This window comes from Mesorhizobium sp. B2-3-2 (genome assembly GCF_006442295.1).
Classification (GTDB): Bacteria; Pseudomonadota; Alphaproteobacteria; order Rhizobiales; family Rhizobiaceae; genus Mesorhizobium.
The window spans coordinates 513288-568400 of sequence record NZ_VFWA01000003.1 but is presented as its reverse complement, the minus strand read 5'-3'; the positions used below and the strand labels follow the sequence as shown (position 1 = coordinate 568400).

Sequence of the window (55113 nt, the reverse complement as noted above, 5' to 3'; positions counted from 1 at the left end):
TCGAGGCTGTAGAGGAAATCGGGCGCCGTGATCTCGCGGGTGAAGATGGTCATGTAGATCAGCGCCGAAATGCCCCGCCGGGTCAGCGCCTCTATGGCGCGCGGCTCCATCACGGCGTCGCCCATCGTCTGCGCCACCAGAAGCACGTTGCCGGCGTTCCACGAGGCTTGGCGCGCGCCCTCGATGGCGACGACGGCTTCCGGGCTGGTGGCGAGCTGGTCGACGGCAAAGCCGATCACCCCGTCCAGCCCGTCGAAGGCGGCAGCCGGCGTCTTCAGTGCCGAGAAGGCCGGCGCGCTGTAGCCCAATGTGCGGGCCGCCTCGATCACCCGCTCGCGGGTCTGCCGCGACAGTTTTATGCCAGGCGAATTGTTGAGCACGAAGGAAACAGTCGCCTGCGAGCAGCCTGCGGCGCGCGCAATGTCGGTCATGGTGACCCGGCCCTTGGGCTTCACCGGCGCCTTGCGGCGCCTTGCCGTCGCGATATCAGTGGTCTCGCTCATTCTGTTCGTGTTCCCCGGCCTGTCCGGCCTGCCCGGCGACCATCAAGGCCGCGTCGGTTTATAGAAATATCGCCTGACTTATATCTATTAGCGGGCGACCGGTCTACTGGCTAGGCGGCTCAGGCAGCTTAAATCATAGCATATGAGCCGATTATCCCCTTTTGCGCCAAGCCATTGCATTCTCGGCAAGCCCGGCGGCCGCACCGCCGGCGCGGTCGCCATCGCCCGCTAAACTAATACCGTTTACTAATACGAAAATGCGCTGTAACGTCGGTCCGTCGCGTTCGATTTCCCTGGGGCGCGGTGCATGCGAATGGCCCGATGGCAAGCGGATAGTACCCCGCGAAGCCTTGTCGCGGACATGTGATATGTCAGACAAATCGGACTATTTACGAACGGGGGATGAGTCTCTAAAGTCCGTCGCCGTGGCTGGAACGACGCCATCTTCAGTGCCGGGAACCCTTGAGGAGGAGGGCGTCCAAGCCGCGAACGGCAAATCAGACAAGTGCAGGATCGGCCGGTCCGACGACCGGCCAAAACGGGAGGTTGAACATGAAATCCTTGATACGCAATGCATCCGTGGCCACCGCGGCGCTGCTGCTCGGCCTGACGGCGAGCACGATCGCGCGCGCCGACGACAAGCCGACGCTGGCCTTCGTGGTCAACGGCGCTTCCGACTTCTGGAAGGCGGCCGAGGCCGGCGTCAAGAAGGCGCAGGGCGAACTGCCCGACTACAATCTCGAGCTGAAATATCCCGAGCAGTCCTCGGTCGCCATCCAGCAGCGGCTAATGGACGATCTGGTCACCGCCGGCGTCAAGGGCATCATGGTCTCGGCCGTCGATCCCAAGACCTCGACCGACGGGCTGAACAAGATCGCGTCGGAAACAGCACTGTTCACCACCGACTCCGACGCCCCGCAGACCAAGCGCGTCGCCTATATCGGCTCGTCCAATGTCGATGCCGGCAAGCAGGCGGCCGAGATCGCCAAGAAGGCGATGCCGAATGGCGGCAAATGCCTCGGCTTCGTCGGCCTGCTCGGCGCCGACAACGCCAAGGAGCGCATCCAGGGCATGAAGGATGGCCTGGCCGGCACCAAGATCGAACTCGTCGACGTGCGCGGCGACGACATCGACCAGGCCCGCGCCAAGAAGAATGTCGAGGACGCGCTGGTCGCCAGCCCCGACGTCACCTGCATGGTCGGCTTCTACTCCTACAACACGCCGCGCATCTATGAAGCCCTGCGCGACGCCGGCAAGCTCGGCTCGATCACCGTCGTCGGCTTCGACGACGATCCGATCACGCTGGGCGGCGTCAAGGAAGGCACCATTGCCGCCACCGTCGTGCAGCAACCCTTCGAGTGGGCCTATCAGGGCATGAAGCTGATGGCGTCCTACCTCAAGGGCGACAAGTCGGGCATCCCGGCCAACGGCCTCATCATCATCCCGACCAAGATCATCGGCAAGGATGACGTCGACGCCTACGCCGCCAATCTGAAGGCGATGGCTGGAAATTAAGACCGAAGGCAGTTCAGCCGGCTCAACGTCGCTTGGGCCGGCTGCTCTCGCATTGACGAAGCCTTCGAGGCCAGTCAGTCTGCCAAGAGGTCGGCCCGCCAACGCTGTCAGGCATGATGAATTATTCCGACACATCCATCGCCGCGACCACCCCGTTCCTCAGCCTCGAGAACGTGCGCAAGACCTATCCGGGCGTCGTCGCGCTCGATGGCTTCTCGATGGAGGTCAGGCCGGGCGAGGTCATCGGCCTCGTCGGCGAAAACGGCGCCGGCAAATCCACCTTGATGAAGATACTCGGCGGCGTGACGCGGCCCGACAGCGGCACCGTCACTGTCGACGGCGCCGCCCATGACGGCCTGAGCGTCGAGGGCAGCCTTGGCTCCGGCATCGCCTTCGTTCACCAGGAACTCAACCTCTTCGAGAACCTCGATGTCGCAGCCAACATCTTCTTCGGCCGCGAACCGCTGCGCGCCGGGCCGCTCAAGCTTGTCGACCGCGCAAGGCTGCGCGCCATGGTGGCGCCGCTCCTGAAACGCGTCGGCGCCAATTTCTCCGCCGACACGCCTGTCGCCGAACTGTCGCTCGCCCAGCAGCAGATGGTCGAGATCGCCAAGGCGCTGTCGATCAAGGCAAGGCTGGTCATCCTCGACGAACCGACCTCCAGCCTGCCGATCGCCGAGACCGACAAACTGCTCGACGTCATCAAGGCGCTGAAGGCCGACGGCATCAGCGTCATCTTCATTTCGCATCGCCTGCACGAGGTCGAGCGCGTCGCCGACCGCGTCATCGTGCTGCGCGACGGCATGCTGGCCGGCACCTTGCCCAAGCGCGACATCAACCACGACCAGATGGTCAAGCTGATGATCGGCCGGATGCTGAAGGAGCGCGAAAAAGCCTCCGAGGCGGCCCGCGCCCCCGGCGCCGTCGCCCTGTCGGCCAAGGCCATCCGCACCCCGACCTATCCCGGCCGGCCGGTCGATCTCGACGTCAGGCGCGGTGAAATCCTCGGCCTTGCCGGCCTCGTCGGTTCCGGCCGCACCGAGCTGGCGCGGGTGTTCTTCGGCATCGAAAGCAGCCTTGGCGGCACGCTCGAGCTCGCCGGCGAGCCGCTGGCCCTGGGTTCTGCAGCCGATGCCGTCGCGCACGGCATCTTCCTGGTGCCGGAGGACCGCAAGCTGACCGGCATCCTGCTCGACCTGTCGATCGCGCAGAATATTTCGCTGCCCAACCTGCCGGCGCATGCCAAGCGCTCTTTGGTGTCGGCCAGCGCGGAGACCGCCACTGCGGAGAAGCAGAAAAAAGATCTCGGCATCAAGGCGCCGTCGGTGCAGACGCGCACCGGCACGCTGTCGGGCGGCAACCAGCAGAAGGTCGTGCTGGCCAAATGGCTGGCGATGAACCCCAAGGTTATGATCCTCGACGAGCCGACGCGCGGCATCGACATCGGCGCCAAGGCGGAGATCTACGGGCTGATGCGCGCGCTGGCCGACGCCGGCGTCGCCGTGCTGATGATCTCCAGCGACATGGAGGAGGTGATCGGCGTGTCCGACCGCATCGCCGTCATGCATGAGGGCCAGATCTCGGGCATTCTCGACAAGGACCAGTTCAGCCAGGAAAACGTGCTGCTGCTGGCGGTGGGCAAGCAGCCGAAATAGTTTTTGCCGCCGTGGCTGGATGGCCGCGCAGGGAGGCATTGGGGAGAAGACGATGAGCAAGAAAGATCTCGGCCTGCTGATCCTGATCCTGGTGGTCGGCGCGATCGTCGCCATCATCAATCCCCGCTTCCTGCTGCCGATCAACCTCGCCAACACATCGAACCTGATCGGCCTGTTCGGCATCCTGTCGATCGGCCAGGCCTTCGTCATCATCACCGGCGGCATCGAATTGTCGGTCGGCTCGCTGGTCGCGCTCCTGGGCACGCTGTTCATCGACTTCATCGCCGTGCGCGGCATGGAATGGCCGCTGGCCTTCGTGCTCATCCTGGTGCTCGGCGCCATCATCGGCCTGGCGCATGGCTGGCTGATCACGCGGCTCAAGCTGCAGCCCTTCGTGGTGACCTTGTGCGGCCTTTTGATCTATCGCGGCGTCGCCCGCTTCTACACCGCCGACGGCACCGCCGGCTTCGCCTTCGGCCAGAATTTCCCGGAGCTCGAATTCTTGACCGCCGGCCGCTCCTGGGGCGTGCCGAACTCCTTCTTCGCGCTGATCGTCATCGCCATCGTCATGTGGGTGGTGCTGCACCGCTCGGTGTTCGGCCGCTATCTCTACGCCATCGGCAAGAACGAGGAAGCGGCGAAATATTCCGGTATCCGCACCGGGCGCGTCGTCATGGCCGCCTACGTCATCTGCGGCGTGCTGACAGCGTTGTCGGCGATCTATTTCGCCATGTACACGCGCTCCATCTCGCCGGCCAGCCACGGCCAGTTCTACGAGCTTTACGCCATTGCCGCGGCCGTGCTCGGCGGCTTCTCGCTGCGCGGCGGCGAGGGCTCGCTGATCGGCGTCATCCTCGGCACCGTGCTGTTGCAGGAGCTGCAGAACCTCGTCAATCTGCTCGGCATCCCGTCCTCGCTCAACTTCGCGGTGATGGGCGGCGTCATCCTCATCGGCGTGCTGATCGACCAGCAATGGGGCGTGTTCCGCGCGCGGCGGCGCATGGTCGACGCCGCTCGCAAGGGTGCGGTGGGCGCGGCCGCGGAATAGTCGGAGGCATAAAGCGGGCGGCTGCCGTGACCGTTGAAGGATAACGCGCTTCCATCTCGCCCGACCCGCAATTCCGCTCGATTTATCGTCGGCCGTATCTGTGCGGCCCCAAGTGACTTGCAAAGGGGGGCGGCGTCGCGAAAACGGCCTTGCGAGCTCCCATCCGGATTGGAACGAAACCCTTATCTGGGCGTTGTTCAAGGCTTTTCTATTCGGAGGCATTGTCATGGCCGCGAATCCGCTAAGCACCGCCAAGGTGGGAGGTCATCCCATCCATCCGATGCTCATTCCCTTTCCTGTCGCGTTCCTTGTCGGCGCGTTTCTCACCGATTTGAGGTTCTGGGGCACTGCCGACGTCTTTTGGGCACGCGCGTCGATGTGGCTGATTGGAGCGGCTATCGTCATGGCTCTCCTGGCGGCGATTGCCGGCTTTATCGATTTCCTGAGCGAGCCGCGCATCCGCGCCCTGACGGACGCCTGGTATCACATGGTCGGCAATTTGACCGCCGTCGTTCTGGCGCTGATCAATTTCTATCTTCGCTACAGCCAAGGCGCCGAAGCGGCAGTTCGCCCATGGGGAGTGCTGCTTTCATTGATCGTTGTCTGCATCCTGCTGTTTACCGGCTGGAAAGGCTGGGAGATGGTGTACCGCCATCACGTCGCGGTTCTGGACGCGCCGACACAACCGTCGGCAACGCCGACGGCCAGCACGCGTCGTGGCGATCACGACCGGCACGCGGCATAAAGGGAAGGTGTTTCGATGTTCAGGTCAGGCGAGCGCCACCTGAACACCAACACTTTTAGTCGATCAGCCCCGACATGTCGGAGAACGCCATCGCCTTGCGCAGCACCTCGGCAAAGCGCTCGCGTGCCGTCTCGCGCGAACCGCTGTTGTCGATCGAGGTGACGCCGGGTCCGGACAGTGTCACAGGGGCGCTGCGCGCCAGGCGTGCCAGAACCTCGCCGCGCGACTCGCGTCCACGCATCGCCAGCCGCTCGGCCAGCACATCGGGCGAAGCGGTGATCTCGACGATGGCCAGGTTGGCATAGCGTTCCCGCAAGGCAGGGATGATCGCGCGCGATACATTGGCGACAGCGACATGGCCGTTGGCCACTGCCCAATCGACCTCGGCCGGCAGGCCGTAGCGCAGGCCGTGCGCTTCCCAGGAAACGGCGAAGGCGCCGTCGGCTTCGGCCTCGATGAAGGCGGCATCGGCCAGCGTGTCGTGATCCTCGCTTGCCGTATCGCTCGGCCTCGTGATGACGCGGCGCACGAATTCCAGCCGCGTCTCGTCGGCGAAGAGCGCCTTGGCATGGCCGATGATCGTATCCTTGCCGGCGCCGCTCGGGCCCACCACGGCAACGAAGACGCCGTCGCGTATCGGAAACGCCTCGGCCGACAGTTCACGCTCGATCAACGCCGACACCATCATGCGACCCGTCGCCCTTGCCGCCAGACCGTGCGCACCACCGGAACGTCGTCGTCGAGGCGCACGCGTACCAGGTCGGCGCGGCGGCCTTCTTCGATGACGCCGCGATCGGAAAGACCGACGGCCTCGGCCGGGTTCTTCGACACCATCGCCACCGCCTGCGGCAGGGAAATGCTATCCACGACGTCGCCGAGAAAGAAGGCGGACTGGATCAGGCTGAAGGGGATGTAGTCGGACGACAATATGTCGAGCAGGCCGTCGCTGGCCAGCGTGCGCGCCGAGACGTTGCCAGAATGCGAGGCGCCGCGCATGACATTGGGCGCGCCCATCAGCACGCCGAGCCCTGCATCCTTCGAAGCTCTGGCGGCTTCCTCGGTGGTTGGGAATTCGGCAACGCGCACGCCTTGCTCGATGGCTTCGTCGACATGGCCCGTCGTCGCATCGTCATGGCTCGCAAGCACGATGCCGCGCTCGTGGCAGGCGGCGGCGATGAAGACGCGGTTCGGCCCCGAATTCCGTGCCGATTCGCCCATCCGCTTCTCGCAGAATTTCTGGAAATCGTAATCGGTCAGCTTCAGCTTGCGTTGGTAGTAGTAGGCGTAGGTTTCGAGGTTGACGAACTGGCGCTGACCCGGCGCATGGTCCATCAGCGAGGCGAGCTTCACCCGTTCGTCCGTTTCGAAATTGGCGAAGGCCCTGAGGCAATCCGGCGCCGAGACCTCGCAGCGCAGGTGGATGAAATGATCGGCCCGCAATCGATCCATCCGCACGCTGTCCTCGATCGCATCGGCGAGCTTGCGGATGTCGGCGGCGTTGAGATCGGCATCCTCGTCCATGCCGACGCGCAAGGCATCGAGCACGGTGGTGATGCCCGCGGTCGCCACTTGCGCGTCATGGGCAAGCACGGCGGCGATCGGGTTCCACCGCACCTTCGGCCGCGGCGCATAATGGCCTTCGAGGTGATCGGTGTGAAGCTCGACCAGCCCCGGGATGATGAAATCGCCAGCCATGTCCTCGCCGGCTCGGACGGCGCCGGCGGATATGTCGGCGATCAGACCGTCACGCATCGTGAGCGAACCGTCGATGACCTCGTCGGCAAGAACGATGCGGGCGTTGCTCAGAATGGTCTCGGCGGTCATTTCAGGCAGTCCTTGGTTTTTTCTGGCCTTTACGGCTTGTTGCTTCAGGCGGTTTTTCTAGCCGGACGGCGCCCGAGCGCGTGCTGGGAAAGCACCATGAACGGGGCGCCGGGTTCGGGCTCGATGAACAACGTCAACCCGTCCACAGGCACCGGCTGGCGCAGCACCTCGGCGAACAGGCCCTCGATCGCCAGGCGAAGACGAGGGCTTTCCTGTGGCCCGGCCCTGCCGGAAAGCGTCATATGAAAGCGGAAGCTCTCGAAGACATAAGGATAGCCCCACTGGCAAAGATTGCGGAATTCGCCCGGCTTCAGCGAGTTCGGGTTGCGCCGCTCGATCTCGGCCTCCGTCAACGGCGCGCGAAAGCGGTCGAAATCGCGCACCACGTCATCGGCGAAGCGATTGAGCGGAGGCAATGGCGCCTCCGGCACCAGCGCGAAGAAACCGTCGATCTGGCTGACGACGAGACGGGGGATCATCACAACCGGCGTCGCTTCGGCAAAGGCGTCGAGCGCTGTGCGCAACGAGGCTTCGGTTTCGTTGGCCGCTAACCGGAAAGGGGCTTTCAGCGTCGCATGAAAACCATAGCGCCGTGCCGATGCGGTGTGGAAGGCGACTTCCGCCGCCGACAAATCGCCCACCGCCTCCGCCGGTCGCGTTGTGGCGCCGAAGGGGTCACGGCCCAGCCAGTTGGCGGCGATCCCTGCCAATTTTTCGTCCTGCCGGGGGGTGAAGTAGATGGCGTAGCGCATCGAAAATCCTCGTCAGCCCGTTGCCATAGGTGATTTCCATGACGGATTGACGAAGCTTTGAAGGGTTTTCGAAGGCAAATCGACCCCGCCGGTCCTTAGCCGGCGATTTTTCTGATCTGGACCAACAGGTTCAGCCGCAACCGCGGGCCGGTCAGGCCTTCATCAGCCATTCGTGCTCGGGCGCATTGTGGAATTTCCACGTCCGCGTCGGGCCGGCCATGACGTTGAGGTAGTAGAGGTCGTAGCCGTGGCAAGCGGCGCAGGGGTGATAGCCCTTGGGCACCAGCACGACATCGCCGTCCTCGATCGCCATCGCCTCGTCCAGATCGCGGAAGCCGCCCTTGTCGGCGTCGGTATAGACACGCTGGAAGGCAAAGCCCTGCGGCGGGTTGAGGCGGTGGTAATAGGTCTCCTCGAGATAGGATTCATCAGGCAGATTGTCCTGGTCGTGCTTGTGCGGCGGGTAGCTCGACGTATGGCCGCCGGGCGTGATGACCTCGACCACCAGCAGCGAATCGGCCGGCTTGCCCTCGGGCAGGATATTGGTCACGTAGCGCGTATTGGTGCCCTTGCCGCGCACCTCCTGGCCGAGATCGTCGGGTCCGATCACGCGAACCGGCAGGCCGCCGCCGAGGCCGGGCGCCGAGCACACCGCGAGTTCCAGTCCGGTATCGGCTGTCACCGACCAGTCCGATCCCTGCGGCACATAGACAGACCATGGCTTGCCTTCGAAGGGCGACATGCGCTGTCCGAGCATGCCGAGATCCTTGCCGTCGGCCTTGACCGTGCCCTTGCCGGTGACGAACACCAGGCAGACTTCGCGATCGTCCGTCTTTCCCGACGCACTTTCGCCTGGCCTCAGCCGATGCAGGTCGAAACCGACATAGGTCCAGCCGGCGCTTTTTGGCGTCACATGGGCGACACGGCCATGGCCCTTGTCGGCCTTCACCAGCAGCTTCGACATCCGGTTACTCCTTCGGTTCGACTTCGGCGGGCGCCTTGTTCTCGTCGGCCGGCTTATAGAGATAAAAAAACTGCCAGACGCCATAGCCGGCGAAGCCCAGCGCGATCACGCCCCAGAACGGTGTGCCGCTCGCGAACTCGATGATCGACCAGATGACGCAGACCGCGACGACGGCGACACGCCGCCACAATGGCCGGAAGAAGGGGTGCTCGGAATCTTTCATCGCGGCAACCTACAGCAAGCCCGGCCTGGCGAGAACCCGATCAGACATCGGGAAAGCCCTGCGTCTCGACCGTGTAGCCGGCGGCCGTCATCACCCGCATCAGCTCCTTGTGGCCGACCTGCGCCATCTTGAGCGGCGGGTTCTTCTTCGGGTCCTGTTCGGCCTCGACCACGAACCAGCCTTCATAGCCATGGTCGGCGAAACGCTGCACGATGGCGCCGAAATCCAGCGAGCCGTCGCCCGGCACGGTGAAGGCTCCGAGAGCCACCGCATCGAGGAAGGACTGCTTCGTGCGGTCGAGCTTCTCGATCACGCCCATGCGCACGTCCTTCACATGCACATGGCTGATGCGCTTGTGATGATTGTCGATGGCGCGCAGCACATCGCCGCCGGCAAAGGCCAGATGGCCGGCATCGAGCAGCAGCGGAATGCCCGCTCCGGAATGGCGCATGAAGGCGTCGAGCTCCGGCTCGGTCTCAACCACCGCCGCCATGTGGTGATGATAGGAAAGCGGCATGCCTTGCTCGGCGCACCATTCGCCGAATTCGGTCAGGCGCCTGGCATAAGCCTTCATCTCGTCGCCCGAGAGTTTCGGCTTGGTGGCGAGCGGCTTCGAGCGGTCGCCCTGGATCGAGCGGCCGACCTCGCCATAGACGATGCAGGGCGCGTTCACCGCCTTGAACAGATCGATCATCGGCTGGATGCGATCCTTGTTCTTGCTCATCTCCTCATCGACCAGCGTGCCCGAGAACCAGCCACCGCACAGCGTGACGTCGGCCGCCTTCAGGATCGGCAGCATCACCTTAGGGTCGTTGGGGAAGCGCCGGCCCATCTCCATTCCGGTGAAGCCGGCCGAGCGCGACTGGCGCAGGCACTCCTCAAGCGACACGTCGTCGCTGAGTTCCGCGAGATCGTCGTTCCACCACGCGATGGGGGACATACCCAGTTTGGCTTTCAAGTCGTCACTCCGGTTTCTTGTTCACCCTCCCCCTTGTGGGGAGGGTCGCTGCGAAGCAGCGGGGCGGGGGTACGGCGCCAGCCCCCACCCGGACCTTCGGTCCGACCTCCCCACAAGGGGGAGGTAGGGAGTTGGCAGCGCCGAGGTCAATCACCAACGCTCTGCATCCGCCGCTTCTCCTCATAGGCCTTGCGCGCCGCGTTCACTTGGCTGCGCTCGGAGACTTCCGGCACCGCCACGTCCCACCAATGGCCGCCGGCATCGGTGGAAACCAGCGGATCGGTGTCGATGACCAGCACCGTGGTGCGGTCGTTGCCTTTCGCCCGAACCAGCGCCGTCTCCAGCCCTGCGATGGACGGCACCTTCTCGGCGATGGCCCCCATGCTCGCGGCGTGCGCGGCAAAATCGACGTCGGGCAGTACTTCGTGGCGCGCGTCCTTCAGGAGATTGTTGAAGTTGGCGCCGCCGGTTGCCATCTGCAGCCGGTTGATGCAGCCAAAACCCCTGTTGTCGAGCAGCACGATGGTCAGCTTCAGGCCGAGCATCACCGAGGTGGCGATCTCCGAATTGAGCATCAGGTAAGAGCCGTCGCCGATCATGACGACGACCTCTTCCCCGGGCTTGGCCATCTTGGTGCCGAGCCCGCCGGCGATCTCGTAACCCATGGTCGAGAAGCCGTATTCGGCATGATACGAGCCGGGCGCGCCGGCCTGCCAGAGCTTGTGCAATTCGCCCGGCAGCCCGCCGGCGGCATTGAGCAGCGTCACGCCGGATCCCATGGCGCGCTGCACGGCGCCGATCACCTGCGCGTCGGAAGGGTAGGCGGCATTGGTCGACGCCGTCACCTTGGCGGCTTCGGCCTGCCATTCTTTCTTGCCGGCTGCCGCATTGTCGGTCCAGGCGGATGGCGCCTTCCAGCCCTTCAGCGCGGCACCGAGTTCAGCCAAACCTTCGGCCGCGTCGGCGACCAGCGGCGATGCCCGATGCTTGCCGGCATCGAAAGGCTGCACATTCAAGCCGATGATGGTCTTGCCCGAATTCTTGAACAGCGCCCACGAGCCGGTGGTGAAATCCTGCAGGCGCGTGCCGACGGCGAGCACCACATCGGCCTCTTCCGCCAGCCGGTTGGCGGCCGATGTGCCGGTGACGCCCACCGCCGCCATGTTGAGCGGATGATCGTCCGGCAACGAGGATTTGCCGCCTTGCGTCTCGCAGACCGGAATGCCGGCGCCTTCGACGAATTTCGCCAGTTCGTCCGAGGCCTGCGAATAGAGCACGCCGCCGCCGGCGATCACCAGCGGCTTGCTGGCGCCCTTGAGCGCCGCGACTGCGGCCGCCAATTCAGCCCGATCCGGGCGCGTCCGGCGCTGGCGCCAGACCCGCTCGGCAAAGAAGCTCTCGGGATAGTCATAGGCTTCGGCCTGCACGTCCTGGCAGAGCGACAAGGTCACAGGCCCGCATTCGGCCGGGTCGGTCAGCACGGCCATTGCGCGGTTCAGCGCCGGGATGATCTGCTCCGGCCGCGTGATACGGTCGAAATAGCGCGACACAGGACGGAAGCAGTCATTGACCGTCGCCGTGCCGTCGGAAAAATCCTCGGCCTGCTGCAGCACCGGGTCGGGAATGCGGTTGGCGAAGACGTCGCCCGGCAGAAACAGGACGGGCAACCTGTTTACATGCGCGAGTGCCGCCGCCGTCACCATGTTGAGCGCGCCGGGCCCGATCGAGGAGGTGGCGGCCATGAAGCGGCGGCGGAAATTGGCCTTGCCATAGGCGATCGCCGCGTGCGCCATCGCCTGTTCATTGTGGGCGCGGAAAGTCGGCAGTTCGTCGCGCACCTGGTAGAGCGCCTCGCCGATGCCGGCGACATTGCCATGGCCGAAGATCGCCCAGACGCCGCCGAAGATCGGCACCTTTGCGCCGTCGATCTCGGTCATCTGTTTGCTCAGGAAACGGGTCAGCGCCTGCGCCATCGTCAGGCGGATTGTCTTGCTCATTGGTTTCCTCCGCAGTCCCTGTGCCCGTTCTTATGCTGCTTTACGGCCGCGCGCGGCAAGCCATGCCTCGGTCAGCTGCTCGAAGCGCGATGCCATGTCGGCAATCGCTTCGTCGTCCGACATCTTGCCGGAAAGCCATTGTTCGGCGGCGTTGATGAAGATGGTGCGGCCGACCGCAAAACCCTTGACGATAGGCGCCTTGGCCGTCGCTGCGAAGGCGGCCTCCAATTCGTCCTGCGGGGCCTCCAGGCCGAGCAGTACGACGCCGCGGCACCAGGGGTCGTTCTTCAGGATCACGGCCTCGATCTTCGTCCACGCGCCGCTAGACGCCTGCGGTTCGAGCTTCCACCAATCCGGCTTGATGCCGAGCGCATAGAGTTCTTCCAGCGCACGCGGGATGGTCGTGTCGTCGAGCTTGCCGTGCTTGCCTGCGATGATCTCGATGAGAAGCTCTCTCCCCACTTTCCGCGCGGCCTCGAACAGAGCGCGTAATTTCTGCTGCTGTTCCTCCTTCAGGTCCGGTGGATCGTCGGGGTGATAGAAGCACAGGCATTTGATGCAGTGGTCGACCGGCCATTCGATAAGCTGGGAGCCGATGTCCTGCGAGAATTCGAAACGCAGCGGCCGCGAGCCCGGCAGTTCCACCGGCCGCCCGAGCCAGGCGAAGGGATGCCGGGCGAATTCGAACATCGCCTCGCGGCCATGTCTCTCGTCGAGCAGCATGCCGTAGCCGTCGCGCCCGGCGGCGACCTTGGCCGCCGCTTTCACCGTCAGCACCTTGAAATCCTCGATGCGCGACGCGTTAGCGCTGGTCTTGGCAGCCACGTCCTCGAGCTGCACCCGGTGGTCGCAGGCGAACGCCATCAGCAAGGGAATGTCGTGCCGGCGCGTCGTTGCCCAATGGATGTGGTTGATCGCCTCGTCCTTGCGCAAGGCCAGATGCCTGCTACCGTGCTCGAGGAAGAACTGCAATTCCTCGAAGGTCGGATATTCCGGCGCGCACAACAGCCGCGACACGGCGAAGGCGCCGCAGGCATTGGCCCAGGTCGCCGCCGTGGCAAGGTTTTCGCCGCCCAGCCAGCCGCGCAGGAAGCCCGACATGAAGGCATCGCCGGCGCCGAGCACGTTGTAGATCTCGATGGGAAAACCCTTGCCGACGACGCCGTCCTCGAGATCATCGCTGATCGGCCCGTCATAGACGATGCAACCCATGGCGCCGCGCTTGAGCACGATGGTGGCCGAGGACAGCGAACGGATCGTCTGCAGCGCGCTCAGGCAGTCGTCCGCGCCCGAGGCGATCATGATCTCTTCCTCGGTACCCACGACGAGGTCGCAATCGGGCAGCACCGTCTTCAGCTGCGCCGAGACGCGGTCGGACTTGACGTAGCGCTCAAAACCCTCGGCGTGGCCGGCCAGGCCCCAGAGGTTCGGCCGGTAGTCGATGTCGAACACGACCTTGCCGCCCTTGGCCTTCATGATGCGGATCGCCTTGCGCTGGGCGGCATCGCTGTTGGGGCGGGAAAAATGCGTGCCGGTGACGACGATCGCGCGAGCCGAGGAAATAAACGCCTCGTCAATGTCCTCCTCAGCCAGCGCCATGTCGGCGCAGTCGGAGCGGTAGAAGATCATCGGCGAGACGCCTTCGCTCTCCACCGAAAGCAGCACCAATGCGGTCAACCGCTCCTTGTCGGTTTTCAGCCCGTCGGTGTTGACGCCTTCGCGCTTCAATTGTTCACGGATGAAGCGGCCCATCTGCTCGTCGCCGACGCGCGTCAGCAGCGCCGAACGCAGGCCGAGCCGCGCCGTGCCGACCGAGATATTGGCCGGGCAGCCGCCGACCGACTTGGCGAAGGAGGTGATGTCCTCCAGCCGCGAGCCGATCTGCTGGCCATAGAGGTCGACGGAAGCGCGACCGATGGTGATGACGTCGAGCGCAGCGTATTTCGCGTCCACGGCTTCGCTCATTGGAACCTCCCGTCGGGCTTGTTGTGTTGGGGTACACGCGCGAGCGGCAGCGTGGCGCCGAAAAATATGAAATAATAATTCCAATCCATAGTCAATATGGAATGAGCATTCCCCGAGCCAGAATCGCCTTTTTGCCAGCCACTCAGGCCTTACGCCCTTTGCCGGTGTTGCGCCGCTTCTCGCCGACGCCAACGGTCAGCGCCATGGCCAACGCCATCGTCGCCGATAGCGAGCGGAAGCCGGCGAAATCCGCCTCGGCAACCTCGAACCAGACGCTGGCGAACTGGGCAAGCGGTGAGAACGAGCTGTCGGTGATGGCAATGATCGGCACGCCCTGTTCCGAAATCGTGCGCGCCTCCTCGATCGTGGCCGGCGCATAGGGTGAGAACGAGATGGCGACGACGGCGTCCGCCGGCGTCGCAAAGCTGACCATCTCGGCGTTGAGGCCGGCGGCCGATTCGATCAGCTGGTTGCGGATCTTCAACTTGCCCAGCGCATAGGCGATGTAGGACGCCACCGGATAGGAGCGCCGCTTGGCCAGCACATAGATGGTCTGCGCCTTGGCCAGCAGGGAAATCGCTTCTTCCAGGTGCGCGTCGTCCAGCGTGCGCGAAATGTCGTTGAGCGAGGTACTGGCGGCGGCGACAAAACCGTCGAAGATCGCCCGGTGGCCGGCGCCGCCCTCCGCCTTGGCGCGCAGCGCCTGCAACCGTTCGTCATAGGAGGAGTTGCGCTCGCGCAGCCGCTCGCGAAACACCTGCTGGAGGCTGGTGAAGCCGTCAAAACCGAGCTGCTGGGCAAAGCGGATCAGCGTCGAGGGCTGCACGCCGGCCGAGGCCGCGATGCTGGCGGCGGTGCCGAAGGCGATATCGTCGGGATTGTCGAGCGCATAGGCGGCGATCTGGGCGATGCGCTTGGGCAGGCTTTCGCGCCGATCGAGGATCGTGGCGCGCAGCGTCTCGAAGTCGCGAGGTACCCGTTCGTCCATCGTCGGCCCGTCCAAGCTCATCGGTGAAGCGTCCTCTCTGCCCCATCATAGCGAGGCTGCGCAAGAACACCATAAAAAATGAGGCAGACATTCCATTCCGAACAAAAATGGACTAATTCATCCACGCAACGCTTCTGGCAGTGGAGGAACGGAAATGGTCGGCGTCGGTCTCATCGGCACGGGGTTCATGGGCAAGTGCCACGCCATTGCGTGGAGCGCCGTCGGCGCTGTCTTTCCCGACGTCACCAAACCACGGCTTGTCCATCTCGGCGAGGTCAATGAGGATCTCGCCAGGCGCAAGGCCGGCGAGTTCGGTTTCGCCAGGGCGTCCGGTGACTGGCGCGCCGTCGTCGAGGATCCCGAAGTGGACGTCGTCTCGCTGACCACGCCCAACCAGTTCCATCCGGAAATGGCCATCGCGGTTCTTCAGGCCGGCAAGCATTTGTGGTGCGAAAAACCGATGGCGCCGAGCTTCGCCGAAGCCGAGGCGATGGCGGAAGCGGCGAAGAAATCCGGCAAGGTCGCGGCGCTCGGCTACAATTACATCCAGAGCCCGGCCATCCGCCATATCGGCGCGCTGCTGGACGAAAAGATCATCGGCGAGGTCAACCATCTGCGCATCGAGATGGACGAGGATTTCATGGCCGATCCCGAGGCGCTGTTCTTCTGGAAGCACGAGGCATCTTCCGGCTACGGTGCGCTCGACGATTTCGCCGTGCACCCGCTGTCGCTGGTGTCAGCCCTGTTCGGCCGCGTCGCCAGCGTCATCTGCGACATGGCCAGGCCCTATGCCGACCGCAAGCTGGCCGCCGGCGGCCGCCGCGCTGTCGAAACTTACGACATCGCCAGCGTGCTGATGCATCTGGAGAACGGTGTCGCCGGCACTTTGCAGGCCAACCGCTCGGCCTGGGGCCGCAAGGGGCGCATCGCCGTCCAGATCTTCGGCTCCAAGGGCTCGATCCTGTTCGACCAGGAGCGGATGAACGAGTTCCAGCTCTACCTCACATCGGACCGCCCGACCGAACAGGGCTATCGCACCATCCTGGTAGCGCCACAGCACAAGCCTTATGATTTGTTCGTGCCGGCACCCGGGCATAGCCTCGGCTTCAACGATCTCAAGATCATCGAATGCCATGAATTGCTGACCCGGCTCGCCGGCAAACCGGCGCGGCTCATCGAATTCGCCGAAGGGCTGGAGATCGAGCGCACCGTGCATGCGATGGCGCGATCCTTCGAGGAGAAGCGCTGGGTCGATGTCAGATAGTCTCTGCCGCTATCGGGTTGGCAATGGCGGCCTCAGCCGCCGGCGGCAGGAATCTCCCATCCACTGACCCAGATCTGCCGCAACCGGTCGCCTTCGCCCTTGAAGCGCAGTCCTGTCGGCTGGCAATCCTCGATGCGGTCGCTGCGGAAATTGCGGATTGCCTGGCGCAGTTCGCACCAGGCGACAATGTTGGCGGTCTCAGCATAATAGATCAGCGCGATCGGGCGGATGAGGCGCTCGGAAGCGCGGCCAAGCTCGTCGCGATAGGAGAGGTCGAGCTTCTCCTCGTCGCGTATGGCGCGGCGCACCAGCGCCAGATCGATCGCACCTGCGGAGGGCGCGGCGAACCCCCACGCATGCAGCGCATTGGCGTCGAGCGTCTGGCGCAAAGGCGGCGGTACGGCGCTGGCGATCTTGGCGCCGACGCGCTTGGCCGCCTGCTTGAGCTCGTCGTCGCCCGTGCGCTCCAGCAGGGCAAGCGACAGCACGATCGCCTCCATCTCCTCGATCGAGAACATCAGCGGCGGCAAATCGAAGCCGGGACGCAAGACATAGCCGATGCCGCGCCCGCCCTCGATCGGCACGCGCATCGCCTGAAGCGCTGCGATGTCGCGATAGATCGAGCGGATCGTCACTTCCAAGTGCGCGGCGATCATTGCCGCGGTCACCGGCTGCCGCGCCAGCCGCAGGATCTGGATGATCTCGAACAGGCGTGACGCCTTGCGCATTTTTCTGACCCGGTACCGATCACAACTGACACACCATCGTCAGTTGAACCAGCTTATAGGACTGCCTATCGGTTTGAAAATCAACAGGTTCCGCTGCGGCTGGGCCGAGCGGGACAACAGGCAACTGACATGGGCTATGCTGAAAATCTCTGGCTGTTCTTTATCCTCCTGTTCGGCATCATCGCCGTTCCGGGCATGGACATGCTGTTCGTGCTGGCCAATGCGCTGACCGGCGGGCGCGACAGGGGTCTTGCCGCGACCGGCGGCATCATGGTCGGCGGCATGGTGCACACGCTGAACGGCGCGATCGGCGTCGGCCTGCTGATGCATTTCATGCCGATCCTGTTCAAGCCGCTGCTGATTGCCGGCGCGGCCTACATGGCCTTCATCGGCGTCACGCTGATGCGCAGCTCCATCACTGTCGGTCACGACGGGCCCGCCGGCAGCCGCTCGGCATGGAAGGCGTTTCGCCAAGGCCTTGTGACCTGCCTGATCAACCCGAAGGCCTATCTCTTCGTGCTTGCCGTCTACCCGCAGTTCCTGAAGCCGGACTACGGCCCGATCTGGATGCAGGCGACGGTGATGGGCCTGCTGACCGTGCTGACGCAGGCTGCGATCTATGGTGGGCTCGCAATATCAGCCGGCCGCAGCCGCAAGCTGCTGATCGCCAATCCGCGAGCGACCATCCTTGCCGGCCGGGCGGCCGGGCTGCTGCTCTTCGCCGTCTCCGTGTTCACAGCATGGGAGGGCGTGAGGGCGGCGTAGTCTCGGGCTGGACCGAACTGCCGCCCTTCAGGCGCCGGCCGGATCAGGCGGTGTCCTACAGCGTGGCGAGAAGCTCGTCCAGCTGCTCGAATTGCTCGGACATCGCATCCGCCGCCCCGGCGCCGGCGTCGAGGGCTTCCTTCGAGGGATAGAGCTCGCGCATGACCAGCAGCGTCCTGCCGCCTTTTTCCTCGAAGGTCACCGTGGTGGCGGGTCCACCGTCACCGCCTTCGTCATTGGTCCAGACGAGGCGCGAATGCGGTGTCACTTCGAGATACCTGCCGAAGAACTCGGCAGGCTGCGAGTCACCATGCCCGAACACCAAACGGTACCCGCCTCCCACACGAACATCCATCTCGCAGGAACGCAGGAACATGCCCATCGACTTGGGCGCCCACCAGCGCTTGAACAGATCGGGCTTTGTCCATGCCTCGAACACGATGCGCGCCGGCGCGTCGAAGCTTCGCGTAACGACCAACTCCCGGTCGGACGTCCGTTCCACCGTCGTGCGGTTCTGCATGGGGGTGGGCTCATTCGCTCTTGTTTCGTCCATCGGCTTCCTCCTTCCGTTTCATTTCCTCGACAACCTTGTCCAGCTCGTCGAAGCGTGCCGCCCAGAGCTGGCGGTATCTCTCGATCCATGCCGCCTCCTCCTCTAGGCGGCGCAGGCCGAGCTTGCAGGTCCGCACGCGCCCGACCTTCTGCGTGGTGACGAACCCCGCCTGCTCCAGGACGCCGACATGCTTCTTCATGCCCGTGAGGGTCATGTGGAATTTCTGGGCCAAGTCCGTGATCGAAGCATCCGCACGGCCGAGTTGCTCCAGAACCCCGCGTCGGGTGGCGTCCGAAAGCGCGGCAAACGAGGCGTCCAGGCGGGTCGGAGAATACTGAACCATGTGGTTCAGTATGTAACATGCGGATCGGTGGCATGCAAGGAGGTGGAGGGCTGCGGAGCTAAGGGCGGCGTGCTCCCGGGCTGAAACCGGAAACCCCGCCCTTTGCTCCTACCAGATCAGGCGGCGCCCTGCCGGCTCTCCATCGAGGCGCGGCGCGCCGATCGGCGCCATTCCACGGCGCCGGCAAGGCCGTGCAGCACCGTCTCCGTGGTCGCCCAGTCGATGCAGCCGTCGGTGATGCTCTGGCCATAGACGAGCGGCTTGCCGGGCACGACATCCTGCCGGCCGGCGACGAGATTGCTCTCGATCATGACGCCGATGATGCGCGTATCCCCCGCCGCGACCTGTCCCGCCACGTCAGCCGCGACCTTGGGCTGGTTCTCCGGCTTCTTGGCTGAGTTGGCATGGCTGACATCGATCATCAGGCGGGGCGCGATACCGATGCGGGCGAGTTCGACCGATGCGGCTTCGACGCTTGCCGCATCGTAATTGGGCTGGACGCCGCCGCGCAGGATGACATGGCAATCCTCGTTTCCGGTCGTTGCCGCGATGGCGCTGCGTCCGCCCTTGGTCACCGCCATGAAATGATGCGGCTGCGCGGCGGACTTCACCGCCTCGGCGGCAATCCTGAGATTGCCGTCGGTGCCGTTCTTGAAGCCGACCGGGCAGGACAGGCCCGATGCCAATTCCCGGTGGATCTGGCTCTCGGTGGTGCGCGCGCCGATGGCGCCCCAGGCGACGAGGTCGGCAATATATTGCGGCGTGGTCATGTCGAGGAATTCCGTTGCCGCCGGCAGGCCGAGATTGTTGACGGCGGACAGGACGTTGCGTGCCATCCGCAGCCCCTTGTCGATGTTGAAGCTGCCGTCGAGGTCGGGGTCGTTGATCAGGCCTTTCCAGCCGACCGTCGTGCGCGGCTTTTCGAAATAGACCCGCATCACGATCTCGAGCCGGTCGGACAGAGCCTCGCGCAGCGCCGCCAGACGGCTGGCATAGTCAACGGCCGCGACCGGATCGTGGATGGAACAAGGGCCGACGATGACAACAAGTCGGTCGTCAGCCCCCGTCAGGATTGAGTGGATGGTGTTGCGCGAGGCGGCAACGGTGCGCGTCGCCGTGAGTGAGCGCGGTATCTCCCGCATCACCTCTTCCGGCGTGCTCAGCAGTCTCAGTTCCTTGACCCGAAGGTCGTCTGTGGTGGTCAACACGGCTTCCTGCTCCTCTTTGATTTAGAGAAGACCTGCCGGCTGAAACAAAAAAGCCGCCAGGTCTGGCGGCTTGTCGGACTGTTTGCTGCAATCTTCAGATCGAGCGCAATCCTCCCGCCGCCAGCGAGCTGCTAAAGTACCAATAGGTGGCGGTCAGGTGGATCATGTGGCTCATATAGTCGAAGCGGCGGCCTTTGTCACGTACCCTGATGAGAGCCATTTCAGGATATGCCGAACCCCCGCGACGCGGTGGGCCTTTCGGCGATGTTATGCCGCTATTCCGGCGACGCCCCGGCGACGCTCTGGTCGTAGTCGACAAGCGAGCCAGTCATCACGCCGGATTGCGGGCTGACCATGTAGCTGATCAGCCGGGCAAGCTGGTCCGGCTTCACCAACTGCCCCATCGGCTGTGCGGCCTCGGCCTTCTCGAGCCAGTCGTCGGGCGCGTCATGCCATTTCTTCTGCACGATATCCTCGCCCTCGGTGTCCATCCAGCCGGGCAGCACGGCGTTGCAGCGGATGCGATTGAAGCGATAGGCGTTGGCGACATTCTTGGTCAACGTCATCAGCGCGCCCTTGCTGGTCGAATAGGGCGTCAGGAACGACTGACCGGTATGCGCCGACATCGACAGCACGTTGACGATCGATCCGGGGGCCTTTTTCTCAAGCAGATGCGTCACCACGCCCTGCATCAGGAAGAATGGGCCTCGCACATTGGTGTCGAAGATGGTGTCGAAGAGCTCCTCGCTGGTCTCCACCAGCGAGCCGCGCGCCGACGTGGCGGCGGCGTTGACCAGCGCATTGATGGTGCCGAAATGCGAAAGCGCGGTGGCCACGGCGCGCTTGCAATCGGCCACCTTGGAGACGTCCGCGCTGATGAAGATAGCATCGACGCCCGACTTCTTGAGCGTGGCGACAGCCTTGTCGCCCTTCTCCTGCGAGCGGCCGATCAGCGCCAGCGCCCGGCAGCCTTCTTCCGCCAATGCCTCGGCGACCGCGAAGCCTATGCCTTGTGCGCCGCCGGTGACGATGGCGCGCGTTTGTGAATTGCGACCGGCTGATGCGCTCATCGCTCTGCTCCTGTGCTTTAAGTCGTTACTTGTCGAGGCGGACGGTCTGGCCTGATGTCGCCGATTTCAGCGCCGCATCCGCCAGCCGAAGTGCGATGAGTCCGTCCGTCCCGCTCGGTGCTGCCTTCTTGCCCGAGGTCGCGGCGGCGATGAAGGACGCTATCTCGATGGCATAGGCATCGAGATAGCGGGTCATGAAGAAATCGTGCAGCGGCGGGCGCGTATAGCCCTTCTCATTGGCCAGTTCGATCGACACCGGCCGCTGGTTCTCGGCCGCCACCATGCCTTTCGAGCCATGCACCTCGATGCGCTGGTCGTAGCCATAGGTGGCGCGGCGCGAATTGGAGATGACGGCCTGCTTGCCCGACGCGGTTTCCAGGATGACGCTGACCGAGTCGAAATCGCCGGCCTCGCCGATTTGTCTGTCAACCAGCACCGAGGCATGCGCGCTTACCGCCACCGGCTCTTCGCCGAGCAGGAAGCGCGCCATGTCGAAATCATGGATGGTCATGTCGCGAAAAATGCCGCCGGAGCGCGCGATGTAGTCGATCGGCGGCGCGCCCGGATCGCGCGACGTGATGGTCACCATCTCGACCGTGCCGATGGCGCCGTCATCGATCGCCTTGCGCACCGCGGCGAAATGCGGGTCAAAGCGCCTGTTGAAGCCGACCATCAGCGTCGCCTTGGCCTTCTCGACCACGGCCAGGCACTGCTCGACGCGCTTGACGTCGAGGTCGATCGGTTTCTCGCAGAAGATCGCCTTGCCGGCCCTGGCGAAGCGCTCGATCAGGTCGGCATGGGTGTCCGTCGGCGTGCAGATGACGACCGCGTCGATGTCCCCGGATTTCTCAATGGCATCGATCGTGCGCACCTCGGCACCGTAGGCCGTGGCGAGTTCGCTCGCCGCCTTTTCGAAAGCGTCGGCAACGGCGACCAGTTTGGCCTGCGGATTGGAGCCGACGGCGCGGGCGTGGACCTTGCCGATGCGGCCGGCACCGAGGAGGGCGAAGCGGAGAGTCATGGAAATTTCCTCTGGGATGGTTCGAAGCTGGCGAGGCGCCGGTCATGCGCGCGGCTGATTTTCCGGTCAAGACGAGATCGACGGGGAAGCGATGACCGCCGCCTCCGCGCCCGGCCTAGGCCGCGAGTTCGGCCTCTCCGGTCTTGGCGCCGGTGATGTAGGAAACAATATCGTTTCCGTCGGTGTTCTCCTTGCGCAGATTGGCGACGATGCGGCCGCGCCGGAAGACGACGATGCGGTCGCAAAGGTCGAACACCTGGCGCATGTTGTGGCTGATCAGGATCAGCGGCTCGCCATTGTCCTTCAGCGTGCGGATGATGTTCTCGACCTGCGCGGTCTCCTGCACGCCGAGTGCTGCCGTCGGCTCGTCCATGATGATCAGCTTGGAGGCGAAGGTCGCGGTCCTGGCAATCGCCACGCATTGCCGCTGGCCGCCCGACATATGGCGGATGGTGTTCGACAGGTTGGGGATTTTCACCGCCGTGCGCACCAGCGCGGCTTCGGTCGCCTTGCGCATCCCCCGGCGGTCCAGGATCGAAAACGGTCCCAGATTGAACAGTACTTTTTCGCGGCCCAGGAACAGGTTTGACGGCACGTCGAGGTCGTCGGCCAGCGCCAGGTTCTGGAACACGGTCTCGATGCCGGCCTCGCGCGCCTCGATAGGGCCCGAAAAATTGACTTGCTTGCCGTCGAACCAGATCTGGCCGCTAGTCGGTTGCTCGACGGCGGTGATCTGGCGCACGAAAGTCGACTTGCCCGCACCGTTGTCGCCCATGATGGCGACGTGTTCGCCCTTGCGCAGTTCGAAATTCGCGCCTTCCAGCGCCTGCACGCCGCCATAGCGCTTGGTCAGGTTTTCGGTCTTCAGGACGATGTCTGACATGGTCAAGCCCTCAATGCCCGCAGGCGCTGGCGCCACTGGTCGAGAACGACGGCGCCGACGATGATCACGCCCTTGACCATCTCCTGGTAGTAGGCATCGAGGCGCAGGAAGGTGAAGCCGGAGATGATGACGCCGAAGATCAGAGCGCCGATCACCGTGCCGACGATCGAGCCGCGGCCGCCCGACAGCGATACGCCCCCGATGACCGCCATGGCGATGGCGTCGAGTTCGTACATCACGCCCATGCCGGCCTGGGCGGTGAGGTTCTTGGAAGAGAGCACCACCGCGGCGAGCGATGCGAGTATGCCGGCGATGACATAGACCAGGATCTTGTGGTTGGCGATCTTGATGCCGGACATACGTGCGGCGTCCTCGTTGGAGCCGATGGCGTAGCAATGCTTGCCATATCGTGTGTAGGTCATGATCAGTTGGAACAGCACGGCGAGCGACAGGAAGATGATGACGGGCATCAGGCCTTTGCCGATCGCGGCGAAACTGTCGGTGGGAAACGAGATCGGCTGGCCCTTGGACCACCATTTGGCGATGCCGCGCGCGGTCACCATCATGCCGAGCGTGGCGATGAAGGGCGGAATGCGCGTGTAGGCGATCAGGGCGCCGTTGACCAGGCCGGCAAGCAGCCCGCAGCCGATGGCGACCAGCAGCGGCACGATGACCGGCAGGTCGGTCCAGCCCTGCGCCAGGAACATCGCCTTGGGATTGGGATTGCCGTTGACGGTCGCCACCTGCGCGAAGCTCATGGCGATCATCGCGGTGGCGCCGACGATCGAACCCGAGGACAGGTCGATGCCGCCCGATATGATCACCTGCGTCACGCCGATGGCGATGATGCCGACGATCGACACTTGCAGGATGATGATCTGCAGCCGCGCCTCGTTGAAGAGGCCGCCGACATTGCTGCGGGTGTTGAACAGGAAGCTGTCGCCGAGAAAGATGCGGCCGATCAATTCGAAGATGACGACAAGAATGACGAGCGCCAGGAAGACGTTGAATTCCGCCGGCCATATGCGCTTCTTCGCATCATAGCTGACCCCGCCGACGCCATGAGATGTCTGTGCCAATCGTCTATCCTCCGTCAGCCACGGCCGCCCCTGGCGCCTGAAAGCGCTGAGAGGTGGGGCGGCGCCCGGTCTTTTGAGCGCCGCCCCGGAGTGAACCGTTCCGCCGCTCAGTTCTTCTTCAGGAACTTGTCGATGTTTGCCGGCGTCACCAGTTGGAAGGGCACGTAGACCTTGTGTTCGACCTTCTCGCCCTTGGACAGTTTCAGTGCCGCGTCGAGCGCACCGGCGCCCTGGCCGGCCGCGTCCTGGAACACGGTGACGTCGAGGTCGCCTGCCTGCATGGCCGCAAGCGCGTCCTGCGTGGCGTCGACGCCGCCAACGACAACCGTCTTCATGTCGATATTGGCGGCCTTCATAGCCTGGATGGCGCCGATGGCGCTTTCGTCATTGTTGGCGATGACGCCGTCGAACGGCTTGCCGGTCGACAGCCAGTTGGTCATCAGGTTCTGGGCCTCGTCGCGGTTCCAGTTCGACGTCTGCTTGTCGATGATCTTGATGAAGCTGCAATCCGGCGTCGCGATCACCTCTTCGATGTCCTTGGTGCGCTGCACGGCCGCCTGGTTGGAAAGCTCGCCCATGATCACATAGACATTGGCTTCCTTCTTGCCGGCTTCCTTGAACAGGCGGCAGGCTTCCTTGGTTTCAAGCGTGCCGGAATCGGCCTCGTTCGAAGCGACGAAGGCCTGGTTGTCAGGCAGCGTATCGACATTGACAGGTTCGCGGTTGACATAGACCAGCGGGATCTTGGCGGCGGCCGCGGCATCCGACATCGCCTGCGTGGCAGAGGTGTCGACCGGATTGACGATGATGGCGTCGACGCCCGATGCGGCGAAGTTCTTGATCTGGTCGAGCTGTTTGGCGACGTCGTTCTGCGCGTCCTCGACCTGCAGCTCCACGCCGCTCATGCCCTTGGCCTGCTCGATCATGCCGTTGCGCAGCACGGTCAGGAAATTGTCGTCGAACTTGGCCATCGACACGCCGATCTTGGCGGCCATGGCGGACGAACTCATCAGCGCCGCGAAGGCGACGCCCAAAATTATTTTCTTCATTGTATCTCTCCTCCACTTTGGGTGTCCGGTCGCACCGATCTATCCGGAATCCCCGGTCTCCCCGGGGAATCTCTCCCTGATATCATTTCGTCCCGGGGCGGTTCATCACCGGCTGGACCGCCGAACTGCCTGCCCCGAACCAGATGTTCTCGGAACGAAAGAACCAAAATGTACAGCCAGTGAAATATTTATTCCATTTCGGAACGAGGCGTCAAGGGAGATTCCGAATCCGGGCGTGCGATTTTCGGCCGTCTCTGATGGATTCTATCATTTCAGGCGGCCAGTTTGCGGCAGACCGGGCTGCCCGGGCATTTTATCGTTTCATGGAAACGCTCTACCTCCGTCCTGACGCGATCTGGACGGACAACCGCTGCGCGCATTCCTGAAATGGGTTCAGATGTTTTCCGGCAAATAGATGTCGAAGGGGAGGAACGTCTGGCCCGGCGCATTGGCCGCGCCGGTTTCGATGGCATGCGCCATCCGATCGACGAGCTCGCGACAGAGCGCGGCAAGGGGCGTCGAGATCACCATCGTCAGGATGTTGTCGGCAAGCGCGGCGCGCGATTCGGCTGATATCTCGTTGCAGACGACCACCGGCATGTCGGCGGGCTTCGCTGTCCGCAGCGCCGAGACGGCGCCTTCCATGCCGCCGCCGGCGACGTAGCAGCCGACAAGATCCGGATATCGCGCCAGAAGATCGATCATCGCATCATGGGTCACCTGGTTGGCCTCCAGATTGACCAGCGTCTCAAGCACGTTGAAGTCCGGCGCATGCTCGCGAAAGAAGGAGCGGAAACCGATCTCACGCAGCTCATGGCCGTGGAAGCGATGGCTGCCGACAAAAAGGGCGACCTTGCCGGGCTTCCTCGCAGCCTTCGAGATCATCCAGGCGGCGGTGCGGCCGACCTTGCGGTTGTCGAGGCCGACATAGCCCTCGCGGATGCCGGCGGCGAAGTCGGACAGCAAGGAGAAGACCGGCTGCCCCCTGGCCTTTAGCGCCTCCACGACCGCCGTCAGCGTCGGATGGTCAGGGCCGACCACGGCGATGGCCCGCGATTTCGCCGCCAGCCTGCGCATCTGGGCGGCGATCTCATCGGGGGCCAGGGAAGTGGCGAAATCGATGGTTGCGACGCCACGGAAGCGCTGCGATTGTGCCACCGCGAGTTCGAGTTCCCGCGCGAAATCGCCATAGAAAACGTCATTGCCCCGAAGCAGCAGAAAGCCCAGTCGATACTCGGGCAATTCCTGACGCATGCGCTGTTTGATCAGCCCCGCCGCGTGATAGCCGATCTCGGTCGCGGCATCATAGACGCGGCGCGCCGTTTCCTCGCGCACCGGCAGGCGGCTGTTGAGCACGCGGTCCACCGTGGCGACGCTGACGCCGGAGATGCGCGCCAGATCGGTGATCGTCGGCCGTTTCGCCATGTCTGTCCTCATTTGACTGCGCGTCTTTCCTACATCTTGATGATAGGAAATGATAGAAACTATCTTTCTGACGTTGAGTCTATCATGAGCTAGCGTTATTTTCAGCCTCGAAGTCAGGAAATGTCGGGCATTCGCGTGGCGGATGCCTTTGCCGAGGAGGCAACCATGCATGCTGCGCCGTCCCGGCGTGACTACAGCCTGATCGGCCGCGACGCCAGGCTGGCCGTCGAGACCGGCCTGTCGGCGGCCGAATGGTATCACACCGACATTCCCCGCAAGCAGATGAAGGAGCTGATGCAGCGCTCCGACGCGCCCGCGATCCGCGACACGGCGATCTGGATCGCCGCGCTCATCGTCAGCGGCGCCGGGGGTGCCTGGTTCTGGGGCACCTGGTGGTGCGTGCCGTTCTTCTTCGCCTATGGCGTGCTCTACGGTTCGTCCACGGATTCCCGCTGGCACGAATGCGGCCACGGCACGGCCTTCCGCACGCAGTGGATGAATGATGTGGTCTATCAGGTCGCCTGCTTCATGATCATGCGCAACCCGGTGACCTGGCGCTGGAGCCACACGCGCCATCACACCGACACCATCATCGTCGGCCGCGACCCGGAAATCTCGGTCATGCGGCCGCCCGACCTGGTGCGCGCCATCCTCGGCTTTGTCGGCGTGCTCGACGCCTGGCATGCGATGTCAGACATGCTGCGCAACGCCGCCGGCAACATCAGCGCGGCAGAGAAGACTTTTATTCCCGAGCAGGAACAGCCGAAGGCGATCCGCATCGCCCGCATCTGGACCGCGATCTATGCCGCAACCATCGCGCTGGCGCTCTATACCGGCTCGTTCCTGCCCTTGATGCTGGTCGGTCTGCCCAGGCTCTATGGCGCCTGGCACCACGTCATGGTCGGCCTGCTGCAGCATGGCGGCCTTGCCGACAACGTCACCGACCATCGGCTGAACAGCCGCACCGTCTACATGAACCCGGTCAGCCGTTTCATCTATTGGAACATGAACTACCACGTCGAGCATCATATGTTCCCGATGGTGCCTTACCATGCGCTGCCGAAGCTGCATGAACTGATCAAGCACGATTTGCCGGCGCCGACGCCGTCGATCCTGGCCGGCTATCGCGAGATGCTGCCTGTCTTCTGGCGCCAGTTGCGCAACGAGGATTATTTCCTCAAACGCGAGCTGCCGCCGACGGCCAGGCCGTACCGCGAAGATCTGCACAACGACAATGCTGCCTTCAACGCCGCGGCGGAGTGACATCCGCCCGTGAGGGGCCATCGGGAAATTTTGCGGGAGAAATGTATGAGCGACTGGGTCGAGGCCTGTGCCGTGGGAGACATCGACGAGGAAGATGTGATGCGGTTCGATCACGGCGGCCGCAGCTACGCCATCTATCGCAGCCCCGATGACGAGTATTTCGCCACCGACGGCCTGTGTACGCACGAAAAGGTGCATCTCGCCGACGGCCTTGTCATGGACGACATCATCGAATGTCCCAAGCACAATGGCCGCTTCAACTACAAGACAGGCCAGGCCAAAGGCGCGCCTGCCTGCGTCAATCTCAGGACCTATTCGGTCAAGGTCGACGCCGGCAGCATCCTCGTTCAGATCGGATGACCGGCATGACGCGGGGAATGGTTGTCATCGGCGCTGGCGAATGCGGCGGCCGGGCAGCGCTTGCATTGCGGGATCTCGGCTATGAGGGACCGGTGACGCTGGTCGGCGACGAGCCGCATCTGCCCTATGAACGGCCGCCTCTGTCCAAGGACGCAATGGCCGGCGGCGCGCCCGAGATCAGGGCGATCGCAAGCGATGAAATCCTCGCCGAAAAGTCGATCCGGCATATCCATTCCGTTCAGGCTTCAGCGATCGATCGCGCCACGCATACTGTGCGCCTGTCGGACGGTTCGGTTCTGCCCTACGACAAGCTGCTGCTGGCGACCGGCTCGACGCCCCGCAAACTGTCGATGCCTGGCCTTGATGGGCGCTGCGTCTACCTCCGCACCTTCGCCGATGCGCTGGCCATCCGCGCCCACCTCAAGGCGGGTAACCGCATCGCGATCATCGGAGGCGGCTTCATCGGGCTCGAGCTCGCGGCGGCGGCCCGCAAGCTCGGTACTGCGGTCACTGTCATCGAGGCGCAGCCGCGTATCCTGATGCGCGGTGTACCGGCCGAGATCGCCAAGGTCGTCCATGACGCCCACGTCGCCGAAGGTGTCGACATAACATGCGGCGAAGGCATTGCCTCGATCGCCGACGACGGCAGGCAAGTGCGCATCGCGCTTGCCGGCGGCCGCGAAATAGCCGCCGATCTCGCCATCATCGGCATCGGCGCCGTGCCGGTGACGGCGCTTGCCGCCGAAGCAGGACTGGCCATCGACAACGGCATATCGGTCGATGCCGAACTGCGCAGCAGCGACCCCGACATCTTCGCTGCCGGCGACTGCTGCTCGTTCCCGCTTGCCGTCTATGGCGGCCGCCGCGTGCGGCTGGAGGCCTGGCGCAATGCGCAGGAGCAGGGCGCGCTGGCGGCAAGAAACATGCTGGGCGCCGCAGAGGCACATGCGGCGGTGCCGTGGTTCTGGTCGGATCAGTATGGCCTGTCCCTGCAGATCGCGGGGCTCTCCGACGAAGGCCGCAGCACGGTGCGCCGCGATCTCGGCGAGGGCGCCTTCATCCTCTTTCACCTTGCCGAGGACGGCAGGCTGGTGGCCGCCAGCGGCATCGGCCCCGGCAATGCCGTCGCCCGCGACATCAGGCTGGCGGAGATGCTGATCGGCAAACGGGCGAGGCCGGCGCCGGAAGCGCTCGGTTCGCAGGCGGTGAAATTGAAATCGCTGCTGGCGGCGTAGGACGCAACGGCAACTGTCAGGGTCTGCGGCGCAGGCGTTGGCAAATCAACGTCAACGCGCCGGATCCGCCCTAAAACAGCGCCTTCAGCTCCGGCAGTTTGTCATTGACCAGCCAGCCGTAATAATTCTCTTCCGGCAGCTTCACAGGCTCGCCGGCGGCGCTGCGCTTGTCGTTCTCCGCCTTCAGCGCATAGGCGCGTTGCTCGGGATTGCCGACATTGTAGAGCGTGGCGGTGAGGCCCGGATTGCCCGAAATGTCGAAGCCGGCGATGCTCTTATAGGCGTCGATCGATTTCCGGATCGTCGCGGCAACGTAGGGCAGCGTGAGGTCGGGATCCATGATGGTCTTGTAGACCGCATTGGGATCGCCGACGTCGAGCTTCGGCAGGCCGGAAACCTTGTGCACGAGATCGCTCATCTGGAGCGCGGTCAGCGGATTGAGCTGGCCGAGACCAAAGGTCTGGCCGGCATAGTAGGGCTGGAAGAAAGTGGCGCCGAAGCGGTCGTTGGGGAAATCCTCGCCGCCGACGGTCTTGCCGCGAAATGAACGGTTCCACACCTGCTCGCGGCATTCCCACAAATCGTAACTGTCGGACATCCCAGTGCATTTCCTGAATTCCGGCCGCTGCACGAAATCCGTGATGTCCTCGCCGTCATAGGCGAAGGACAGCTTGCTGGAGAGATAGGAGATCGCCTTGACGTAGTAGGTCTGCAGCCGGTCGTAGGCGTCGACATTGTAGGTGTGCTCGCCGACGATGGCGCCGACAATGTGCATTGGATCGATACCGTAGACGCTTGCCGCCTTCTTGATCTTGCCGCGCAGGTCGGCGTCGTTCTGCAGCAGCGCATAGACCTTGCGGTACTTCGCCTGGAACGTGGTGTTGGTGGCCTGCGTGCGCCGGCTTGAGGCTCCCGGAATGCTGGGCTGCTCGGCATTGCGGTTCCCCGGCGGCACCATGGTCGCCGCGTCGGCGCCGAACATCGTTGCCGCCAGCGTCAAGCCGAGAATGACCAGGATCAGTTTTTTCATGCGCCCGCCGCCTAGAGAATTGCCGCGCAAACTAGGTAAAGCTCTTGGTCGAGTCGAGAGCGGCCCTGCGCTCGGCAGAACGAAAGGTGGCCGAATGATACCATCCGGCCACACATGATCCATTCGCCCGACAGGCGCCGGAACGATCCGGCGCGCGCCTGCTCAAAGAATGAAGCGCGACAGATCGGTGTTCCTCGACAGGTCGCCGACATGTTTCTCCACATAGGCGGCATCGATGGTCACCGCAGTGCCGTTGCGGTCCGGCGCATCGTAGGAGATATCGTCCAGCACGCGCTCCATTACCGTCTGCAACCGCCTTGCGCCGATATTCTCGACGCTGGCGTTGAGATCAACGGCGATGCCGGCGAGCGAATCGATGGCGTCGTCGGTGAAGGTCAGGTCGACGCCTTCGGTCTTCATCAGCGCGATATATTGCTTGATGAGGCTCGCTTCCGTCTCGGTCAGGATGCGGACGAAATCCTCTTTCTCCAGCGCGCGCAATTCGACGCGGATCGGCAGGCGGCCCTGCAGCTCTGGTAACAGGTCGGACGGCTTCGAGACGTGGAACGCACCCGATGCGATGAACAGGATGTGATCCGTCTTCAACGGCCCATATTTGGTCGCCACCGTCGTGCCCTCGACCAGCGGCAGCAGGTCGCGCTGCACGCCCTCACGCGAAGGCCCGCCCGAAATATCCGACCGGGCCGCGATCTTGTCGATCTCGTCGAGGAAGACGATGCCGTCATTTTCCGCAGCGTCCAGCGCCCGGCGCACCACCTCGTCCTGGTCGAGCAGCTTGTCGGACTCGTCGTTGACCAGCAGGTCGTAGGATTCCTTTACCGTCGTCTTGCGCAATTTAGTCTTCTTGCCGCCCATCGCCTTCGACAGCATGTCGTTGATGTTGAGCACGCCGATATTGGCGCCCGGCATGCCGGGAATCTCGAAGCCGGGCATGCCGCCATTGCCGGTATCGGCCACTTCGATCTCGATCTCCTTGTCGTCGAGTTCGCCCTCGCGCAGCTTCTTGCGGAAGGAATCGCGCGTGGCAGGGCTGGCAGTCTTGCCGACCAACGCCTCCAGCACGCGTTCCTCGGCGTTGACATGGGCGCGCGCCTTGACGTCCTCACGCATCTTCTCGCGCACCAGGCCGATGGCGACCTCGACGAGGTCGCGCACGATCTGCTCGACATCGCGGCCGACATAGCCGACCTCGGTAAATTTGGTTGCCTCGACCTTGACGAAGGGCGCGCCGGCCAGCCGCGCCAGGCGGCGCGAGATTTCGGTCTTGCCGACGCCGGTCGGCCCGATCATCAGGATGTTCTTCGGCATCACTTCTTCGCGCATCTGCCCTTCCAGCTGCTGGCGGCGCCAGCGGTTGCGCAAGGCGATGGCCACGGCGCGCTTGGCGTCCTTCTGGCCGATGATGAAACGGTCGAGTTCCGAAACGATTTCGCGGGGAGAAAATGTGCTCATATCACTAAATTCCACTTTGCCACTGCTTGATGGCCTCGAACGGATGCAGCAGCATGATCACGTTGAGTGTCAGATTGTCCCGGATAAGATAGCCCGTACCCAGTTCGAAGAGGATGGCGAGACTGACGATCACCCATATAGGTAGCCTTCGCGCCATCACAAATCCCAGCACCATGGCCAGTGTGTCGGACACCGAATTGATGATGCTGTCGCCGTAATAGTCGAGCGAGATGGTGCCGGCGCGGTAGCGCTCGATGATGAACGGGCTGTTCTCGATCAACTCCCAGCCGCCCTCGATGAAGACGGCGAAAGCCAGCCTCAAGCCGACCGGCGAGCGCGGAAACAGGAACCTGGCCAGCGCATAGAACAGGAAGCCGTGGATGATGTGCGAGAATGTGTACCAGTCCGATATATGCTGGGAATTCTCGGAACTGTTCACCACGCCGTGCCAGAGTTTGACATAGCCACAAGTACAGATCGGCGGGTGCCCCATGCCGTAGAGGGCTCCGGCCTGGAAGATGAGCAGGCCAAGGACGAGCAGCAGTCCCATGCGCCAGCTGTCTTCATAGGCCGAGACCAGCCTGTCCTGACCCGATGCGTCCATGCCCCATTACCTCTCTTGCGCGTCGCCATGCGTGTCGGTTGCGTCGACAGCCATCAGCACGACATCGCCATATCTGGACTGCCGGCGATCGATTGCCCGAAATCCCGCCTTTTCATAGGCGCGGATGGCGCGGCCATTGGATGGGTCGGGATCGATGATGACGCGCGGCACGCCCTCCTCGAACAACTGCTCGACGAACTGGCGCACGATCGCCGAGCCATGGCCGATGCCGACCAGCTCCGGCCGGCCGATCGACAGGTCGATGCCGAGCGTCCCGAATGGCTGGTCGGCATAGGGATGGTCGTCCTCCAGATGCGGATCGTAGCTCTGCAGATAGGCGATCGGCTTGCCGTCGAGTTCAACGATCAGCGGCTCGACCGAAATCGAGTCGATATGATCGCGAATCTCGGCGATTTCCGTCTCCGGGTCGTCCCACCACTCAGCGACATGCGGTTCGGCGAGCCAGCCGGCGATCATCGGCAGGTCTTTCGTGGTCACCGGCCGAAAATCATAGCTATCGTCTTGTTTGGCCATGATCTCTTACGCGGTTCTTCGGATCAGGATCATGGTCGCCGGCCGGTCAGCCGGCATCGAGCGTTTCGACGACGAAATTGTTGTTGGTGTAGACGCAGATGTCGGAGGCGATCTGCATCGCCTTTCGCGCGATCTCCTCGGCGTCCTTGTCTGTGTCCATCAGGGCGCGGGCCGCAGCCAGCGCATAGTTGCCGCCTGAACCGATGGCCATGACGCCATGCTCGGGCTCGAGCACGTCGCCGGTGCCGGTCAGCGCCAGCGAGACCGACTTGTCGGCCACCAGCATCATCGCTTCCAGCCGGCGCAGATAGCGGTCGGTGCGCCAGTCCTTGGCGAGTTCGACGCAGGCGCGCGTCAACTGGTCGGGATATTGTTCGAGCTTGGCTTCGAGCCGCTCCAGAAGCGTGAAGGCGTCGGCGGTCGCGCCGGCGAAACCGGCGATCACGTTGCCGCCCTTGCCGATGCGGCGCACTTTCCTGGCGTTGCCCTTCATGATGGTCTGGCCAAGGCTGACCTGGCCGTCGCCGGCGATCACCACCTTGTTGCCCTTGCGCACCGTCACGATGGTCGTGGCGTGCATGGTCAGTTCATTGGACATTTGCTGCTCCGATTCGCGTCATCCCTAAAAGGCGATTGGCGCGGTACGAGTGACTTTGATCGACCCATATGTATGCATGGGGGCGGTGATTGCAAACGCTCGATACCGGCCTGGATGGCAACTGGCAATCGCCGGATCATGCTGCTAGAAGGCTTTCGTTTTCAAACAGGCGAACGCCTGAAGCGCTTAAACTCACGGACAAGGACAAGCCCATGCTGCCCCGTTCCGCCGAAATCAGCCGCGAGACCAGGGAAACCGACATTGCCGTGTCGGTCCATGTCGACGGCTCCGGCAAATCGGACATCGTGACCGGCGTCGGCTTCTTCGATCATATGCTCGACCAGCTTTCGCGCCATTCGCTGATCGACATGACCGTTCGGGCCGAGGGCGACCTGCACATAGACGACCACCACACGGTCGAGGACACCGGCATCGCGCTTGGGCAGGCGCTGGCCAAGGCGCTGGGCGAGCGGCGCGGCATCATGCGCTATGCCTCGATCGATCTTGCCATGGACGAGACGCTGACGCGCGCGGCGATCGATGTCTCCGGCCGTCCATTTCTGGTGTGGAACGTTTCGTTTTCCTCGCCCAAGATCGGCACCTTCGACACCGAACTCGTGCGCGAGTTCTTCCAGGCGCTGGCACAAAACGCCGGCATCACGCTGCATGTCACCAATCACTATGGCGCCAACAACCACCACATCGCCGAAACCTGTTTCAAGGCGGTGGCGCGTGCGCTGCGGGCGGCGCTGGAACGCGATCCGCGCCAGCCGGACGCTGTTCCCTCCACCAAGGGATCTTTGAAGGGATAGCGTCATGGCCAGCTATGTCGTGATGGAACCGCCCGGCTTTGGCGAAAAGGCCGATGCGACGGCCCTTGTCCGCGACGGCTTCACCTGGCTCGGCCTGCTGGTGCCGCCGCTGTGGTTCGCCTGGCATCGGCTGTGGATCGAAGCGGCACTCACCTTCATTGTCATGGCGGTGCTTTCGGTGCTTGGCGAAAAGCTCGGTCTTGGGTGGGCCGGCTCGCTGCTGTCCCTGCTGGTCTCGCTCTATGTCGGCCTGGAAGGGCAGGCGCTGCGCATAGCGGCGCTCCGCCGCCGCGGCTGGCGCGAATGGGGGGTGGTCGAAGCCGGTTGGCTCGATGATGCCGATGCGCGCTTTGCCCTGGAGGCCGAGCGGCATGCGGATGAAGCCGAGCCCGCGCCGCGCCTGGTGCCGGACGCCGCCCTGGCGCGCCCGGCGCAGCCGGGCATGGCGCTTGGGCTGACCCACATTCCGGGAAGACGCTGACATGCGCGTTGCGATCATCGATTACGGCTCGGGCAATTTGCGCTCGGCCACCAAGGCCTTCGAGCGCGCGGCGCGCGAGGCGGGCATCGCCGCCGGCATCGACCTGACGGCCGACGCCGAGCGGGTGCGCACGGCCGACCGTGTCGTGCTGCCTGGCGTCGGTGCCTATGCCGATTGCGCGGCCGGCCTGCGTGCCGTCCCCGGCATGTGGGAAGCTGTCGAGGAAGTCGCCATCGCCAAGGGACGTCCGTTCCTCGGCATCTGCGTTGGCATGCAGCTGATGTCTCAGCGCGGTCTCGAAAAGACAATCACCGATGGCTTTGGCTGGATATCAGGTGACGTGAAGGAGATCACGCCGGCCGATCCCGCACTGAAGATCCCGCAGATCGGCTGGAACACGATCGAACTGATGCGCAAGCATCCGCTGTTCTCCGGCGTTCCAACCGGGGCAACCGGCCTGCACGCCTATTTCGTCCATTCCTATCATCTCGATGCGCGCAAGCCCGACGAGGTACTGGCGGTCGCCGACTATGGCGGCCCGGTAACGGCGGCCGTCGCCCGCGACAATCTCGTCGGCACGCAGTTCCACCCAGAGAAGAGCCAGGCGCTGGGCCTCGCCCTGATCACCAATTTCCTGCGCTGGAGGCCTTGAGGAGCCATGAGCAAGAAGGGCTATTGGATGGCGATGATCGATGTTCGCGATCCCGATCTGTACAAGCGGTATATCGAGGCGAATGCCGTTGCCTTCGCCAAGTACGGCGCGAAATTCGTCGTGCGGGCCGGGCGCCACGAGAGCCCTGAAGGGCCGACTGGCAACCGCCATGTCCTGGTCGAGTTCGAATCCTACGCCAAGGCGTTGGAATGCTATCATTCGCCGGAATATCAGCAGGCCTCGAAATACCGGCTTGCCGCCTCATCAGGCCATTTCGTTATTGTCGAAGGCGCCTGAGAGAATGATCCTGTTTCCCGCCATCGACCTCAAGGACGGCCAGTGCGTGCGCCTCAAGCACGGCGACATGGCGACCGCGACCATCTACAACGAAGACCCGGCCGCCCAGGCAAAGGCATTTGAAGAGCAGGGCTTCGAATGGCTGCATGTCGTCGACCTCAACGGCGCCTTCCAGGGTCAGAGCGTCAACAGCGCCGCCGTCGGCGCCATCCTCAAGGCGACGAAGAACCCGGTGCAGCTCGGCGGCGGTATCCGCACGCTCGAACAGATCGAGGACTGGCTCGACCGTGGGCTTGCCCGTGTCATCCTGGGCACCGTGGCCGTGCGCGACCCCGACCTGGTCAGGCAGGCTTGCAAGGCCTTTCCGGGCCAGATCGCCGTCGGCATCGACGCCAAGGGCGGCAAGGTAGCGGTCGAGGGCTGGGCCGAGGCGTCGAGCCTCGGCGTCGTTGAACTGGCCAGGAAATTCGAAGGCGCCGGCGTCGCCGCCGTCATCTACACCGACATCGACCGCGATGGCGTGCTGACCGGCATCAACTGGGATTCCACGATCAGCCTCGCCGACGCCGTGTCGATCCCCGTCATCGCGTCGGGCGGCCTCGCCTCGATCGCCGATATCGTGCGCATGACCATGCCCGACGCGCAAAAGCTCGAAGGGGCGATCTCGGGCCGTGCGCTTTACGACGGCCGTATCGATCCGGCCGAAGCATTGGCGATCCTGAAAGGCGCGCCCCCGGTGGAGATGCGATCTTGAAAGTCTCGATAATCCTGGCCTCCTATGACAGCGGCCATTATCATGGCGGCATGGGCCAGGGGCCGGACGCGCTGATTGCGGGCGGATTGGTCGAAGCCCTGACCATGGCCGGCCACGATGTCGCGGTCGAGGACATCGGCAAGGTCGGCGATGCCCAGGAGCGTGAGATCGCCACCGGTTTCGCTGTCTGCAATGCCGTTTCGGGCGAGGTCCGCATCGCCCGCGACAGGGGACGCTTTCCCATCGTGCTGGCCGGAAACTGCCTGACATCAGCCGGTGCGGTCGCCGGCGAAGGCGCCGACGCGATGATCTGGGCCGACCAGCACGGCGATCTCAACACACCCGACACATCCATATACGGGTTTCTCGACGGCATGGCGCTGGCCACCGTTCTAGGCCTGTGCTGGCGCCCGATGGCGGCGGCCGTCCCCGGTTTCAAGCCTGTCGATCCGTCGCGCTGCGTGCTGATCAACGCGCGCGATCTCGATCCGGCCGAAAAACAGCTGCTCGACACATTGCCGGTGATCCGCACGGAATGTCCCGGAGCGGCAGAGGCGACCGAGAAACTGAAGGCCGCGGGCGCTCAACGGGCGCACATGCATCTTGATCTTGATGTGCACGATCCCGAGGCGCTGCAAGCCAACCGCTATGTCACGCCGGGCGGCCCTGGCCCGGAACAGTTGCGCCAGGCGGTCTGCGCCATGGCGCTCTCCGTTCCCATATCGGGCATCACCATTTCCGCTTACGATCCGGCCTTCGATGCGCAGGCCAATGTGCCGCCGCTCGTCGGCGAATTGCTGAACGATCTCCTGACCACGATCGAGGGCCGTTGACATGCTGAAGGCTCGCGTCATCCCCTGTCTCGACGTCAAGGGCGGCCGCGTCGTCAAGGGGGTCAACTTCGTCGATCTCGTCGATGCCGGCGATCCGGTGGAGGCCGCCAAGGCCTATGACGCGGCTGGCGCCGACGAACTTTGCTTCCTCGACATCACCGCGTCATCGGACAATCGAGAGACCATCTTCGATGTCATCGCCCGCACCGCCGAGCAATGTTTCATGCCGCTCACCGTCGGCGGCGGCGTGCGCCAGGTCGCCGACATCAGGAAGTTGCTCCTGGCCGGCGCCGACAAGGTGTCGATCAACACGGCAGCGGTCAAGAACCCGGATTTCGTTGCCGAGGCCGCCGACAAGTTCGGCAACCAGTGCATCGTCGTCGCCATCGACGCCAAGAAAGTGTCGGGCGCCGGCGAGGCCGACCGTTGGGAGATCTTCACCCATGGCGGACGGGAAAAAACCGGCATGGATGCGATCGAATTCGCCCGGAAAATGGTCGATCGCGGTGCCGGCGAGATCCTGTTGACCTCGATGGACCGCGACGGCACCAAGGCCGGTTACGACATCGCGCTGACCCGCGCGGTGTCGGACGCGGTGCGCGCCCCGGTGATCGCGTCGGGCGGCGTCGGCACGCTCGACCATATGGTCGAAGGCATTCGCGACGGTCATGCAGGTGCCGTGCTGGCGGCCTCCATCTTCCATTTCGGCACCTATACGATCGCCGAGGCCAAGGCCCATATGGCGCAAGCCGGCCTGCCGATGCGGCTGGACTCCTCGGGCGATCGGCCCTAGAGGCTTGCGGCTAAGAAACAGGGCCAAGGCGCCATGACTGAGTTTTCACTCTCCGACCTGGAGACAATCATCAGCGAACGCGCCCATTCCGGCGATCCGGACTCTTGGACCGCCAAGCTTTACGCGCGCGGCATTGAGAAGGCGGCGCAGAAGCTCGGCGAAGAGGCGGTCGAGACGGTGATTGCCGCGGTCAAGGGCGACAAACGGGCCCTCGTTTCGGAAAGTGCCGATCTTATATATCATTGGCTCGTCGTTCTCGGCATTTCGGGTGTGCCGTTGGGCGACGTGCTCAGGGAGCTCGAAAGCCGCACCGGGCGTTCGGGCATCGCCGAGAAGGCGTCACGGTCCAAGCGCTGACCGCGAGGAGGGCAGGAATCTCGATGGATCAGCTCGCACCGACCGAGAAATATTCCCCCTTTCGCTTCTTCTCGGCCGAGCAATGGTCGCAATTCCGCGCCGACACGCCGCTGACGCTGAGCGAGGATGAATTCCGCCGCCTGCGGTCGCTCAACGATCCGATCGATCTCGAAGAGGTCAAGCGCATCTATCTGTCGCTGTCGCGGCTTCTGTCGGCGCATGTCGAGGCCAGCCAGTTGCTGTTCCGGCAGCGCCAGGCATTCTTCAACGCCTCGGACGTGGTCAAGACGCCCTTCATCATCGGCATCGCCGGTTCGGTCGCGGTCGGCAAATCGACCACGGCGCGCGTGCTGAAGGAACTGCTCGCGCGCTGGCCGTCCAGCCCCAAGGTCGATCTCATCACCACCGATGGTTTCCTGCTGCCCAACGAGGTGCTGCGCCGCGAAAACCTGATGGAGCGCAAGGGCTTTCCCGACAGCTACGACGTCGGCGCGCTGCTACGCTTCCTCTCCGGCATCAAGTCGGCGCTGCCCGATATCCGCGCCCCGGTCTATTCGCACCTCACCTATGACGTCATTCCCGGCGAGTTCGTCACCATCGACCGGCCCGACATCCTGATCTTCGAGGGCATCAATGTGCTCCAGCCCGGCAAGCTGCCGCAGGACGGCAAGATCGTACCTTTCCTGTCCGACTTCTTCGACTTCGCCATCTACATCGATGCCGACGAGAAGCTGATCCACGAATGGTACATTTCGCGCTTCATGCGGCTGCGCGAGACCGCTTTTCGCAATCCGGAATCGTTCTTCCATCGCTATTCGCAGTTGTCGGAGGATTCGGCGCGGGCGATTGCCGAAGGCCTGTGGACCAACATCAACTTGAAGAACCTGCGCGAGAACATCCTGCCAACACGGGCCCGCGCCGACTTGATCCTGCGCAAAGGCGCCGACCACCTGGTCGAGGAAGTGGCGCTGCGCAAGCTTTAGCGGCGCGATTAACGGCACTTTAGGCTATCCGGGCTAGTTTTCGGTGCAATCTTAGTGGGATCGCAAGCAGCTATGCCTTCGTCCCCGTTTCGATCATGGCCTTTATTCTTTTGCGAAGGCTTGTCCTTGTAGAGGCAGTCGTATGAGCTTGTCGGGCGCAAGAACGTTCGATGCGATAATCGCATCTCACTACCGCATCGGCAGTTTGCGGCAATTCTTGCTCGTTGGACTGGTCGTCGTGATCTCCTTTTTCATGCCTTGGACAGCGGGCGGCAACACCGATGTGAGTTGGATAATCATTATCTGCGAGAAGATTTTTTCTGGTCAGAAACTCTATGTCGACATTCTGGAAACCAACCCGCCTTTTTCGGTCGCTCTGTATATCGGACCAGTGTGGTTGTCCCACAGGTTGGGAATTTCGCCGGAATTGGCGATCGAATATTTCATCTATCTCATCTTTGTCATTTCGATTTTGTTGTCGGCCCTTGTGATCGAGAAAGGCAGGATCTTTGTCGATCTCAGAACCCAGTGGGTCTATCCCATGCTCGCGGTTCTGCTTCTGATCATGCCAGGGAATATTTTCGGACAACGCGAGCATATCGGTATGATGCTGTTCATGCCGATGCTGTTCCTGATGATGTGGCGTTCCAACGACAGTCCAGGCCAGCATATACCCTTCGCGCTTGCGTTCGCCGTCGGGCTGGCGGCAAGCGTGCTGCTGCTCGTCAAGCCGCACTGGGCACTTGGCATCGCGCTGCCTTATCTTGTCATCGCTTGGCGAAAGCGGTCGCTGATGGCCTGCTTGACCGTCGAAAACATCGTCATAGGCGCGATTTGCACGACGTATCTCGCCAGCGTGCGAATATGGTTCCCGGAGTTTCTTGATACGTTCTTGCCTTTGCTGATGCGCTATTATGTCAGTCTACGAGCCAACATAAATATTCTGGTAGCGCTGCCAACCTTTGTGGTGTTTGTCGTTTTCATAGCTTTCCAGATGCGGAAATCCGTCTGGCGAAGTGATGTGACAATTGCGGTTGCAAGTGGCGCAGGCTTCTTTGTCTCGATGGCATATCTTGGCAAATATTGGCCCAATCACCAGTATCCGTATCAGCTTGCGTTGCTGATCGCGATGCTGTTGGCTGTTGCATCGCGACGGCAAAAAGTGCTCGCGCTTTCAGGAGAAGAAGCGGCCTCGGAGCGCGCCAATGCAAGGCTTCATTCTAGCGCCGCCTTTGCTGTGGTAGTCGCTCTGACGGTAACGCACCACCAGTTTTACCAGGTGCCGGAAAAGAGCCTGGTCGATGCAATCAAGGCCCGATACTCCTCGCCGTCCATTGTTCAGGTCAGTTCGGATCTTTCCGTCGGGAATCCGCTGGCGAGGATGGTCAATGGCCGCTGGCTTTCAGCCTACGCTCATGATTGGGTTGGCGCCCATGCGCTTTGGGGTTTGATGAAAGGCAACTATCACGGCGAAGACGAACGAATAGCGCGGCACGACCTCGACAACTATACGCTCTATGTCAACTCCTTGATCCGCGACAACAAGCCGGACATCATCCTTGTCGATCGCTTGGACAAGAAGAAATCGGTGTTGTCGTTGGCGGCGAATTATCCTCCAATATGGACTGTCTGGATGCGTCAGAACGCTGACTTCCAGGCCTTGATGAGCAATTACGACGAGATCGCGCTAGGAGACTACATCGAGGTCTATGCGCGGCGCAGCAGTGCTCACTAACTCTTCGTCACCCGCCGCAGCGTCAGATTGATCCTGCCGCCATTTTTCAGCAGCGCCGAGGTCGAGGGATAGATGCGGTCGACGCCGTGGAAGCAGAGGCGTCCTTCGCCGCCGAGCACGACCACGTCGCCGCTCTTCAGCCTGAACGACCGGGTCGCCCCCTCGCGCGTCGCCTGGCCGACCCTGAACAGGCAATCGTCGCCCAGGGAGACCGACACGACGGGTGCTGAGAAATCCTCTTCGTCGCGATCCTGGTGCAGGCCCATCTTTGCATCCGGCGCGTAGAAATTGACCAGGCATGCCTGCGGCGGATGCGGGTAGGCCGAGACCTCTCGCCACAGCCGCATCAGCACGTCCGGGATCGGCGGCCACGGCGCCCCCGTCACCGGGTGCGTCGGCTGGTAGCGGTAGCCGCGTTCCTTGTCGGTGACCCAGCCGAGCGGGCCACAATTGGTCATGCGCACGCTCATTTCCTTGCCGGTACGCGGCATGGCCGGCACGAACAGCGGTGCCTGCTGGACGATGCCTCTCACATCCTCCACCAGCGCCTCCTGCACGTCGCGGGACAGATAGGCCGGCATGTGGCGGACGCCCTTGGGCAGAACGAGCATGAGGTGGGTCGCTAGCTCCGTTTCGTCGGTTCAACATTGCCATCTGAAACCGAAAACGGCGACCCGAAAGCCGCCGTTCCCGACAGATTCGCGTTTCCCTTGATCAGGTGAGGTCTGGGATGCGAAGGACCTGCCCCGGATAGATCTTGTCGGGATGGGTCAGCATCGGCTTGTTGGCCTCGAAGATGACCGTGTTCTTGGCGCCCTTGCCCTTGCCATAGCTCTTTTCGGCGATCTTCCAGAGATTGTCGCCCTTCTGGACGGTGTAGAAGGTCGGTTCCTTGGCCGCGGCCGCCGCCGAACCGGAAGCCGGTGCGACCTGCAACTCGTCCGCCTGCACCTTGGAGACGCCGAGCGTGTTGCCGACGGCGATGACCGCCTTTTCGAAAACCGACTGGTCCTTGACCACGCCCTTCAGCACCGCCGTGTCGCCCTGAACGACGACCTGCACGCCATCGGTGCCGAGCTTGTGCGAATCGAGCTCCTTCTTGAGCGTATCGGCGTTGGGCGCCGCTTCCTCGTCACCGCCTATACCGAGCTTTTTGCCGACGCTCTTGACGAAATCGAACATACCCATTTCCAGGTCTCCTTGCTGTGGCAAAGAGTAAACCTTGCATCTACGATCCGAAATGGGAAGCCGTTTTATACACGCGCCTGGTGTGTTGCTTAATCGTTCTCTATCCGGCCGCGCAGTTTCTTGATGGTGCCGCGTCCGGCCTTGCTCTTCAGCCGCCGTTCGACCGCGCCTTTCGACGGCCTCGTCTTCTTGCGCGGCGGCGGTGGCGGCTCGGCCGCCTTGGCGACCAGCGCCGCCAGCCGCGCCCGTGCGTCCGCGCGGTTCTGTTCCTGCGTGCGGAAGCGTCCGGCCTCGATGACGATGACGCCGTCCTTGGTGGCGCGCTGGCCGGCAAGCCTGATCGTGCGTTCGCGCACGCGTTCAGACAGGCCGGGCGCGTTGCGTGCATCGAAGCGCAACTGCACCGCCGTCGCCACCTTGTTGACGTTCTGCCCGCCGGGGCCGGACGAGCGGATGAAATCCTCGTGCAGATCGCCCGGATGGATCACGGCATCGTCGGCAATGATGATTGTATCGTCGCTCGTCATGCCGCAGTCATGGCGCGGCGGACGAAAAAAGAAAAGGCCCGATCGGGGACCGGGCCTTGTGAGGACGGCTGAGCGTGGTGGGCGACTATTCCGCCGCTTCCTGCATGTGCGGCGCCGCGCCGAGGACGGAGGCGTCGACATGGCTTTCGAACTTCTCGAAATTGACGGCGAACATGCCGACCAGCCTTGCCGCTTGCCGGTCATAGGCCGATTTGTCGGCCCAGGTCGATCGCGGGTCGAGGATGGCGCCGTCGACGCCCGGGACCGCCACCGGCACCTCGAAGCCGAAATTGACGTCGGTGCGGAAACCAGCCGTCTTCAGTGAGCCGTCGAGGGCCGCGGCAAGCAGCGCGCGCGTCGCCTTGATCGGCATCCGCCTGCCTGTGCCGTAGGCGCCGCCGGTCCAGCCGGTGTTGACCAGCCAGCAGTCGGCACCGTGCTGCGCGATCAACTCGCGCAGCAGATTGCCGTATTCCGAGGGATGGCGCGGCATGAACGGCGCGCCGAAACAGGTCGAGAACGTCGCCTCGGGCTCGGTCACGCCCTTCTCAGTTCCGGCCACCTTGGCCGTGTAGCCGGACAGGAAATGATACATCGCCTGCGCCGGGGTCAGCCGTGCGATCGGCGGCATCACGCCGAACGCGTCAGCGGTCAGCATGATGATGTTCCGGGGATGGCCGGCGCGCCCCGTCTTGCTGGCATTGGGTATGAAGTCGAGCGGGTAGGCACAGCGCGTGTTCTCGGTGAGCCGTCCGTCGTCGAAGTCCGGCACGCCGTGGGCGTCGAGAACGACGTTCTCCAGCACCGTGCCGAAGCGCTGCGTGGTGGCGAAAATCTCCGGCTCCGCTTCCGCCGACAGCTTGATGGTCTTGGCGTAGCAGCCGCCTTCGAAATTGAAGATGCCGTGCGGTCCCCAGCCGTGCTCGTCGTCGCCGATCAGCGTGCGCGACGGATCGGCCGACAGCGTCGTTTTGCCGGTGCCCGACAGGCCGAAGAAAATCGCGGCGTCGCCGCCAGGGCCCTCATTGGCCGAGCAGTGCATCGGCATCACGCCCTTGGCCGGCAGCAGGTAGTTCAGCATCGTGAACACCGATTTCTTCATCTCGCCGGCATAGGAGGTGCCGCCGATCAGCACGATCTTGCGGGTGAGGTCGACGGCGATCACGGTTTCGGTGCGGGTGCCGTGGCGGGCGGGGTCGGCGCGGAAGGAGGGCAAGTCGATGATCGTCATCTCGGGCACGAAATGGTCGAGCTCCGCGGCTTCCGGGCGGATCAGCAGGTTGCGGATGAACAGCGAATGCCAGGCAAACTCGGTGATGACCCTGGTGGGCAGCTTTAGCTCATGGTCTGCGCCGCCGACCAGGTCCTGCACGTAAAGATCCTTGTCCGCGGCGTGCGCCCGGAACTCTTCGAGCAGCGTCTCGAACTGCTCCGGCGAGATCGCCTTGTTGTTGTCCCACCAGACTTCAGGCTCGGTGGCGCCGTCGCGCACGACGAACTTGTCCTTGGGCGAACGGCCGGTGTGCTGGCCTGTTTCGGCGACCAGCGCGCCGTGCGCGGTCAGCCGGGCTTCGCCACGCCTGATCGATTCCTCGTAGAGGGCGGCCGCACCGAAATTGTAGCGCACCAGGCCAGAGGTTCTGAGACCGATACGATCGATCGCGCAGGCAGGATTGCGTTTGCCGACTTCCGACATGGGTGACCCTTCTCCGATTTGCCGCATCTTTGCCGGCGCGTTTCCGGCACGCCCACTACGCGAGCTTAGACGGTGAGAACCAGAAAAGCCGAATGATATCAAATCATTAATCGATTTAAATATTTTGAAAGTTGTTTAAATCGTTTATATATGCAAAAAGTTTCGTGGTTGCCCAAAGGATTGGCGATGCTCGTTCGTCCAATCCATGTCGAGGTGCGATCGTGGCCGCCGGCATGCCGCGCGTGACAGCGGTGAAGGCCTATGCCACATTTTGTACCTAATTTGTCCTGCAAAAGCCCCTTCTCTACGAAAGAAGGGACAGCTCATGAGGGAGCCGCTTGAAATGGCAACAATCGCGCTTGTCGATGACGACCGCAACATTCTGACCTCGGTGTCGATTGCTCTCGAGTCCGAGGGATATCGCGTCGAGACCTACACGGATGGTGCGTCCGCGCTGGAAGGCCTGGCGGCGCGCCCGCCGAATCTCGCCATCCTCGACATCAAGATGCCGCGCATGGACGGCATGGAACTCTTGCGCCGGATGCGCCAGAAATCAGATCTGCCGGTCATCTTCCTGACCTCCAAGGACGACGAGATCGATGAGTTGTTCGGCCTCAAGATGGGCGCCGACGACTTTATCCGCAAACCCTTCTCGCAGCGCTTGCTGGTCGAGCGGGTGCGCGCGGTGTTGCGCCGTGCCAGCGCCCGCGAGGCCGCGGCAAAAGCGCCCAGCCAGCAGGCGCGCTCGCTCGAGCGCGGCCAGCTCGTCATGGACCAGGAACGCCATACCTGCACCTGGAAGGGCGAACCGGTGACGCTCACCGTCACCGAATTCCTGATCCTGCATTCGCTGGCACAGCGCCCCGGCGTCGTAAAAAGTCGTGATGCGCTGATGGATTCGGCTTATGATGAGCAGGTCTATGTCGACGACCGTACCATCGACAGCCACATCAAGCGGCTGCGCAAGAAGTTCAAGGCCGTCGACGACGACTTCGAGATGATCGAAACCCTTTACGGAGTCGGATACCGGTTCCGCGAAGCGTGAATAGGCAGTAGACAATAGAGAATAGTCGGTAGTCAGTTTTGAATGGTGCGAGCGGCCCCCCGTGCATCGCCGCGATCTCAGCCAGCCATTTCTCTATTCGCTACCCGCTACTCACTAATTACTAAGCAGGGAACTGCTGTTCGATGGCAGTGGAAGCACAGCGGAGCAGATCGGCGGGCGTTGCAAGGCGGCCGGCGCGGATCATGCCCGCGTTCCTGTCGAAGCTCACCGTGCCCATGCGCCGCTTCCTCGGCCATCACATCTTTTCCAGCCTGACGCGGCGTATCCTCTTCCTCAATCTCGCCGGCCTCGCGGTCCTGGTCACTGGCATTCTCTATCTCAACACCTTCCGCGACGGGCTGATCGACGCCCGCGTCGAAAGCCTGATGACCCAGGGCGAGATCATCGCCGGCGCGATCGCCGCCTCGGCGACGGTCGAAACCGATTCGATCAGCATCGATCCGGAAAAGCTGCTTGAGCTGCAGGCCGGCGAAAGCCTGGGACCGGGCTCGGACCAGCTCGACAATCTGGATTTCCCGATCAATCCTGAACGCGTCGCCCCGGTGCTGCGCCGGCTGATCTCGCCGACCCGCACCCGCGCCCGCATCTACGACCGCGACGCCAATTTGCTGCTCGATTCGCGCCATCTCTATTCACGCGGCCAGATCCTTCGCTACGATCTGCCGCCGGTCGACGAGGAAGAGCCCGACCTTGTCGAACGCATCCAGAAGTTCATCTTCGACTTCTTCCGCAACACCGATCTGCCGGTCTATCACGAGCAGCCGGGCGGCAACGGCGCCGCCTTCCCGGAAGTGGTCAAGGCGCTGACCGGCAGCCCGTCGACCATCGTCCGGATCAGCGAACAGGGCGAGCAGATCGTTTCCGTCGCGGTGCCGATCCAGCGCTTCCGCGCCGTTCTCGGCGTGTTGATGCTGTCGACCGAAGGCGGCGACATCGACAAGATCGTCGCCGCCGAACGCAAGGCGATCCTGCGCGTCTTCGGCATCGCGGCGCTCGTCACCGCCATCCTGTCGATGCTTTTGGCCTCCACCATCGCCAATCCGCTGCGCCGGCTGTCTGCGGCGGCCGTGCGGGTACGGCGCGGCGTCAAGAGCCGCGAGGAAATCCCTGATTTCTCCGACCGGCAGGACGAGATCGGCAATCTGTCGATTGCCGTGCGCGACATGACCAACGCGCTCTATGCCCGCATCGAGGCGATCGAGAGCTTCGCCGCCGATGTTTCCCATGAATTGAAAAACCCGCTGACCTCGCTGCGCAGCGCGGTGGAAACCTTGCCGCTGGCCAAGAACGACAATTCGCGCAGCCGGCTGATGGAGATCATCCAGCACGACGTCAGGCGGCTGGACCGCCTCATCACCGACATTTCGGACGCCTCCCGTCTCGACGCCGAGCTGGCGCGGGATGACGCGGGGACGGTGGACCTGAAGAAGTTCATCACCGACCTCGTCGCTGTCTCGCGTGAAACGACGCGCAACAAGAAGGCGGTCGAGATCGAGCTCAGGGTCGCCAAGCTGCCGCAGGGCGTCAAGGGCTATTTCGTCGTCGGCCACGACCTGCGCATCGGCCAGGTCATCACCAACCTGATCGAGAACGCCCGCTCCTTCGTGCCAGAGGAGCGCGGCCACATCATCCTGTCGCTGGCGCGCACCGGCAAGTTCAACATCCTCACCGTCGACGACAATGGTCCCGGCATCCGCGCCGACAACATCGACCGCATCTTCGAACGCTTCTACACCGACCGGCCCGCCGGCGAGGCGTTCGGCCAGAATTCGGGCCTTGGCCTGTCGATATCCAGACAGATCGTCGAGGCCCATGGCGGCACGCTGACCGCCGAGAACATCCCCGGCACCAAGCCAGGAGAGATCAAGGGCGCCCGCTTCGTCGTTACGCTGCCCGCCGAAGCATGATCCCGAAAGTGGGAACCGATTTTCGGATCAAATCGTGCTAAAAAGCATGATGCCGGATATCGCAGCTTTACGGTCGTCATCCCCGGGCTTGTCCCGAGGATCTGGCGCGCAACGAGACCATGGTGTGAAAACAATCGAAAGGCCGGCAGATCCTCGGGACAAGCCCGAGGATGACGGTGGAATGACCCGGTCCGGTCATGCAGCATGAAAACATCCACGGAACCGCGATCCTGATCGGCGATCGCGGCGTCCTCATCACCGGGCCGTCCGGCGCCGGCAAGACGACGCTGGCGCTGACGCTCCTGGACCATTGCCGGGCGCGCGGCCTGTTCTCGCGGCTGATCGGCGACGACAGGCTGCTTGCCTCGGCCCACGCCGGGCGGCTGGTCTGCCGCGTGCCAGCGACCATCGCCGGTCTCGCCGAGGTGCCAGGGTTCATGCCACGCCCGCTGCCATTCGAGTCGGGCGGCGTGATCGACCTCCATGTGCGGCTGGTGGCGAAGACAGAAATGGCTCGCTTTCAAGAGGAAATCAGCGAGCCGGTCGCGGGCTGCCCGGTGCCGCGCATCGACCTTGCGGAGCGCAACATTGCCGCTGCCTTGCCCGCGGTGATGGCGCGGCTGTCGATCGCGCCTTTTCTATGATGTGCCCGGGGTTTTTTGCTGCAATGCGTCAAAATGGCATGGGCCGGCGCAATTTTGGGCTTGTCAACGAGCCGCGCGTCGACAAGATAGCGCTCCCGCCGCCTGGAATGGCTGGCGAGCATAAAATACGCCTGTGAAGCGGCGATGACGGGAGCCACCAAAGAATGATCGGACTCGTGCTTGTAACGCACGGTCAACTGGCCACCGAGTTTCGACATGCAGTGGAACATGTCGTCGGGCCACAAGACAATTTCGAAACCGTGGCGATCGGGGCTGACGACGATATGGAGCAGCGCCGGCGCGACATCGTCGACGCCGTTGCCCGTGTCGACACCGGGGCGGGCGTCATCGTGTTGACCGACATGTTCGGCGGCACGCCTTCGAACCTTGCCATTTCCGTGATGGAGTCCGGCCGCACCGAAGTCATCGCCGGCATGAATTTGCCGATGCTGATCAAGCTCTCGTCGATCCGCAAGGGCGACAACATGGCGGCGGCCCTCGACGAGGCGCAGGCGGCGGGGCGCAAATACATCAATGTCGCCAGCCAGCTCCTGAGCAGCAAATGAGCACGATGTCGTCGGAAAAGGACCAGATCGTCCGCGAATTTCCGATCGTCAACCAGCGCGGCCTGCACGCGCGCGCCTCGGCCAAGTTCGTACAGCTCGCCAGCGGCTACAACGCGTCGGTCCATGTCGAGAAGGACGGCGTCAAGGTCGGCGGCACCTCGATCATGGGCCTGATGATGCTGGCGGCAAGTCCGGGCTATTCGATTCGCGTCACCGCCAGCGGTCCCGAAGCGCTTGAGGTCATGAATGCGCTGGAACAGCTGGTGGCGTCCCGCTTCGGCGAGGAATGCTGATCCCTTACCTCCATACGAAAGACATGCAGGGATAAAGATTTCTTTATATCCCATTGTCGTGTTGACGCCGATCTGCTAGTCAGGCGGGCAATTCGCGCCCTTCGACGCGCCTGCCGGCGCGGGCGCATCCGCAACCAATTCAATAGCGTAACAATTCGCATCGGAGCACTGCCATGACGGGTAGCAAGGACTATGTGGTCGCCGACATCTCGCTTGCCGGCTGGGGCCGCAAGGAAATCGAGATCGCCGAAACCGAAATGCCGGGCCTGATGGCCTGCCGCGAGGAATTCGGCTCCAAGAAGCCGCTCAAGGGCGCGCGTATCACCGGCTCGCTGCACATGACCATTCAGACCGCTGTGCTGATCGAGACGCTGAAGGCGCTCGGCGCCGATATACGCTGGGCGTCCTGCAACATCTTCTCGACCCAGGACCATGCGGCCGCGGCCATTGCCGAGGCCGGCATCCCGGTCTTCGCCGTCAAAGGCGAGACGCTGGAGCAGTACTGGGACTACACCGACAGGATTTTCCAGTGGGCCGATGGCGGCACCTCCAACATGATCCTCGATGATGGCGGCGACGCCACCATGTACATCCTGATCGGCGCGCGCGCCGAGGCCGGCGAGGACGTGCTGTCCAATCCGCATAGCGAGGAGGAGGAATATTTCTATGCCCAGGTCAAGAAGCGCATGAAGGCTTCGCCCGGCTTCTTCACCAAGCAGAAGGAAGCGATCCGGGGCGTCACCGAAGAGACGACCACCGGCGTCAACAGGCTCTACCAGCTGCAGAAGAAGGGCTTGCTGCCTTTCCCGGCCATCAATGTCAACGACTCGGTCACCAAGTCGAAATTCGACAATAAATATGGCTGCAAGGAATCGCTGGTCGACGGCATCCGCCGCGGCACCGACACCATGATGGCCGGCAAGGTCGCCGTCGTCTGCGGCTATGGCGACGTCGGCAAGGGCTCGTCCGCCTCGCTTAAGGGCGCTGGCGCCCGCGTCAAGGTCACCGAGGTCGATCCGATCTGCGCCCTGCAGGCGGCGATGGACGGCTTCGAGGTCGTCACGCTCGAAGATGCCGCACCCACCGCCGACATCGTCATCACCACCACCGGCAACAAGGATGTCGTCACCCTCGACCACATGCGTTCGATGAAGGACATGGTGATCGTCGGCAACATCGGTCACTTCGACAACGAGATCCAGGTGGCATCGCTGCGCAACCTGAAATGGACCAACGTCAAGCCTCAGGTCGACATGATCACCTTCCCCGATGGCAAGCGCATGATCTTGCTGTCGGAAGGCCGCCTGCTCAACCTCGGCAACGCCACCGGCCATCCGAGCTTCGTCATGTCGGCGTCCTTCACCAACCAGGTGCTGGCGCAGATCGAGCTGTTCACCAAGGGCGAGCAGTATCAGAACCAGGTCTACGTGCTGCCCAAGCATCTCGACGAGAAGGTCGCGCGCCTGCATCTCGACAAGCTCGGCGCCCGCCTGACCGAACTGTCGGGCGAACAGGCAGCCTATATCGGCGTGACCCCGCAGGGTCCGTTCAAGCCGGAACACTACCGCTATTAACCAAAGCTGAATTTCCTACCAGATATTGACGCCGGGCGATTGACTTTTCGCCCGGCTTTATTTTTGCGCCGAATGATTCTTCACGCCGATTCCAGCAGGCGCTATTGTTGTGATTCGCGGTCCGGGGACGAGGACCGGCGTACGCATCAGGGCGGTCTTGCATTCAGGCGGCGAAGAGGACCAAGACATGCCGGGGGATAACCCGCTTCACGCGGGACGGGCCGTTTCCGGCGGCCATGACGATTCGAGGATTACCGGCACCGCCACGCGAGGCGAGCGCCTTTCATTGCGCGCGCGCGCCGGGCTGTTCCTTGCCGGCTCCGCACTTGGCTGGCCTTTGGCCGGCACGGCGGCCCACGCCCGGGCTGCTGGTGCGGAGGCCGCCAGCCTGTCGGTGAGCACGGTCGAGGTCGTGCAGCTTGCCGTCTTTGTCGGAGTGATGGGAGCGGCATTCCTGTCGGCCATCGTTCTGATCCGGGAGAGAGCGCGTACCTCGGCCGAAAATGTCGAGCTCAGGAGCCGCATCGCGGACATCAACGCGGCGCTGCGCCGTTCGGAGGCGCTGCTCAATCTGCGCGACCAGCGTGTCGTCGTCTGGGCCTCGGAGAACAAGAAACCCGAGATCATCGGCACGCTGCCGGTCGAAAGCGGCGCGCCCGAGGAACGGGCCGCCTTCCTTGCCTTCGGCCGTTGGCTGATGCCGCGCTCGGCGGCGGCACTCGAGCATGCCGTCGCGGGGCTGCGCGAAAAGGCCGTGTCCTTCGACCTCGTCATCGAAACCCAGACCGGCGCTCCGCTGGAAGTGCATGGCCGCAAGAGTGCGGCGCATGTGCTGGTGCGGTTCGTTTCCCTTTCCGAGACGCAACGCAGCCAGGCCCGGCTGAAGATCGAGAACCAGCGGCTGGCCGCCGACCATGATACGATGATCGGCCTGCTCGAGGCGCTGAAGATGCCGGCATGGCTGCGCGGCGAGGACGGCCGCCTGAGATGGGTCAACCGGGCCTATGCCGAAGCGGTCGAGGCTGAAAGCGCGGAGATGGCTGTCCGCGACGCCAAGGAATTCCTCGGCGGCCAGGCGCGCGAAGCGATCGCTGCCCAGCACAAGTCCCATCCGGTCTTCGAACAGACGCTTTCCACGGTGATCGAAGGCGACCGCCGCGTTTTCGCGGTGACCGATTTCGCCGGCGCCGACGGTTCGGCCGGGCTTGCCTGCGACACCAGTGCAATCGAAACCATCCGCAGCGAATATGAGCGCACCGTGCGCAGCCACGCCGACACGCTCGACCAGCTCAACACGGCGGTCGCGATCTTCGACACCGACGAGAAGCTGCGCTTCTTCAACCAGGCTTTCCAGAAACTCTGGGGCCTCGATGCAGGCTTCCTGCACAGCGCGCCCGATAACGCTTTGCTGCTGGATCGGCTGCGCAGCGAGGGCAAGATCGCCGAGCAGCCGGAGTGGCGCCGCTGGAAGGAAGGCCTGCTCGGCGCCTACCGCGCGGTGGAATCGCAGGAGCATTGGTGGCACCTGCCCGACGGCAAGACCATCCGCGTCGTCGCCAATCCGCAGCCCAAAGGCGGCGTCACCTGGGTGTTCGAGAACCTGACCGAGAAGATGGACCTCGAAAGCCGCTACCGCACCGCGGTGCGGGTCCAGGGCGAGACACTCGACAACCTCGCCGAAGGCGTGGCGGTATTCGGCCCCGACGGCAGACTGCGCCTGTCGAACCCGGCATTTGCTACTTTGTGGGGCCTTGACGCCGAAACCGCCAGGCCCAATGTCCATGTTTCCGCAATCCGTGAGCTTTGCGACCGGCAAGCGATCGACAGCCCGTGGGGCGGCTTCGTCGCAGCCATCACCGGCTTCGACGACGAGCGCCGCGACCGCCACGGGCAGACCGAGCTCAACAGCGGCACCGTGCTGCGCTACGCCGTGATCCCCCTGCCCAACGGGCAGGTGATGATGACCTTTGTCGACGTCACCGACAGCGTCCGTGTCGAACGCGCGCTCAAGGACAAGAACGAGGCGCTGGAGAAATCCGACCAGCTCAAGAACGAATTCGTCCAGCACGTGTCCTACGAACTGCGCTCGCCGCTGACCAACATCATCGGATTCACCGAACTGCTGTCGCTGCCGGCCACCGGTCCGCTGACGCAGAAGCAGCGCGAATATGTCGAGCATGTCGGCTCGTCATCCTCGGTGCTTTTGACCATCGTCAACGACATACTCGACTTAGCCACGGTCGATGCCGGCATCATGCAGCTCGACATTTCCGAGGTCCATGTCGACCGCACCATCGCCGCCGCCGCCGAGCTGGTTGCCGACCGGCTGGAAGAGCATTCAATCAGGCTCGAGGTCGATGCCGCGGCGGCGCCGAAGACCTTCCACGGCGACGAAATCCGCATCCGCCAGATCCTCTATAACCTGCTCAGCAACGCCGCCAACTACGCGCCGGAGGCCAGCGCCATCCGGCTCGCCTGCCGTCAGTTGGCGGACGGTGTGGAATTCTCGGTCCACGACGATGGACCCGGGATGCCGCCCGACGTGCTTGATTCGGTGTTCCGCCGCTTCGAGCCGCGCGCCAATGGCGGCCGCCGGCGCGGCGCCGGGCTCGGCCTCTCGATCGTCAAGAGCTTCGTCGAGCTGCATGGCGGCAGCGTCCGCATCGAAACCGGCAAGGACAAGGGCACGACCGTCATCTGCACCTTTCCCGACATGCCGGGCATCCGCGCCGCGGCCGAGTAGCGCACTCGATGGCCGCATTGATGCTCGAGCGTTTACTCGCCGACGAAACACAGACGGCGCGGCTGGGTGAGGATCTGGCGCTGGCGTTGCGCGCCGGCGATGTCCTGGCGCTGAAGGGCGATCTCGGCGCCGGCAAATCGACGCTGGCGCGGGCGCTGATCAGGGCGTTGGCCGACGATGCCGGCCTCGACGTGCCGAGCCCGACCTTTACCCTGGTGCAAAGCTACGACACGCGCATCCCGGTCCATCATTTCGACCTCTACCGCCTGTCCTCGGCAGCCGAGCTCGATGAACTGGGCTTCGACGAGGCGTTGGCGCAAGGCGCGGCCCTCGTCGAATGGCCGGAACGGGCTGAGGGTTATTTGCCTGGGACCGCCGTGCTGATCGAATTGGTCCAGCATGGTGATGGCCGATTGGCGAAACTGTCCGGGCAAGGCGCTGCCTACGATCGCGTGGCGCGCTCGCTCGCCATGCGCGGTTTCCTCGAAAGCGCTGGATGGGGCGAGGCCAGCCGCCGCCATTTCATCGGCGATGCCTCTGCCCGCTCCTACGAAATTGTCTCGCTTCCAGGCCATGCCGCGAGGGTGCTGATGAACTCGCCGCGGCTGGTGCTGGGTCCGCCGGTGCGCGACGGCAAGCCCTATGGCGTCATCGCCCACACCGCCCAGTCGGTGTCCGCCTTCGCCGCCATCGACCGCACGCTGCTCGCCGCCGGGGTCAGCGTCCCCAAAATCCATGCGCAGGATCTCGACCAGGGGTTCCTGCTGCTCGAACATCTGGGCTCCGAAGGGTTCCTGGACGGACATGGCAGGCCGGTCGCCGGGCGTTATGAAGCGGCGGCCGAACTGCTCGCCATGATGCATGACAAGACCTGGCCCCACCGGATGGAGGCCGCGCCCGGCGTGTTTCACGATGTGCCGCCCTTCGATCGCGACGCCATGCTGATCGAGGCGGACCTGCTGGTCGATTGGTACGTGCCGATGCTGACGGGCGCTCCGGCGGGCGATGCCTTGCGCGTCGGCTACCACAAGGAGTGGAACGCGGTTCTCGACCGGCTCGCGAACAGCCAATACACGCTGATGCTGCGTGACTTTCATTCGCCGAACATCATCTGGCGCGCTGAGCGCTCTGGCCATGAGCGGCTCGGCATCGTCGATATCCAGGACGCGCTGATCGGCCCCGCCGCTTACGACGTCGCCTCTCTGGCCATGGACGCGCGCGTCACCATCCCGCCAGGCATCGAGAAACGCACGCTCGATGCCTATATCGCCGCCCGCCACGCGGCCGACCCATTTGACGAGGCGGCGTTCCTCGAGGCCTATGCGATCATGGCGGCGCAGCGCAATTCCAAGATCCTCGGCATCTTCGTCCGGCTCGAAAAACGCGACGGCAAGCCCTACTATCTGAAGCACCTGCCGCGTATCCGCGACTATCTGCGCCGGGCGCTGTCTCATCCTGCCCTGGCCGGCCTTCGCGAGTTCTATACCGCCCACGGTCTGCTGGAGGAGCAAACGCCGTGACAACGATACCGGACGGCGAGTCCAAAACTGCGATCGTGCCCAAAACTGCGATCATGCTTGCCGCAGGGCT

Annotated in this window: 57 protein-coding genes (2 of these 57 running past the window's edge); 28 read left to right on the top strand and 29 right to left on the bottom strand. The window is 63.4% G+C overall.

Annotated features, from left to right (window positions below; genetic code table 11):
* Positions 1–503, bottom strand: partial view of a LacI family DNA-binding transcriptional regulator gene (locus FJ964_RS11395; RefSeq protein ID WP_181172432.1) — the 5' end (the start) only. The gene continues 592 nt to the left of window position 1, outside the view; the window shows 503 of its 1095 coding nt (coding positions 1–503); the start codon lies at positions 501–503; its stop codon lies beyond the left edge, outside the window.
* A 552-nt stretch (positions 504–1055) separates the two neighbouring features.
* Between FJ964_RS11395 and FJ964_RS11390 the strand changes: the two genes are divergently transcribed.
* The 4 genes from FJ964_RS11390 (at position 1056) to FJ964_RS11375 (ending at position 5466) form a co-directional block, all read left to right on the top strand.
* Positions 1056–2018: a sugar-binding protein gene (locus FJ964_RS11390; protein WP_140550466.1), complete on the top strand. Its 963-nt coding sequence runs from the start codon at positions 1056–1058 to the stop codon at positions 2016–2018.
* Between the two features lie 116 nt (positions 2019–2134).
* The gene (locus tag FJ964_RS11385) at positions 2135–3673 is read left to right on the top strand and encodes a sugar ABC transporter ATP-binding protein (protein ID WP_140550503.1); all 1539 of its coding nucleotides are present in this window, start codon (positions 2135–2137) and stop codon (positions 3671–3673) included.
* 52 nt (positions 3674–3725) lie between these two features.
* Positions 3726–4721, top strand: coding sequence for an ABC transporter permease (locus FJ964_RS11380; protein ID WP_140550465.1), 996 nt, complete (start codon positions 3726–3728; stop codon positions 4719–4721).
* A 226-nt stretch (positions 4722–4947) separates the two neighbouring features.
* The gene (locus FJ964_RS11375) at positions 4948–5466 is read left to right on the top strand and encodes a DUF2231 domain-containing protein (RefSeq protein WP_140550464.1); all 519 of its coding nucleotides are present in this window, start codon (positions 4948–4950) and stop codon (positions 5464–5466) included.
* 55 nt (positions 5467–5521) lie between these two features.
* Here the strand turns inward: FJ964_RS11375 and phnN are convergent, their stop codons facing one another.
* The 9 genes from phnN to FJ964_RS11330 all read right to left on the bottom strand — a co-directional run bounded on the left by phnN (position 5522) and on the right by FJ964_RS11330 (position 15137).
* Positions 5522–6154, bottom strand: coding sequence for a phosphonate metabolism protein/1,5-bisphosphokinase (PRPP-forming) PhnN (phnN, locus tag FJ964_RS11370; protein WP_181172431.1), 633 nt, complete (start codon positions 6152–6154; stop codon positions 5522–5524).
* Positions 6151–7290, bottom strand: coding sequence for an alpha-D-ribose 1-methylphosphonate 5-triphosphate diphosphatase (locus FJ964_RS11365; RefSeq protein WP_140550463.1), 1140 nt, complete (start codon positions 7288–7290; stop codon positions 6151–6153). Before FJ964_RS11365 ends, phnN begins: the two co-directional genes overlap by 4 nt.
* A 44-nt stretch (positions 7291–7334) precedes the next feature.
* Positions 7335–8042, bottom strand: coding sequence for a DUF1045 domain-containing protein (locus FJ964_RS11360; protein ID WP_140550462.1), 708 nt, complete (start codon positions 8040–8042; stop codon positions 7335–7337).
* A 151-nt stretch (positions 8043–8193) separates the two neighbouring features.
* A complete protein-coding gene (gene iolB / locus FJ964_RS11355) occupies positions 8194–9006 on the bottom strand; it encodes a 5-deoxy-glucuronate isomerase (RefSeq protein WP_140550461.1) in 813 nt (270 codons plus the stop codon).
* A 4-nt stretch (positions 9007–9010) separates the two neighbouring features.
* Positions 9011–9229 (bottom strand): DUF3329 domain-containing protein, encoded by a 219-nt coding sequence (locus tag FJ964_RS11350; protein ID WP_140491266.1) that lies wholly within the window; start codon positions 9227–9229, stop codon positions 9011–9013.
* A 40-nt stretch (positions 9230–9269) separates the two neighbouring features.
* A complete protein-coding gene (gene iolE, locus FJ964_RS11345; protein ID WP_140550460.1) occupies positions 9270–10187 on the bottom strand; it encodes a myo-inosose-2 dehydratase in 918 nt (305 codons plus the stop codon).
* A gap of 146 nt (positions 10188–10333) precedes the next feature.
* Positions 10334–12184 carry a 3D-(3,5/4)-trihydroxycyclohexane-1,2-dione acylhydrolase (decyclizing) gene (iolD, locus tag FJ964_RS11340; RefSeq protein WP_140550459.1) on the bottom strand — a complete coding sequence of 617 codons (1851 nt, stop codon included), beginning with the start codon at positions 12182–12184 and terminating at the stop codon, positions 10334–10336.
* A gap of 30 nt (positions 12185–12214) precedes the next feature.
* On the bottom strand, positions 12215–14149 hold the full coding sequence (gene iolC, locus FJ964_RS11335) for a 5-dehydro-2-deoxygluconokinase (RefSeq protein ID WP_140550458.1): 1935 nt from the start codon (positions 14147–14149) through the stop codon (positions 12215–12217).
* A 142-nt stretch (positions 14150–14291) separates the two neighbouring features.
* Positions 14292–15137 carry a MurR/RpiR family transcriptional regulator gene (locus tag FJ964_RS11330; RefSeq protein WP_181172439.1) on the bottom strand — a complete coding sequence of 282 codons (846 nt, stop codon included), beginning with the start codon at positions 15135–15137 and terminating at the stop codon, positions 14292–14294.
* 154 nt (positions 15138–15291) lie between these two features.
* Here FJ964_RS11330 and FJ964_RS11325 point away from each other — a divergent pair, with 154 nt between their 5' ends.
* On the top strand, positions 15292–16401 hold the full coding sequence (locus FJ964_RS11325) for a Gfo/Idh/MocA family oxidoreductase (protein ID WP_140550456.1): 1110 nt from the start codon (positions 15292–15294) through the stop codon (positions 16399–16401).
* 32 nt (positions 16402–16433) lie between these two features.
* Here FJ964_RS11325 and FJ964_RS11320 read toward each other — a convergent pair whose 3' ends face one another.
* Positions 16434–17129 (bottom strand): YafY family protein, encoded by a 696-nt coding sequence (locus FJ964_RS11320; RefSeq protein WP_140550455.1) that lies wholly within the window; start codon positions 17127–17129, stop codon positions 16434–16436.
* 129 nt (positions 17130–17258) lie between these two features.
* Here FJ964_RS11320 and FJ964_RS11315 point away from each other — a divergent pair, with 129 nt between their 5' ends.
* Positions 17259–17894 carry a LysE family translocator gene (locus FJ964_RS11315; RefSeq protein ID WP_140550454.1) on the top strand — a complete coding sequence of 212 codons (636 nt, stop codon included), beginning with the start codon at positions 17259–17261 and terminating at the stop codon, positions 17892–17894.
* A gap of 55 nt (positions 17895–17949) precedes the next feature.
* Here FJ964_RS11315 and FJ964_RS11310 read toward each other — a convergent pair whose 3' ends face one another.
* The 9 genes from FJ964_RS11310 to FJ964_RS11270 all read right to left on the bottom strand — a co-directional run bounded on the left by FJ964_RS11310 (position 17950) and on the right by FJ964_RS11270 (position 26525).
* Positions 17950–18447, bottom strand: a complete 498-nt coding sequence (locus FJ964_RS11310) for an SRPBCC family protein (RefSeq protein WP_140550453.1) — start codon at positions 18445–18447, stop codon at positions 17950–17952.
* Positions 18425–18790 carry a helix-turn-helix domain-containing protein gene (locus FJ964_RS11305; RefSeq protein ID WP_140550452.1) on the bottom strand — a complete coding sequence of 122 codons (366 nt, stop codon included), beginning with the start codon at positions 18788–18790 and terminating at the stop codon, positions 18425–18427. The genes FJ964_RS11310 and FJ964_RS11305 overlap by 23 nt, the downstream gene beginning before the upstream one ends.
* Before the next feature lie 116 nt (positions 18791–18906).
* Entirely contained in the window at positions 18907–19998 is a 1092-nt protein-coding gene (locus FJ964_RS11300) for a 3-deoxy-7-phosphoheptulonate synthase (protein WP_140550451.1), read from the bottom strand.
* A gap of 275 nt (positions 19999–20273) precedes the next feature.
* Entirely contained in the window at positions 20274–21068 is a 795-nt protein-coding gene (locus FJ964_RS11295) for an SDR family oxidoreductase (protein ID WP_140550450.1), read from the bottom strand.
* Between the two features lie 25 nt (positions 21069–21093).
* The gene (gene iolG, locus FJ964_RS11290; protein WP_140550449.1) at positions 21094–22089 is read right to left on the bottom strand and encodes an inositol 2-dehydrogenase; all 996 of its coding nucleotides are present in this window, start codon (positions 22087–22089) and stop codon (positions 21094–21096) included.
* Positions 22090–22204: 115 nt separating this feature from the next.
* Positions 22205–22972, bottom strand: a complete 768-nt coding sequence (locus FJ964_RS11285; RefSeq protein WP_140491237.1) for an ATP-binding cassette domain-containing protein — start codon at positions 22970–22972, stop codon at positions 22205–22207.
* Positions 22973–22974: 2 nt separating this feature from the next.
* Positions 22975–24051 (bottom strand): ABC transporter permease, encoded by a 1077-nt coding sequence (locus FJ964_RS11280; protein WP_140550448.1) that lies wholly within the window; start codon positions 24049–24051, stop codon positions 22975–22977.
* 107 nt (positions 24052–24158) lie between these two features.
* Complete coding sequence (locus FJ964_RS11275; RefSeq protein ID WP_140550447.1) at positions 24159–25100, bottom strand: sugar ABC transporter substrate-binding protein; 942 nt, start codon at positions 25098–25100, stop codon at positions 24159–24161.
* A gap of 393 nt (positions 25101–25493) precedes the next feature.
* Positions 25494–26525 (bottom strand): LacI family DNA-binding transcriptional regulator, encoded by a 1032-nt coding sequence (locus FJ964_RS11270; protein WP_140550446.1) that lies wholly within the window; start codon positions 26523–26525, stop codon positions 25494–25496.
* 165 nt (positions 26526–26690) lie between these two features.
* Between FJ964_RS11270 and FJ964_RS11265 the strand changes: the two genes are divergently transcribed.
* The 3 genes from FJ964_RS11265 to FJ964_RS11255 are packed head-to-tail and all read left to right on the top strand — an operon-like array spanning position 26691 to position 29383.
* Complete coding sequence (locus FJ964_RS11265) at positions 26691–27788, top strand: fatty acid desaturase family protein (protein WP_140550501.1); 1098 nt, start codon at positions 26691–26693, stop codon at positions 27786–27788.
* Between the two features lie 45 nt (positions 27789–27833).
* Positions 27834–28148, top strand: coding sequence for a MocE family 2Fe-2S type ferredoxin (locus tag FJ964_RS11260; protein WP_140550445.1), 315 nt, complete (start codon positions 27834–27836; stop codon positions 28146–28148).
* The gene (locus tag FJ964_RS11255; protein WP_181172430.1) at positions 28145–29383 is read left to right on the top strand and encodes an FAD-dependent oxidoreductase; all 1239 of its coding nucleotides are present in this window, start codon (positions 28145–28147) and stop codon (positions 29381–29383) included. Before FJ964_RS11260 ends, FJ964_RS11255 begins: the two co-directional genes overlap by 4 nt.
* Positions 29384–29453: 70 nt before the next feature.
* Here FJ964_RS11255 and FJ964_RS11250 read toward each other — a convergent pair whose 3' ends face one another.
* The 5 genes from FJ964_RS11250 to hslV form a co-directional block, all read right to left on the bottom strand.
* The gene (locus FJ964_RS11250) at positions 29454–30413 is read right to left on the bottom strand and encodes a DUF1402 family protein (RefSeq protein WP_140550443.1); all 960 of its coding nucleotides are present in this window, start codon (positions 30411–30413) and stop codon (positions 29454–29456) included.
* A gap of 162 nt (positions 30414–30575) precedes the next feature.
* Complete coding sequence (gene hslU, locus FJ964_RS11245) at positions 30576–31886, bottom strand: ATP-dependent protease ATPase subunit HslU (protein ID WP_140550442.1); 1311 nt, start codon at positions 31884–31886, stop codon at positions 30576–30578.
* A 4-nt stretch (positions 31887–31890) separates the two neighbouring features.
* Entirely contained in the window at positions 31891–32490 is a 600-nt protein-coding gene (locus FJ964_RS11240; protein ID WP_140550441.1) for a DUF2585 domain-containing protein, read from the bottom strand.
* A gap of 6 nt (positions 32491–32496) precedes the next feature.
* Positions 32497–33024, bottom strand: coding sequence for a GNAT family N-acetyltransferase (locus FJ964_RS11235; protein ID WP_140550440.1), 528 nt, complete (start codon positions 33022–33024; stop codon positions 32497–32499).
* A 46-nt stretch (positions 33025–33070) separates the two neighbouring features.
* Positions 33071–33622: an ATP-dependent protease subunit HslV gene (hslV, locus tag FJ964_RS11230; protein WP_140531019.1), complete on the bottom strand. Its 552-nt coding sequence runs from the start codon at positions 33620–33622 to the stop codon at positions 33071–33073.
* A 212-nt stretch (positions 33623–33834) separates the two neighbouring features.
* Here hslV and hisB point away from each other — a divergent pair, with 212 nt between their 5' ends.
* The 10 genes from hisB (at position 33835) to FJ964_RS11180 (ending at position 41319) form a co-directional block, all read left to right on the top strand.
* The gene (hisB, locus tag FJ964_RS11225; protein WP_140550439.1) at positions 33835–34434 is read left to right on the top strand and encodes an imidazoleglycerol-phosphate dehydratase HisB; all 600 of its coding nucleotides are present in this window, start codon (positions 33835–33837) and stop codon (positions 34432–34434) included.
* A 4-nt stretch (positions 34435–34438) separates the two neighbouring features.
* Positions 34439–34915, top strand: a complete 477-nt coding sequence (locus tag FJ964_RS11220; RefSeq protein ID WP_140550438.1) for a DUF2628 domain-containing protein — start codon at positions 34439–34441, stop codon at positions 34913–34915.
* 1 nt (position 34916) lies between these two features.
* Positions 34917–35567: an imidazole glycerol phosphate synthase subunit HisH gene (gene hisH / locus FJ964_RS11215; protein ID WP_140550437.1), complete on the top strand. Its 651-nt coding sequence runs from the start codon at positions 34917–34919 to the stop codon at positions 35565–35567.
* Positions 35568–35573: 6 nt separating this feature from the next.
* Complete coding sequence (locus FJ964_RS11210; protein ID WP_140550436.1) at positions 35574–35864, top strand: DUF1330 domain-containing protein; 291 nt, start codon at positions 35574–35576, stop codon at positions 35862–35864.
* 4 nt (positions 35865–35868) lie between these two features.
* Positions 35869–36618: a 1-(5-phosphoribosyl)-5-[(5-phosphoribosylamino)methylideneamino]imidazole-4-carboxamide isomerase gene (gene hisA / locus FJ964_RS11205; RefSeq protein WP_140550435.1), complete on the top strand. Its 750-nt coding sequence runs from the start codon at positions 35869–35871 to the stop codon at positions 36616–36618.
* Positions 36615–37451, top strand: coding sequence for an arginase family protein (locus tag FJ964_RS11200; protein WP_140550434.1), 837 nt, complete (start codon positions 36615–36617; stop codon positions 37449–37451). Before hisA ends, FJ964_RS11200 begins: the two co-directional genes overlap by 4 nt.
* 1 nt (position 37452) lies before the next feature.
* The gene (hisF, locus tag FJ964_RS11195; protein WP_140550433.1) at positions 37453–38244 is read left to right on the top strand and encodes an imidazole glycerol phosphate synthase subunit HisF; all 792 of its coding nucleotides are present in this window, start codon (positions 37453–37455) and stop codon (positions 38242–38244) included.
* Between the two features lie 33 nt (positions 38245–38277).
* Positions 38278–38601, top strand: a complete 324-nt coding sequence (locus FJ964_RS11190) for a phosphoribosyl-ATP diphosphatase (RefSeq protein WP_140550432.1) — start codon at positions 38278–38280, stop codon at positions 38599–38601.
* A 23-nt stretch (positions 38602–38624) separates the two neighbouring features.
* The gene (gene coaA / locus FJ964_RS11185; RefSeq protein WP_140491197.1) at positions 38625–39584 is read left to right on the top strand and encodes a type I pantothenate kinase; all 960 of its coding nucleotides are present in this window, start codon (positions 38625–38627) and stop codon (positions 39582–39584) included.
* A 142-nt stretch (positions 39585–39726) separates the two neighbouring features.
* Positions 39727–41319: a hypothetical protein gene (locus FJ964_RS11180; RefSeq protein WP_140550431.1), complete on the top strand. Its 1593-nt coding sequence runs from the start codon at positions 39727–39729 to the stop codon at positions 41317–41319.
* Here FJ964_RS11180 and FJ964_RS11175 read toward each other — a convergent pair.
* The 4 genes from FJ964_RS11175 to FJ964_RS11160 all read right to left on the bottom strand — a co-directional run bounded on the left by FJ964_RS11175 (position 41316) and on the right by FJ964_RS11160 (position 44730).
* The gene (locus tag FJ964_RS11175) at positions 41316–41930 is read right to left on the bottom strand and encodes an alpha-ketoglutarate-dependent dioxygenase AlkB (protein ID WP_140550430.1); all 615 of its coding nucleotides are present in this window, start codon (positions 41928–41930) and stop codon (positions 41316–41318) included. The genes FJ964_RS11180 and FJ964_RS11175 overlap by 4 nt on opposite strands.
* Positions 41931–42033: 103 nt before the next feature.
* On the bottom strand, positions 42034–42507 hold the full coding sequence (gene lysM / locus FJ964_RS11170; RefSeq protein ID WP_140550429.1) for a peptidoglycan-binding protein LysM: 474 nt from the start codon (positions 42505–42507) through the stop codon (positions 42034–42036).
* Between the two features lie 89 nt (positions 42508–42596).
* Positions 42597–43034 carry an alternative ribosome rescue aminoacyl-tRNA hydrolase ArfB gene (arfB, locus tag FJ964_RS11165; RefSeq protein WP_140550428.1) on the bottom strand — a complete coding sequence of 146 codons (438 nt, stop codon included), beginning with the start codon at positions 43032–43034 and terminating at the stop codon, positions 42597–42599.
* 85 nt (positions 43035–43119) lie between these two features.
* Positions 43120–44730: a phosphoenolpyruvate carboxykinase gene (locus tag FJ964_RS11160; protein ID WP_140550427.1), complete on the bottom strand. Its 1611-nt coding sequence runs from the start codon at positions 44728–44730 to the stop codon at positions 43120–43122.
* Between the two features lie 343 nt (positions 44731–45073).
* Between FJ964_RS11160 and FJ964_RS11155 the strand changes: the two genes are divergently transcribed.
* The 9 genes from FJ964_RS11155 to FJ964_RS11110 form a co-directional block, all read left to right on the top strand.
* Positions 45074–45775: a response regulator transcription factor gene (locus FJ964_RS11155; RefSeq protein ID WP_010912942.1), complete on the top strand. Its 702-nt coding sequence runs from the start codon at positions 45074–45076 to the stop codon at positions 45773–45775.
* Between the two features lie 143 nt (positions 45776–45918).
* Positions 45919–47703: a sensor histidine kinase gene (locus FJ964_RS11150; RefSeq protein WP_140491185.1), complete on the top strand. Its 1785-nt coding sequence runs from the start codon at positions 45919–45921 to the stop codon at positions 47701–47703.
* A 197-nt stretch (positions 47704–47900) separates the two neighbouring features.
* Positions 47901–48347, top strand: a complete 447-nt coding sequence (locus FJ964_RS11145) for an HPr kinase/phosphorylase (RefSeq protein ID WP_140550426.1) — start codon at positions 47901–47903, stop codon at positions 48345–48347.
* 164 nt (positions 48348–48511) lie between these two features.
* The gene (locus FJ964_RS11135; RefSeq protein WP_010912939.1) at positions 48512–48913 is read left to right on the top strand and encodes a PTS sugar transporter subunit IIA; all 402 of its coding nucleotides are present in this window, start codon (positions 48512–48514) and stop codon (positions 48911–48913) included.
* Positions 48910–49206: an HPr family phosphocarrier protein gene (locus tag FJ964_RS11130; RefSeq protein WP_140491179.1), complete on the top strand. Its 297-nt coding sequence runs from the start codon at positions 48910–48912 to the stop codon at positions 49204–49206. Before FJ964_RS11135 ends, FJ964_RS11130 begins: the two co-directional genes overlap by 4 nt.
* Positions 49207–49379: 173 nt before the next feature.
* The gene (gene ahcY / locus FJ964_RS11125) at positions 49380–50780 is read left to right on the top strand and encodes an adenosylhomocysteinase (RefSeq protein ID WP_140517752.1); all 1401 of its coding nucleotides are present in this window, start codon (positions 49380–49382) and stop codon (positions 50778–50780) included.
* Positions 50781–50967: 187 nt separating this feature from the next.
* Positions 50968–53523 (top strand): PAS domain-containing sensor histidine kinase, encoded by a 2556-nt coding sequence (locus tag FJ964_RS11120; RefSeq protein ID WP_140550424.1) that lies wholly within the window; start codon positions 50968–50970, stop codon positions 53521–53523.
* An 8-nt stretch (positions 53524–53531) separates the two neighbouring features.
* Positions 53532–55043, top strand: a complete 1512-nt coding sequence (gene tsaE, locus FJ964_RS11115) for a tRNA (adenosine(37)-N6)-threonylcarbamoyltransferase complex ATPase subunit type 1 TsaE (RefSeq protein WP_140550423.1) — start codon at positions 53532–53534, stop codon at positions 55041–55043.
* Positions 55044–55096: 53 nt separating this feature from the next.
* Positions 55097–55113, top strand: the start of a protein-coding gene (locus FJ964_RS11110; protein WP_140550500.1) for a nucleotidyltransferase family protein. The gene runs 685 nt beyond the window's last position; the window shows 17 of its 702 coding nt (coding positions 1–17); its start codon is at positions 55097–55099; the stop codon falls past the right edge of the window.

What these genes read in the sequence shown, in the direction of transcription:
- FJ964_RS11295 (WP_140550450.1), bottom strand. Translation starts at nt 21,068, where the DNA reads ATGAGCGCATCAGCCGGTCGCAATTCACAAACGCGCGCCATCGTCACC.
- arfB (WP_140550428.1), bottom strand. Translation starts at nt 43,034, where the DNA reads ATGACGAGCGACGATACAATCATCATTGCCGACGATGCCGTGATCCAT.
- FJ964_RS11150 (WP_140491185.1), top strand. Translation starts at nt 45,919, where the DNA reads ATGGCAGTGGAAGCACAGCGGAGCAGATCGGCGGGCGTTGCAAGGCGG.
- FJ964_RS11320 (WP_140550455.1), bottom strand. Translation starts at nt 17,129, where the DNA reads ATGCGCAAGGCGTCACGCCTGTTCGAGATCATCCAGATCCTGCGGCTG.
- FJ964_RS11330 (WP_181172439.1), bottom strand. Translation starts at nt 15,137, where the DNA reads ATGGACGAACGGGTACCTCGCGACTTCGAGACGCTGCGCGCCACGATC.
- lysM (WP_140550429.1), bottom strand. Translation starts at nt 42,507, where the DNA reads ATGGGTATGTTCGATTTCGTCAAGAGCGTCGGCAAAAAGCTCGGTATA.
- hisA (WP_140550435.1), top strand. Translation starts at nt 35,869, where the DNA reads ATGATCCTGTTTCCCGCCATCGACCTCAAGGACGGCCAGTGCGTGCGC.
- FJ964_RS11285 (WP_140491237.1), bottom strand. Translation starts at nt 22,972, where the DNA reads ATGTCAGACATCGTCCTGAAGACCGAAAACCTGACCAAGCGCTATGGC.
- hisH (WP_140550437.1), top strand. Translation starts at nt 34,917, where the DNA reads ATGCGCGTTGCGATCATCGATTACGGCTCGGGCAATTTGCGCTCGGCC.
- FJ964_RS11145 (WP_140550426.1), top strand. Translation starts at nt 47,901, where the DNA reads ATGCAGCATGAAAACATCCACGGAACCGCGATCCTGATCGGCGATCGC.
- hslV (WP_140531019.1), bottom strand. Translation starts at nt 33,622, where the DNA reads ATGTCCAATGAACTGACCATGCACGCCACGACCATCGTGACGGTGCGC.
- FJ964_RS11365 (WP_140550463.1), bottom strand. Translation starts at nt 7,290, where the DNA reads ATGACCGCCGAGACCATTCTGAGCAACGCCCGCATCGTTCTTGCCGAC.
- FJ964_RS11375 (WP_140550464.1), top strand. Translation starts at nt 4,948, where the DNA reads ATGGCCGCGAATCCGCTAAGCACCGCCAAGGTGGGAGGTCATCCCATC.
- FJ964_RS11175 (WP_140550430.1), bottom strand. Translation starts at nt 41,930, where the DNA reads ATGCTCGTTCTGCCCAAGGGCGTCCGCCACATGCCGGCCTATCTGTCC.
- coaA (WP_140491197.1), top strand. Translation starts at nt 38,625, where the DNA reads ATGGATCAGCTCGCACCGACCGAGAAATATTCCCCCTTTCGCTTCTTC.
- FJ964_RS11220 (WP_140550438.1), top strand. Translation starts at nt 34,439, where the DNA reads ATGGCCAGCTATGTCGTGATGGAACCGCCCGGCTTTGGCGAAAAGGCC.
- FJ964_RS11270 (WP_140550446.1), bottom strand. Translation starts at nt 26,525, where the DNA reads ATGGCGAAACGGCCGACGATCACCGATCTGGCGCGCATCTCCGGCGTC.
- iolB (WP_140550461.1), bottom strand. Translation starts at nt 9,006, where the DNA reads ATGTCGAAGCTGCTGGTGAAGGCCGACAAGGGCCATGGCCGTGTCGCC.
- FJ964_RS11240 (WP_140550441.1), bottom strand. Translation starts at nt 32,490, where the DNA reads ATGGACGCATCGGGTCAGGACAGGCTGGTCTCGGCCTATGAAGACAGC.
- FJ964_RS11250 (WP_140550443.1), bottom strand. Translation starts at nt 30,413, where the DNA reads ATGAAAAAACTGATCCTGGTCATTCTCGGCTTGACGCTGGCGGCAACG.
- iolD (WP_140550459.1), bottom strand. Translation starts at nt 12,184, where the DNA reads ATGAGCAAGACAATCCGCCTGACGATGGCGCAGGCGCTGACCCGTTTC.
- FJ964_RS11265 (WP_140550501.1), top strand. Translation starts at nt 26,691, where the DNA reads ATGCATGCTGCGCCGTCCCGGCGTGACTACAGCCTGATCGGCCGCGAC.
- hisF (WP_140550433.1), top strand. Translation starts at nt 37,453, where the DNA reads ATGCTGAAGGCTCGCGTCATCCCCTGTCTCGACGTCAAGGGCGGCCGC.
- FJ964_RS11235 (WP_140550440.1), bottom strand. Translation starts at nt 33,024, where the DNA reads ATGGCCAAACAAGACGATAGCTATGATTTTCGGCCGGTGACCACGAAA.
- FJ964_RS11315 (WP_140550454.1), top strand. Translation starts at nt 17,259, where the DNA reads ATGGGCTATGCTGAAAATCTCTGGCTGTTCTTTATCCTCCTGTTCGGC.
- FJ964_RS11275 (WP_140550447.1), bottom strand. Translation starts at nt 25,100, where the DNA reads ATGAAGAAAATAATTTTGGGCGTCGCCTTCGCGGCGCTGATGAGTTCG.
- FJ964_RS11135 (WP_010912939.1), top strand. Translation starts at nt 48,512, where the DNA reads ATGATCGGACTCGTGCTTGTAACGCACGGTCAACTGGCCACCGAGTTT.
- FJ964_RS11210 (WP_140550436.1), top strand. Translation starts at nt 35,574, where the DNA reads ATGAGCAAGAAGGGCTATTGGATGGCGATGATCGATGTTCGCGATCCC.
- FJ964_RS11180 (WP_140550431.1), top strand. Translation starts at nt 39,727, where the DNA reads ATGAGCTTGTCGGGCGCAAGAACGTTCGATGCGATAATCGCATCTCAC.
- FJ964_RS11310 (WP_140550453.1), bottom strand. Translation starts at nt 18,447, where the DNA reads ATGGACGAAACAAGAGCGAATGAGCCCACCCCCATGCAGAACCGCACG.
- FJ964_RS11390 (WP_140550466.1), top strand. Translation starts at nt 1,056, where the DNA reads ATGAAATCCTTGATACGCAATGCATCCGTGGCCACCGCGGCGCTGCTG.
- tsaE (WP_140550423.1), top strand. Translation starts at nt 53,532, where the DNA reads ATGGCCGCATTGATGCTCGAGCGTTTACTCGCCGACGAAACACAGACG.
- FJ964_RS11120 (WP_140550424.1), top strand. Translation starts at nt 50,968, where the DNA reads ATGCCGGGGGATAACCCGCTTCACGCGGGACGGGCCGTTTCCGGCGGC.
- FJ964_RS11155 (WP_010912942.1), top strand. Translation starts at nt 45,074, where the DNA reads ATGGCAACAATCGCGCTTGTCGATGACGACCGCAACATTCTGACCTCG.
- FJ964_RS11385 (WP_140550503.1), top strand. Translation starts at nt 2,135, where the DNA reads ATGAATTATTCCGACACATCCATCGCCGCGACCACCCCGTTCCTCAGC.
- ahcY (WP_140517752.1), top strand. Translation starts at nt 49,380, where the DNA reads ATGACGGGTAGCAAGGACTATGTGGTCGCCGACATCTCGCTTGCCGGC.
- FJ964_RS11360 (WP_140550462.1), bottom strand. Translation starts at nt 8,042, where the DNA reads ATGCGCTACGCCATCTACTTCACCCCCCGGCAGGACGAAAAATTGGCA.
- iolC (WP_140550458.1), bottom strand. Translation starts at nt 14,149, where the DNA reads ATGAGCGAAGCCGTGGACGCGAAATACGCTGCGCTCGACGTCATCACC.
- phnN (WP_181172431.1), bottom strand. Translation starts at nt 6,154, where the DNA reads ATGATGGTGTCGGCGTTGATCGAGCGTGAACTGTCGGCCGAGGCGTTT.
- FJ964_RS11260 (WP_140550445.1), top strand. Translation starts at nt 27,834, where the DNA reads ATGAGCGACTGGGTCGAGGCCTGTGCCGTGGGAGACATCGACGAGGAA.
- FJ964_RS11190 (WP_140550432.1), top strand. Translation starts at nt 38,278, where the DNA reads ATGACTGAGTTTTCACTCTCCGACCTGGAGACAATCATCAGCGAACGC.
- FJ964_RS11350 (WP_140491266.1), bottom strand. Translation starts at nt 9,229, where the DNA reads ATGAAAGATTCCGAGCACCCCTTCTTCCGGCCATTGTGGCGGCGTGTC.
- hslU (WP_140550442.1), bottom strand. Translation starts at nt 31,886, where the DNA reads ATGAGCACATTTTCTCCCCGCGAAATCGTTTCGGAACTCGACCGTTTC.
- FJ964_RS11380 (WP_140550465.1), top strand. Translation starts at nt 3,726, where the DNA reads ATGAGCAAGAAAGATCTCGGCCTGCTGATCCTGATCCTGGTGGTCGGC.
- FJ964_RS11160 (WP_140550427.1), bottom strand. Translation starts at nt 44,730, where the DNA reads ATGTCGGAAGTCGGCAAACGCAATCCTGCCTGCGCGATCGATCGTATC.
- FJ964_RS11305 (WP_140550452.1), bottom strand. Translation starts at nt 18,790, where the DNA reads ATGGTTCAGTATTCTCCGACCCGCCTGGACGCCTCGTTTGCCGCGCTT.
- FJ964_RS11325 (WP_140550456.1), top strand. Translation starts at nt 15,292, where the DNA reads ATGGTCGGCGTCGGTCTCATCGGCACGGGGTTCATGGGCAAGTGCCAC.
- FJ964_RS11255 (WP_181172430.1), top strand. Translation starts at nt 28,145, where the DNA reads ATGACCGGCATGACGCGGGGAATGGTTGTCATCGGCGCTGGCGAATGC.
- FJ964_RS11130 (WP_140491179.1), top strand. Translation starts at nt 48,910, where the DNA reads ATGAGCACGATGTCGTCGGAAAAGGACCAGATCGTCCGCGAATTTCCG.
- hisB (WP_140550439.1), top strand. Translation starts at nt 33,835, where the DNA reads ATGCTGCCCCGTTCCGCCGAAATCAGCCGCGAGACCAGGGAAACCGAC.
- iolG (WP_140550449.1), bottom strand. Translation starts at nt 22,089, where the DNA reads ATGACTCTCCGCTTCGCCCTCCTCGGTGCCGGCCGCATCGGCAAGGTC.